Raw genomic sequence first — 57,671 nt, forward strand, 5'->3', positions numbered from 1 at the left:
CGGTGCATACCTGGGATGCGGGTAAGCGCCTGGCCGAGGTTTTGCACCTCTGGCAGACCGGAGCGCGAAAGTCCCAAGCCGGTGACAATGAGGAAGGCTACACCGAGCACACCGAGGAAAATCAGGTAACCAATAGAGCCCAAGGTGCCAAGCAGGAAGTCACCCATAATGGCTTGGATGATCCAGCTAAGAATCCACGCCACGGCAGCGCCAGCTAGTGAAGCGCCCAGCGCCCAGAGGGAGGTTTTAGCCAGGGAACGCATGCCCAAAAGACCCAGCTTCTTGCGCAGCAAATAAGCACCGATAACGGCACCGGTAATAAAGCTGAAGCCATTGGCCGCACCCAACAAAACCACCACGCGCTCTGGCGAGCTGGAGAGCACCGGTGCCAGCAAAGAGAGCACCACCTTGGTGGCGGTAATGCCGGCGATAATAAAGGTTGGGGTCCATACTTCCTCGCGGGCATAAAACACGCGCAGGTGCAGCAGTACCAAGGAATAAGGGATCAAAGTAAAGGCGGAGAAGCTCAACGTCCAGCCGAGGATATTGGCGGCATTGGAATCAAATTGGCCATAGGCAAAAAGCGCATTGGCAATCGGCACACCAAAGGTGGTGAAGAAAACCACGATCGGAATCAGCGCAATAAAGGTGAGCTTGGATCCCAGTTTGAGATCATCCACCACTGCCCTATCGTCACCTTCAGCGGCATTGCGGGAGAGGCGCGGCATGATCGCGGTGAGCAAGGTGACGCCAATAATTCCATAAGGAACCTGCAGCAGCATCCAGTGCTGTTGGTAAATAAACGGCGCTGCGTCATCTGCAATGGAGGCGATGCGGGTGGTGATCACATAGCCAAATTGGGAAATACCCACATAGACGATAATCGCTAAGGCCATGCCGCCAAATTGCTTAAGACGTGCATCAATGCCCCATAGTGGGCGCATATCGATCCCGGCGTGACGCAGATAAGGAAGCATAATCAGACACTGCGCCACAATGCCCAAGGTGGTGCCAATACCCAGGAACATAATCTGCGGATCAAAAATGCTCACATGCTGATGTGGGTGCATACGTGCAGGCCAGAGCATATAAACGCCAAGCACCACCAGGGTGATTACGTTGTTAATAACCGGCGCCCAGGCGCCTGGCTTAAAGATCTCACGGGTGTTGAGCACCGCCATGAACAGGGCAAAGAGGCCATAGAAGAAAATCTGGGGCAGCAGCCAATAGGCAAATGCCGTGGACATCACCACATTGACCTGGCCCTCGGAGGAGAGCATCATGCGGGTCAGCAGTGGTGCACCAATAATCGATAAAATGGTCACACCACCAAGCAGCGTGACCGAGAGTGTCAGCAAACGCCGGAAGAATCCGGAACCGCCATCGGCGTCCTCTTTTTCCGCGCGCGTGAGCACCGGAATAACCAAGGAGGTCAGCACCGCACCGAGCACAATTTCAGTGATCAGGTTGGGTAGCGTATTGGCCGTATTAAAGGCCGAAGCGATGGCCGGCGACAGCGCCGCACCAATCATGACGGTGCGGATAAACCCGGTGATACGGCTGAGCAAAGTGGCCAGCGCCATCGATCCGGTGGAGCGCACCACATCGTGATCGCTGGTGGATGTTTCCGGGGCGGCCTCTGCTGTGGCCACCGTCTGCTTGGGGGACGTCTGCTTGGCTGCCGGAGCAGCCTGGGCCGCGGGGGCTTCTGGCGCCGCTGGAGCCGAAGGGGCCGGGGTTGCCGTGGCAGTCGGCGCGGGCGAGCTTTTAAGCTTGGAGCGATCCCCGGCGGTAACCGTCGGGGATTTTTTACGCGCCTCCGGCACAGGGGACGGAGGCGTAGGAGGAACAATGCGGGATCGTAGACCCACTTGTTGCTCAGGTTGGTGCGCGTTGGCAGAACTCACTGGTGACCATTCGTGTACATGTGTCCCACTTTGGGCGGAGCACGGCGAATAAGACTATTAGAACGGATACGTTAGCGCGCGCCGGGCGGTTTCGGCGACCCCGACCCGTCATCAGCGCGGCCGCTGCGGCTATGCGCGGATGCTTGTCGACGCCTCCCTGCGCGCACCTTAGGCTGTGCGGTGGGTGCAGCGTCTTTTAAGCGCGCCGCTTTTTTCTTCGAAAAAAAGCGGAATAACACTAACCCGCCGAGCAGGGCAATACCCGCGGCCACCACCATCATGGTGCCGGTGACATTGGGACGCGGCTGTACGGAAATTTCTACTGGCTCGCTGATGGTGGCGCCATCTGGCGAAGCCAACCACAGTGTGAGATCGGTGCGCTCACTATCATCTGGCAGATCAGCTGTCATCTGCAGAGTGATTGAGCCCAATGCTGGAATGCGTACTACTCCGGGCGTATTAATCTGCGCATTGTCTGGACCCGAGTAGAGAATCTGGGTTTCAGTAGGCAGCGGCAAACCATTTTGGGCCACAATAATCAGCGGCGAGGAATCCGAGGTGCGGGTGTAGACGTTGCCCGGTGGCAACAACGCTACCGAGCTGCGCAATTGCTGCAAGGTATCGCGATTGTCATTAAGAACGGTATCTGATTCCGCGGTGGCTGCCGAGTGCTTCGCAAAAGAGCGACGATCAATCAGGCTTAGCGCGCGCAAAAGATCCTGGCGCAGCGGTGCCGTAAAACCATAACGGGTAAGCACAATGCCGGGATCATTAAACATAATGCCGGTGAGGTCATCAATATAGGCAGCCTGTTGGGAAGCGCGCAGCACCTCAGACTCAGTTGGCGATGCAGGATCTGCATAAGGTGCACCGAAGGAGGTTTCATCAGGAAGGCCATCGGTGGTGATAGCTGCTTCTAGATCACTGAGCTGGGAACTATTGGCCGTGACATATTGCTGCAGGGAAAACACACTTGCTTCACCCTTAGCCAAAAGATCCGCGGTGGTCTGCAGCAGCATCTCACCATCCTGGGCATCCAAGGTGGCAGAAGGAATTACCAAAACAGGGGTTTCAGGATCGGAGTTTGCTACTGCCAGGCGCAGGGAGGCTTGGCCACTGAGGTTGCGTGCAGCTGCCGAATCCAGGGAGTAATCATAACGGGAATCCGGATTGGAATAACCCACCGTTTCAGGATTTTCACCCAAGGTAGCCAAGGTTGCAGATAGTGAACCCTGATAGGTCACCGCAGTAATTGCAGTGGCCAGCGCATGGAAACGATCAGCACTGGGAGTACGCCAGACGGTGTTGTCAGAAACCAATACCGAGACTGGTGACGTAGGCGTTGGTGCGGCAACATCGCCGGGAGTTGGTTTGGGACTATCCAAAGCGCTCTTATCGGAATGCGCCAAAATTTCCGCGCTACCGCTTTGAATCTCCCAGGCTTCCTCCGGGGTGCGATCAGCAGCAGAGGCGTCGGCCCAACCTAGATCTTCGGCAGCATTAGGGCTGATATAGCCACTGCCTGGAATCACCACATTGGTCTCCGGGGTGACGCCCAAAATATCTTCGATGGTGGTGCTGCCACGTTGAATCGCCTCGCGCATGAGCCACTGATTATTGGTTTGGCTCACTGCATCCAAATCGGCATCAGCCCAAGGCAAGGCCACAGTGCAATGATCGGCGGCAGCAGTGCGCAGCTTTTCGAGGAAGGCAGCAGCATCAGCAGTGCCCGCGCCGGGCACACCGGTATTGGGCTGATTATCAGCAGTCCACAAATCGCGTAGACGCTGGCTTTGGCGCACGGTACTCACGCGATTTTCAGCGACGGTATAGCCCTGCGTCATGCGATCAATCACGTCCAGTAATTGGGGGTCGATAGCGAGACAGGTGGTGTCGCGTACTTCTTCGGAGGATTGCAGGTAGGCGTCGAGAAGCGCACTTAAACGGCCTTCGGCCGTCAACTCGCCCGCCAACTCATCCGAACTGACCAGCAGGGGCGAGTCTTCGGGCGCGGTGCCGGTTTCGCCGCCGAGGACGTGGGTCTGCGCGCTGAGCGGGTAAATCACGGTGGTCGGTGTGGAGTCTTCGGTGCCCTCGGTGGAGAGGACCGGGAGGAGGAAACGCTGGGAATCCATATATTTTGCGACGCCGTCGAGCTGGCCGGAGAGAATCACGCTCACGGGATAGGTGCCGGCCTGGCTGATGGTGAGGCTGTCGGTGGGGATTTCCACCTCGGTTTCCAGCGACTCCCCCGGCTCCAGAGTCTGATCGAGGGTGAGGTTGGGGCCGTAATAAGGGTAATTATCGCTGGTTGCGGCCACGCGTGCGGAGGCGACATCGGTGGAGGCTTCCTGGCGCTGCACCGACAAGGTGATGTCTGTGAGCTCGGTGTCCGTTTTATTTGTCACCTTCAACTTCGCCGTGAAGGTCTCCCCGACGTTGACGCTGAGCTTATCTGCGGGCATCTCAAAATCGAGGATCTCGACGTTAACATCAGTGACCTCATCATTGGCGCGGGCTGCGGGATTGACCCACAACTCGCTGACCACTGGATCCGTGGGTTCTACCGGTAGTGGCAGGGCCTGTGCGGGTGCGCCAAACAATGCACTCGCGCCCAAAATTATGGTAGCAGTCACACTTGAAATGAGGGTTCGTGAACCCTTGGACGCTGCCGCACTATTGAGGCGCCTCACCGCGGCGTAGCCCTTCCCTCCGCCTTTTCCTTACGGGCGAACTCAGGCAAAAGATCATGCGCCATTCGAGCCAGCTTGCGCTCATCGGCAAAAGCCAAATGCTCAATCAACTGGTGCGCAGGGATCCACGCTACCTCTGTGACCTCGGGATCTTCATCATTAAGATCGCCGTCCACAAAGCGGAGGAGATGGTGGTGCACCGTTTTATGAATGCGCTTGCCCTCGGAAACAAACCAATAATCAATCACGCCGAGCTCCGTAAAGACCTCGCCGTGGATACCGGTTTCCTCCCACACTTCGCGTTCCGCGGTGGCGGCTTTGCCCTCGCCTGGTTCCACGTGACCCTTGGGCATCGACCACAGCAGGCGGCCCCGGCGATCGAGACGTCCAATCAGAGCTACATAAACCTTGGAGAGATCTACTTCGCCCTTGTCATTGACAGATTCCGCGAGGCCAGAGACTACTAATCCACCTGCGGACGTTTCATCCGAGGTGACCATGCGAGACTGCTGGCCATCTTGATGCACCCGATTATTGGGGCGGCGACGCTGGGTGGTGGATTTCCGGCGATTACGATCATGTTTGGGCTTATCTTTGGGACCCCTATTTTTGGTGGATTTCTCCTGCTTTGGCTGCTTTTCTTGCTGGGCCGGGGCTTTTTCCTCGGCCTTTTCTGCGCCGGTGCCGGAGGTTGCGCCTGCTAGCTGGGATTTTTGCTCCTGCTGCGGGTTTTTGCGATTCCCACGGCGACGCGAACGACGCCTGCGATTAGGCTTTTGCTCATCATTTCCGCTGATGGCAGTGCCATTTAGGGCTGCCTGATTGGCTTGGTGTGCGTTGGCGTTGCTGGCGTTGGCGCTGTTTGCGTTGGTGCGGGCATTGCTAGGCGCAGCCTTGGTGGCCTTCGCTGCAGCGGGTGCCTGGGATTCTGCACCCTGCTGGCCCTGTTGATTCTGCTGATTCTGTGCTTGATGCTGGCCTGAGGGTCGGCGAGACCGGCGGCGACGCCTTTTTTTAGGCGCCCCGCTGGTGTTCCCCTCGGGCTTCAAGTCACTCATTCAAGCAATCGTATCGCGAGAGTTGCCTATTCGGTATTAATGAACCACCAATTCAAGTGGCTTTACCCCTAAACGCTGGTTTTGGGCGTGCTGCTTGTGGCTGTGAACCGCTGGGTGTAGTACACATGAAGCCTTAAATCGGGCTGTTTGTGTAGGATTCTGCCAATTCCAGGGCCTAAAAACGGCATTGTAGTACACATGAAGCTCAAAAATGAGGTGTTTGTGTGCGCTGCGGTCGCTCCTGAGGCACTCCCGGGTCACTTCGGGGTTGCTCCGGGCTTGCTTAGAGGCAAGCACCCTGCCTGCACCCTGCTGAGCTCCAACTCTGGGTGGGCAGAATCCCGCAAAACCAGCCCCAAAAAGTGGATCCTTGCGGAATTCTGCTCATTTTGGCACCTCGAAAAGAGCAGAATCCCGCAAAAAACGTCGCCGGAGCTGATTTTTTGCGACGCTAGCCCCGCGCCTTGGTACGGAGCGTAGTTTTTGCTGAGCTGCTTACTGGGTAGACTCAGATTCGTGAATTCCCAGGATGCTCAAAACCATGTTCAAGACCCCGGGGCGACTGTAGAAGCAGAAACAGATCGCCTTGCACTCATGGCTCGCGCGCACCAAGCAGTTGGGAACCTGTCAGAGATCCTTACTCCCCTCGCCGCGGCCTTTAATGAGAAGGGTCACTCACTGTATTTAGTGGGTGGCTCTGTCCGCGATGCATTTTTGGGTGAATTAGGCCATGACCTCGACTTCACCACCGATGCCCGGCCTGAGGACACTCGCGATATTTTGGATGCCTATGCCGATGTGGTGTGGGATACCGGCATTGCCTTTGGCACGCTGTCGGCGGAAAAGCATGGTCAGCAAATTGAGATCACCACTTTCCGCTCTGATGTTTATGATGGCAATTCCAGAAATCCAGAGGTCACCTTCGGCGATACGCTAGAAGGCGATCTGATTCGTCGAGACTTCAAAGTTAATGCCATGGCCGTGGAAATCGCTGCAGACGGCGCCCTGACCTTCCATGATCCGGTGGGCGGCTTGGATGATTTGCTTTTGCAGCGCTTGGATACGCCAGCAACTCCGGAGCAATCCTTCAACGACGATCCACTCCGCATGTTGCGAGCTGCACGTTTTGTTTCCCAGCTGGGATTCCAGGTAGCTCCCCGCGTAGTCACTGCCATGACGGATATGGCCAGCCAGATCACTCGCATCACTGCAGAACGCGTGCAGGTGGAGCTGGACAAGATGATTTTGGGTAAGTCCCCAGAATCTGGCATTGACCTCATGGTAGATACCGGCATCGCAGAGATCATTTACCCGGAGATCCCAGCAATGAAGATGACCCAGGATGAGCATATGCAGCACAAAGATGTGTATGCGCACTCCCTGCAGGTTATGCGCCAGGCCATCGACCAGGAAGAATCCCCGGATTTGGTACTGCGCTGGGCGGCGTTGTTGCATGACTGTGGCAAGCCGGATACTCGTGAATTTGGCGAGGATGGCCGGGTGACTTTCCATCAGCATGAGGTGGTGGGCGCCAAGTTGGTACGTCGCCGCATGCGCAAGCTGAAGTACTCAAAGCACATGGTCAGCGATGTAGGACAGCTGGTTTTCCTACACATGCGCTTCCACGGTTTTGGCGAAGGCCAGTGGACTGATTCTGCTGTGCGACGCTACGTGGCTGACGCCGGTGAGCTGCTACCACGTTTGCACAAGCTGGTGCGAGCAGATTGCACCACGCGGAATAAACGCAAGGCAGCGCGTCTCCAAGCAACTTATGATGATTTGGAAGAGCGCATTGCAGATATCGCAGCTCGCGAGGATCTGGCCAAGGTACGCCCGGATCTAGATGGCAATGAGATTATGGAGATTTTGGGAATTCCCGGAGGCCCGCAGGTGGGCAAGGCCTGGAATTTCTTGAAGGAACTGCGTCTCGAGCGCGGACCGCTGGAACGTGAAGAGGCCATTGCTGAACTTAAAGCATGGTGGGAAGGAGAACACAATGAGTGATTTTTATGCCGATAGGCTTTTTAACGCCTTGGAGCGCAATGAGGTCTCCCCTGGCATGTTGTTGGTTTCAGCACCCGATATGGCCTCGGAAGATTTTGAACGCAGTGTCATTTTGGTTATCGAGCATTCGCCCGTGACCACCTTCGGCGTGAATATTGCTTCCCGTTCAGATGTCGCAGTGGCCAATGTGCTGCCAGAATGGGTCGACCTCACTTCCAAGCCACAGGCGCTGTATATCGGCGGACCACTCTCCCAGCAGGCAGTGGTTGGTTTGGGCGTGACTAAGCCGGGCGTTGATATTGAGGCATCGACAAACTTTAATAAGTTGGCTAACCGTCTTGTGCACGTCGATTTGCGCACTGAACCTGAAGCCGTGGCACCGGATCTGGAAGGCATGCGCTTTTTTGCAGGCTATGCTGAGTGGGCTCCGGGCCAGCTCAATGAGGAAATTGAGCAAGGCGATTGGTTTGTAGCTCCCGCGCTCCCATCCGACATTATTGCGCCCGGGCGGGTGGATGTCTGGGGCGATGTGATGCGTCGACAAGCAATGCCTTTGCCTTTATATGCCACCTACCCCTCTGACCCCTCCGACAACTAGTGGTGCGCGGGGAAATTCGCGCCGGAATTGCGGAAACCTCGGCCGTGGGGCTGGGGCTGATTCCGCTGGGTCTGGCGTTTGGGCTGCTCATGGTGCAAAGCGGGTTTGCCTGGTGGTGGACGCCGATTTTCTCCATCGTCATCTACGCCGGCTCCATGGAATTTCTGGCGATCGGCATGGTTACCGCAGGTGTTGGCCCATTTTCGGCGGCGCTGACGGGATTTATGGTCAATTTCCGACATATTTTTTATGGCCTCAGCTTCCCACGCCATTCCATTAAATCCCGCGCTGGGCGCGCGTACTCCACCTATGCGCTTACCGACGAGTCCTATGCGATTGTTTCGGCACGCCCCCCGGGACAAATCAGCGGGGTGCGGACGTTGACTATTCAAATCGTCTGCCAATTGTTGTGGGTTATCCCCGGCATCATTGGGGCGGTGGCAGGTCAAGCGCTCCCAGCAGGAATTAAAGGAATGGACTTTGCGCTCACCGCACTTTTTGTGGTGCTGGCCTGGGAAGCATTCAAAAATAATCGCGATTACTCGCTGCCGCTGACTGCTTTGGTACTGGGCATTGCTGCAGGATTTTTGGCCCCGGCGCAGATGTTGGTGCTGGCTCTAAGCGCATATTTTGTAATTTTGCTGCTGCGTTTCCGCTTCCCGCGGGTGGATGCTGCGCTGGAGCTGAGGCCGCGTGATGAGTGAATATGGACTCCCACCTGGGGTTAGTCTAGAAGCTGTATTAGCGGTACTGATTCCAGTCGCCATTATTACAGTGCTGCTGCGCCTCTTCCCCTTTTTGGCGATGCGCAAGGTGAAAAACAACCAGCTCATGGCGGTCTTGGGCAATACGATGCCCGTGGGCGTGATGTTGGTGCTGGTGGTGTACACGCTTTTTAGCCAGTCCAGTGCGCCTGGCGGAATTTTTGCTTCCCTTTTTGCCATTGGTTTTACCGGCATGCTGCACTGGTGGCGACGCTCCGCAGGGCTCTCCATTGTGGGCGGCACCTTGATGTATATGTTCCTGGTGAATGTGGTGTTTGTTTAGCCGAACCCCAGGGGCAGGCGGGCACACAGATTGCTATTTTGCGGCGATTTGTGCAGGATTCTGCCGATTTCCGGGCCGAAAATCAGCAGAATGGTGCACAAAATACGTTTTTTGGCCTTTTTGTGTGCCGAATGGCCTGCCTCCAAGAAACACCTTCACATTTGATTCCCTGTTGCGTAGAGTGAAACAAAACTTCGCATAGTTGGGAAAACTACGCAGATTAGTTGCAAAAGCGAAACTACTGCAGGGAGATCCACATGGATGATGCATCGGCAAATAAGCGCGGGTCTATTTCAGCACTGGCTAATGGACTGACAATTTTGGAGGTGCTCTCGGCGGCGCGCGGTTTGCGGGGCGTGACAGAAATTGCCGCCCATACGCAGCTGCATAAATCGACAGTCTCGCGTGTGTTGTCCACCTTGGAGGAATATCAGCTGGTGGAACAAGATGGTGCCACCCGTAAATTCCGCCTCGGCGTGGGAGTGGTTGCTTTGGCTGGTCCCCTGCTGGCACGTTTGGATCTCCCCCGCGCCGGTGGTGATCTTATTGTGGCGATTAGCGAGGCCACCAGCGAAAGCTGCGCGCTGGTGTCCTGGACTGGCCGCGAAGGTGTGGTGGTGGATCATGTGGATTCCCCCCGCCTGGTTAAGCACATCACCCCGATTGGTACTCGCATTGCGCGCCCCCGAGCAGCATCTATGCAGGTGTTTCTCTCTGAGCTTGATCAATCACACCGCTCTGAACTAAATACTGAATACTCCCAGTTCCCAGCGGAATTTGATGCCACCTATGCGGAGATCAAAGAGCGTGGTTATGCCATTAATGATGGTGATACTGATCCGGAGGAATGGTCTGTAGCCAGCCCCATTAGGGATTTCCGTGGGGATTGTGTGGGCGCGGTGCTGATTTCGGTGCCTCGTTTTAGAGTGACCCCAGGCATGAGTGAAGATCTGCCTAAGCGTGCAGTGGCCACGGCGGAGCAGATTTCCCGCCGCCTCGGCCACTAAAACCACAAAGGCTGCCAACTTGAGTTTTCCCTCAAGCTGGCAGCCTTTGTGCTGTGCCGGGTTTAGCCGACTAGTTCGCGGATTGCCAATTCGCTATCGCGGAGCTCGCGGGTAGCTTGCTCGTCAACCTCGAAGCCGTCGATCATATTGCCGCGCAGTGCCACGCGGTAGATGTTTTCGGCCTGCTCAAGGGTGCTAAAGCCGTCCATGACGTCATCGCAGACTGCCTGTGGATTGCGCTTGACAGGATCGCCATAGCCGCCACCGGAAGGAACGGTGATCTGCAGGGTGTCGCCGGCGTTGAGCTTTGCTGCGGTGACCTTGGAAGGCCAGTTCTCAGCAACGTCGGTGCCGGGGTTGCGCACGATGGAGGCGTTATCACCTTCGTGGCCGCCGAAGATACCCCATGGCTTATCACCATCGTGACGGTCGCCTTCACAGGTGACCTCGGTATCGACCAGGAAGCGGGAGGTACGGACAATGCCGATGCCGCCGCGGTGCTCGCCGGGAGCTGCTGGATCGCTGCGGAGTTCATAGCGTTCCACCATCATTGGGAAGCGCCATTCCAACTCTTCGATGGGGTTATTACGGGTGTTGTCAATCAGGTTGGCAACAGCGTCTGGACCATCGGATTCTGGGCGTCCGCCGTAGGCACCTTCATCGCACTCCAAGTACACCCAGTACTCTTCGGCCTGTGGATCCCAGCCGGAGTAAGAGACAAAGTGCAGGTGAGCAGAGTTACCGGCGGTGATCTGGTTGGGCACGATCGGAGCCAGTGCCTTCAGTGCCAGGTCAACTGCACGCTGCACCTGGTTGAAGCGGGCGAAGGTGGCAGCTGGGTAGTTCGGGTTGAAGATGGTGCCCTTTGGTGCGATGACCTTAATCGGGCGCAACATGCCTTCATTTTGTGGCACATGGACCTCGGAGGTGGCCTCGTCGAGGAAGATCATGCGAGTGATGAAGGAGAAGGCGGAAACGGTGGTTCCCTCAAAGGCGCAGTTATAAGCGGTAGGAACCTGCAGGGAGGAGCCGGTGAGATCGTAGGTGATGGTGTCGCCTTCGATGATCACCTTGACCTGGATCGGCAGCTTCACGCCGCGGTTGCGTCCATCATCATCCAACCAGCCGGTATCGGTGGTGTATTCACCATCTGGCAGGGCTGCAATGCGGGAGCGCATCATCTTCTCGGAGTAATCGAGCCACTGGGTGCAGGAGTCCTGCACTGCCTTGCGGCCGTACTTGTCGATGATGGTGAGGAAGCGGTGGCGGGCTAGTTCACAGGCCGCCATCATTGCTTCGAGGTCACCGGCATTGGACTTCGGGGTGCGGGTGTTGGTGAGGATCTGGTTAAGCAGCTGATCCTGACGTTCGCCGGCCTTCACAATCTTAAGGGCGCGGAAGATCTGGCCCTCGGATTGCGCATCGGAAATATCGACCATGAGGCCAGCGTGCGCGCCACCGATATCCAGCAGCTGTCCGGAAGCACCAGCCCAGGCAACAAGATCGCCCTTATCAAAGATCGGAACCACTACAGCTACGTCTGGAGAGTGGGTAGCACCGGCATAAGGGTCATTGTGCAAGATGACGTCACCCTCTTGGATGTCACCATCTAGCATTCCGATAACACCCTTAACGATCTTGGGCATGGAACCCATGAACATTGGCGTGGTATCGGATTCTGCCAAGGTGTTGCCATCGGCGTCGAAGATGCCGGCACCCAAGTCCTCGGATTCACGGATGATGGAGGAATAAGCCATGCGCAGCATCACGGTGGCCATTTCCTTAGCGGTGGAGTTAATCGCACCGCCGATCACACGCATCAAAATCGGTGCCGCAAGTTCCTCATTGTCAGCGGCTTTTTGTGCCAGTGGCACGGCGATGACCAAGTTGCCATCCTCGCGGACTGAGACCTCAAAGCGAGGTGGCACAACTGTGGTGGTGTCATACTGCTCGATAATTGCAGGACCGGTGATTTGGGAACCGGCAGGAAGCAGATCGCGCTCGTAGAAGGCGGTCTGTACGTCTTCACCGTCAAAGCAGACCAAACCATGTCCAACCAGGGCATTTTCGATGGAACCAGCGCCGGTGACACCAGGGGCAGGCAGTTCTGGGGAAGGCTGGGAAGCGCGGACGCGGATATTGACCAGTTCGACCGTGTCGGAATCAAAACGGTGACCGTATTCGTGCTCGTGGGCGCGGTGGAAAGCCTCAATGAACTCGGGCATGGCGGCGTCGACAAGCGTGGTTTCTGGGACCTCAAAGCGCACCTCATAGCCCTGACCTGGGTAGCGGCAGTCGGCCAGGCGCACCGTGGTGCCCTTGCCCTCGAGGTTGTCAAGCGCGCGCTGCTCCAATTCCTGATATTGCTTTTCGACGCCTACCGGTGCGGTGGTGGCGGTGAGCAGGTGGCGCGCGGTGGCTACTTCTTCCACAATGCGGTCGGTGGCCAGCAGGCCGGTGGCGGCTACGATGCCGGGGTGAGCTGGGATAATGACGGTAGGGATTTCCAGCTCGGCGGCTAGCTCACAGCTAAACAGGGGGCCCGCTCCGCCGGCAGCAACGAGGGCGAACTCGCGGGGGTCATAACCGCGGGCGGTGGAGTTGCGCTCTACAGCCTGTGCCATTTCAAAACGCTGCAGCTGCAGGGCACCTTCGGCAGCTTGAGCAATGGTTAGACCCAGCTTTTCAGCCAGGGGTGCAAAGGCAGCTTCGGCGGCGTCGCGGTCGAGCTTCCAGTCTCCGGAGGCCAGGCCGCGGTCTGCGCGCAGGCGGCCCAGCACCATTTGGGCGTCAGTGGAGGTAGGTAGGGTGCCGCCGTGGCCATAACAAGCAGGCCCGGGGCGTGCACCGGCAGAATCTGGGCCGACGCGGAAAACGCCACCTTCATCAACATAGGCAATTGAGCCGCCACCTGCGCCGATGGTATCAATATCAACCATTGGCACCATGGCCTGGTAACCGCCGATGCTGGTATCCAGCAGGTGCTTCATGCGGAGCTTGCCGTCGACAGCCACGCCGATATCAGCGGAGGTACCACCGATGTCGAGGGTGATGGTGGAGTCAAAACCGGAGAGGCCAGCGGACCAAATGCCGCCGATGAGGCCACCAACCGGGCCGGACATCATGAGGGTTACAGGGCGCTGAGCTGCGGTGGAGATAGGAGTCATGCCGCCGGAAGACTGCATGATCTGGATTTCATGTTGGAATCCGAGCTCGCGGGCAGCGTCGTGCAGGCGGGAGAGGTAACGGCTAACGGAAGGTCCCACAAAAGCATTCAGTGCGGTGGTGGAGAAACGCTCATATTCGCGGTAGAGCGGGACAACATCAGAGGAGATGGAAAGGTAAACGTCAGGGGCTTCTTCTTTAATAATGCGAGCCACAATCTGTTCATGTTCCGGGTTGAGATAAGAGTGCAGCAGACAAACTGCAATGGCCTCTACCCCACGGTTTACCAGGATGCGGACCTGTGCGCGTACTTCATCTTCATCAATTGGGGTGACAACTTCACCATTGGGGACACTAATGCGCTCTTTAATGGTGAGGCGGTTGCGACGCTTGACCAAAGGGCGTTCCTGCCAAGGTAGTTCCTGCTGCAGGGAGAAATTCAAAGGCTTCTTGTGGCGTGCGATGTGGAGAATATCGCGGAAGCCTTCGGTGGTGATAAGTCCTACCTGCGCACCCTTGCCGGTGAGTGCAATATTGGTGGCAACGGTGGTGCCGTGCACGATTTCATCGATTTCACTGACCTGGACACCCGCCTTTTTACAGATGGCAGAAATGCCTTCAATAACAGCGTGGCCGGGATCATCAGGGGTGGAAGGTACTTTTTCTACGGTTACGCGTCCGTCAAGATCCAAGTACACATCGGTGAAGGTGCCGCCGACGTCAATTCCAATTCGCTTCATGGCCGTTGCCTTTCTAGTGGTGTTGCTGGCGGTATATCGCCAGCACTCTCCTGGTTTCCGGGAGGAGCATGTGGTGTTGCGTTAACAACGCTGTTCCAACTCATAGAACGTTGTTGCATTTCTGAAGATAGTCCTACTTGGGTGGTTTTTCTATAGCGGGACAGAAATAAACCTATCACACGATAGAAAATCACCCCCGGGGGGTGGACCAGCGGGTATGTACTTTATGCAGCTAAAGGGCGGTGTGAGCTGGGAAATTTCTATCGATCTATCGAAAACTTTTGAAAAGGGGTTGCGTGCTCTGTGGGTTGACCATATTGTTGCAACTACGCCAACGGTGTTGCTCAGAAAAAACTTTCAGAGAAACACTAAAGGCCCAACCACAACCCCCACCGCTTTCTAAAAGGAGCTCACTACCATGTCGAACCTCAACGATCTTTTGACCCAGGCTTTTGAAGAGAACTCCGCTGAATACCAGAAGCGCGGATTCCAGCGCCGTGTTGGTTATGGCACCCGCCCAGCAATCGTCCACATCGATATGGCAAACGCTTGGACCCGCGAAGGCCACGCCTTCACCTGCGAGAACATGGACACCATCATCCCTGCTTGCCAGGCTCTGACCGAAGCGGCTCGTGCCAAGGGCGTTCCAGTTATCTACACCACCACCGCATACGAAGTAACCGACATCGAAAAGCCAAATGACATGGGCCTTTGGGTTCACAAGATCCCACTCGAGACCTTGGCTGTTGGCACCGAAGCAGTCCAGATCGACTCCCGCCTCGAGCCAGCTGAGGGCGAGATCGTTATCACCAAGAAGCGCGCTTCCGGATTCGCCGGCACCAACCTGGCTCAGATCCTTACCGCCGCTCACGTTGATACCGTCATCTTGACCGGTGTTACCGCAGCAGGTTGTGTCCGCCACTCCGCTGAGGACGCAATCGCAGCAGGCTTCCGCCCAATCATCGCCCGCGAAGCTGTCGGCGACCGCGTAGCCGGTGTAGTTGCTTGGAACCTCTTCGACATGGACGCAAAGTTCGGCGACGTTGAGAACACCGAGGATATCGTTGCTTACCTCAACGCTCTCCCAGATTTCAACGAGCAGACCCCAACCTTCAAGGATGCTCTCACCGGCAAGCCAGCACTGGTCTAAGTACTAGCACCCCTCACTCCACCACTTGTCCCCCGGTCCGCTCGGTGCGCGCCGGGGGTTTGTGCTCTCTGACAGTGGGTTTCGAGGCTAGTTTTGCGGCTATTTCCGCGGCTAGTTTCGCGGCTAGTTTCGCGGGCCCCGCGAGGCCCTGACCTGCAATTTGCCAGATCGTCCACAAAACCACAATTTTCGAGTATTTGTGCACGATTCTGCTGATTTCCGGCCCCAAAATCGACCAGATCCTGCACAAAAGCCTAATTTTTGCTCATTTGTGTGCTCTCGTGCTCACCCCACAAACGCCGCCACCAAAAACCACCACCACAACCACCACCACAACCACCACCACAACCACCACCACCACCAAAAACGCAGTACTTCCCCAAAGAGGAGCCCCTCATGTATGAATCTAAAAAGGCCAGCTCAGCATCGCTAGCAGCGACAGTGGGCACCGTTGTGGAATGGTTCGACTTTGCCATCTACGGTTTCTTGGCCACCACCTTGGCTACTGTGTTCTTCCCTAATTCTTCTGGCGTAACTGCCCTGCTAGAAACCTTCGCCGTTTTTGCCGTGGCCTTTGCATTGCGACCACTCGGTGGCATGTTCTTCGGCTCGCTTTCTGATCGCATCGGACGCCGCCAAGTACTAGCCGTCACAGTCCTGCTAATGACATTTTCCACCGGACTTATTGGCCTTATCCCCTCCCCGGAAACCATCGGAATTTTCGCCCCGATTCTCCTCACTTTGGCCCGCTGCCTGCAGGGATTCACTGCGGGTGGTGAGTACTCCGGTGCAGCTACTTATCTGATTGAAAACGTCGACCCCAAGAAGCGCGCTACCCACGGATCCAAGCTATCCATGGCAACATTCCTCTCATTTGCGCTGGCAGCAGCACTTGTTTGGGCCATTGAATTTTCCATCGGCAAGGAAGCAATGGTTGCTTGGGGCTGGCGCATTCCATTCCTGCTGGCTGTACCTCTTGGTCTTATTGGCTGGTGGATCCGTACCGGCGCTGAGGAAAAGGAACGCTCCGTCCTCGATCGCCCTGAAGCTCCAATCAAGCAGGCCATTAGTACTGAATGGAAGATGATGCTGCGAGTCGGCGGCTATATCTCCTGCACCGGTTTGAGCTTCTACATTTTCACCACATATATGACGACTTTCCTGCGCAGCACCGTCGGCCTTGAAGGCACCCTGGTTCTCGCCGGAAATATCATCGCTTTGAGCCTTGCTGCCATCGCTGCCCCATTTGTTGGCCGCGCGATTGATAAATTCCCCCGCCGCAATGTCATGGCTTTCTCCACCTTGAGCACCGCAATCATGGCCATCCCGGCGTATATCATCGCAGGTCACGGCAGTTTGGAAGCGTCCCTCCTGGCACAGGTTTTGCTTGGCATCGGCGCCGTCACCGCTAACTGCGTCACCTCCATCATGATGGCCGAGGTCTTCCAAGAAGCCACCCGCGGTACCTCAGCCGGCATCACCTACAACGTCACGTATGCCATCTTCGGCGGCTCGGCACCGTTTATCTCCACGGCGCTCGTCTCCTGGACCGGCAGCCCACTCGCCCCAGCGGTGTACATGATCGCCATCGCACTCTTCGCCTTCATGGCCTCCCGCCTCATCCCGGAAACCTCCCCGGTATTTACCGCCGCAGCCCCAGCCCCAAAGGTGCTGGTCAAGCAGGGATAACGCTTTTCGACGAAAAAACCTGCCACTTCATCCAAAATTTTAAGGGTGAAGCGGCAGGTTTTTTAGTGCCTTAGGAAGCAGCGAGCTTATAGCCAGCTTCTTCTACTGCAGCCTGGATCTCTGCATCGGTGAAGCCTTCGCCACTGACTGCAACGTTTCCGGATTCAAGGGTGACGTCAACATCGCTGACGCCCTCAACTTCACTTACTTCTTCGGTTACAGATGCAACGCAGTGTGCGCAGGTCATACCTTCTACGGTGTAATTCTTTAATGCCATGTCAGTGGCCCCTTTCAGGAGAAATATTCGCTACTCCAAGGCTATACCCCTATGGGGTATGTCGGCAAGGTTGAAGTATCTAAAAGTGTCACTCTAGTCCAGGAACGGAAGAATACCCTAGGAGCCCAGCCGGACGACTGGACCTAGGGGCTTCGCTTCTGCTGCTTAGAAAACGATGATCGGCTTGATCACTTCACCACTCTTAGAATCTGCAAAAGCATCATTGATGTTTTCCAGGGAGTAGGTGCGAACCAGCTTCTCCAGAGGGAACTTGCCCTGGCGCCACAGGTGCACCAAACGTGGAATGAAGTCCTGTGGGATGGCATCGCCTTCGATAATGGTGCGGAATTTCCAGCCGCGGACCAAGGAAGCACCAACTTCAAAGGTCACTTCGGAGCCGGGGGCTGGAGCACCAACCAGACCGACGGTGCCGTTGATCGCCAAGGATTCGGCAGCTTGCCTCGTTACAGCGGTAACACCGGTGGTGTCGAGCGCGTAGTTCACGCCATCGCCGGTGATCTCGCGGATCTTTTCTACGGGATTGTCAGTGCGTGAGTTCACGGTGTGGGTGGCACCCAATTCGAGGGCTTGCTCGAGGCGGGAATCGTGAATATCTACGGCGATGATGGTGGTTGCACCGGTGGCGGCAGCTGCCATGATGGCTGCGGATCCCACTGCTCCGGTACCAAAAACTGCGACGGTATCACCGGTTTTAACGTCCAAAGAGTTGAGGATTGCGCCGGCACCGGTGGAAAGTCCACAGCCCAAAGGTCCTAGGAGTTCTAGCGGGACATCGCCATCAATTTTCACCACACTGCGTGCAGAAACATTGGTGTACTGGGAGAAAGTGGACTGACCGAAGAAGTGGGAGCCCACCTTTTCGCCATTGTCGCTAAATGCGGTGGAGCCGTCGAGGCGGGTGCAGGCAAAGTTGTGGGACATGAAGTTTTCGCAATATGCGGGAGCTCCAGCCAGGCACTTTGCGCAGCGTCCACAGGAGTTGAAGCCGAGTACCACCCTATCGCCAGGCTTGATGCTCACAATGTCAGAACCTACGGCCTCCACAATTCCGGCACCTTCGTGGCCAAAAACTGCAGGTAGGAAGGTTGGGTAGATCTGATCGCGCACGATGGCGTCGGTGTGGCACACGCCGGTTGCGATCATCTTCACCTGTACTTCGGTGGCTGCGGGAGCGTCGAGTTCCAGGGTGGTGACTTCAAAGGGCTGTGCGGTTGCGCGGACTACTGCTGCTTGGGTTTTCATGATGGTTCCTTTCAGGAAATGTTTAGAGGTAAATGGATTGAGCTTCGAGGTAAGAGTTCAGGCCTTCTGGTCCGAGTTCGCGGCCTAAACCGCTGGCTTTAACACCACCAAAAGGAGCTGCGGGATCTGGGATATAGCGGTTGACGCCGATGGTTCCGGTGTGCACGCGGCGGGCCAGGGCTGCGCCGCGTTCGGGATCGGTGGTCCATACGGTGCCGCCGAGGCCAAATTCGGAATCATTGGCAATGCGCACGGCCTCGTCGTCGGAGTCATAGGAGATGATGGTGAGCACGGGGCCGAAGATTTCCTCCTGGGAGATGACTGCGGAATTATCAAGACCGGCAAAAACGGTGGGCTCTACAAAATAGCCACGATCTCGGTCGGAGGGTCGTCCACCGCCCACGGTGATCTGGCCACCAGCTGCTTTGCCCTGGGAAATATAGGATTCCACGCGTTCGCGCTGGCGAGCGGTGGCCATCGGGCCGATGAGGGTGTCTTCCGCCGCGGCATCGCCCACCTTGAGGCTTCCTGCGAAGGCGGTAAAGGCATCAACCACCTCTTGATAGCGGTTTTTGGGTGCTAGCACGCGGGTACCCAGGAAACAGGTTTGACCATTATTTAGCAAGGTTGAGCCGAAGAGGCCTTGCCCTATCTGATCAAGGTTGAGGTCGGCGTCGTCAAGCACAATGGCGGCCGATTTACCGCCGAGCTCAAGGGTGACGGGGCGCAGCAGGCGACCGCAGACCTCGCCGATTTTGCGGCCGGCGGCGGTGGAGCCGGTGAAGGCCACTTTGTCTACCTGCGGATGTGCAACAAGGTGTGCGCCAGCGTCGCGGTCGGCGGGCACAATATTGACCACGCCGGCGGGAAGGTTGGCGGCCTCGATGGCCTCGGCCAGGGTGTAGGCGTCGAGGACGGTTTCGGGGGATGGTTTGATCAACAAGGTGCAGCCGGCGGCAAGCGCCGGAGCCAATTTGAACATGGTCAAGGTTTGCGGGAAGTTCCAGGGCACGATGGCGGCAACCACGCCAATTGCTTTTCGACGTACCTCTACTTCGCCCCCGAGCAAACCGGGGCGGACTTCGCTGAAGGAGGTTTGTTTAAGCAAATTGGCGTAATAGCGCAGCACGGTGCTGGGATAACCGATTTCCAATTGGGAAGCAACGGCAACCGGCATGCCGTTTTGGGAGCTCACGCGCGCCCGGAAATCCTCGGCTCGTTTATCAATTTCATCTGCTAAACGCAGCATGGCTTCTGCTCTTTGGGCAGGCTCCCACTGTGACCAACCGCGGGGATCATCAAAAGCCGCACGAGCTGCTGCTACGCCGGCATCAATATCAGCTTCCACGCCTTCTGGTACCTGACCAAGTGGCTGTTCGGTGCTGGGATTAATGGGTGCGATAACCTGTTGGGTGCTGGGGTTAACCCACTGGCCACCGATAAAAAACTTGTCATAGACAATGCTCAAGAGCATCACCTTTCTTACTGCTGGGGAGATGTGGATGACATTGAAGCTAGTATTGTGCCTAAGATCACTTAGTAGTTGATTTTTTGTGCCCAGGTTTTTGTCTATTTGTGCCAGTGCGGAGAGGACGTGGTTGGCGGTGGCTGACTCTATGCAGTGGATCGAAAAGATGAGCTCAGTATTTGGGCTTGAGGTGAAGCTGCCAAGCCCACGAGCTGCACAAAGTGTGGCCGGCGATGTTCATGGCGCTGCTTTGGGGAAGGTTGCCACTTTTAAAATCCAAGGCACTCCGCAGGCTTTAAGGCGCAGCCCGGCAGCAATAAAAAACGCCCAACATGGACTTTTAAAGGTGTGTGCCATGCGCGCGGGACGCATGTTATTGCTGCGCGAGGGTGAAGCTGACCTGACTATTAACCCAGGGGATATTGCCTTTTATGACACCTCGCGGCCATATGTGTTGAAATTTGAAGGCCGGTGGGATTGCGCGGTGATGACAGTTCCCCGCGGTGATCTGGCGCTGCCATCGCGAACCCTTAATAGTGCGCTGCGGCAGAATTTCCCGGAATCTGGTCCGGGCACGGTGTTAACGCACCTTATTGAATCCTCTATCCAAGAGGAAGCAGTGCACAGTGAGACCTGCACTTTCCTCGGCAATGCAGCAATTGACCTGCTCAGTGGCCTGGTGTATGAAAAAAGCAGCCCGCAGGCACCGGATGAGGTGCTGCGGGCAAGTATTCGCAGTTATATAGGAAAGCAGCTGGGCGATCCTGAACTTTCAGTAGCTAAGATCGCTTATGAACATGGCATTTCAGTCCGCAGTGTGCACCGGCTTTTCCAGCAGGAAGAGCACGGCATTGCAGAATTGATCCGCACGCTGCGCTTGGAGGCACTCGCCAAAGATTTGGCAGATCCGCGCTTTAAACAACGCGGCATTATGGCGCTGGGGGCCAAATATGCGTTTCAGGATCAAGCCCACTTAACCAGGCTTTTCCGTTCATATTTTGGGACCACCCCAGCGGCCTTCCGAAAAGGCAGTGAGTGGGCGCTGAGTGGGCGCTGTTAACCCAGCTCAGGGAACTTAGTTAGTGCCTCTACCCATAGACCCTCAAATTCCTCAGCACTAATGACCTTCGCCTTAATGTCCGGGAAATCTGCATAGGTATCTGGGTGTGGAACAAACTCATTGGGCTGGTTGGCTAATCCAAAAGCCTTGCCATCAAGGGTACCGGCACCGGTGATGGCTCCCCCGCTTTGGGTTCCAGCTAGTTCCACAATGCGCAGCATTTTGCACATGGCAGGAGTATCTGGGGTGGTGTGAATGAGTTCCTGCATTTCAGCGATGTGAATGGCAGAAGGGTTGCCGGGGATTTCAATTTCAGTACGTACGTGAATCAATTTGCTCATAGGTCTAAGGGTACGTCGACGTTCAATTAGAAAAAGGCTGGGTGGCTATTTTGATGGCCATCAATGTAGATTACGTACTTCTACGTCATGTTTGTTACTTATCGATGCTTTCGCTTCCTGCATGTCCAAGATCCCGTTACACTGAATTCAAACAGCTTTAAAAAATCAAACCCAGAATATGGAAGGAGGGGCGAGATGGCTACTAATGATCAACTTAGGGCGCTAGTAAAGAGCCATGCAAATGGTGATGATTCTCAGTTTCATGCTGTGACCATGCAACTTGCGGCTAAGGCTGCGCGTGCTGGGCAGTCTCAGTTTGCACAAGAATTGCGAGATCTGGTTAATGACCTTCGTCAAAATACCGCCCCTTCAAGTTCCATTTCTTCTGTAGTTCCTCTTGCCAAGCCGAGAGGCGAGCTTGCTTCATTATTGAATGTGAGCTACCCAGATTTACGTCTCAATGACTTGGTGCTGGATGAATCCTTGGTGGAGAGATTGCAGCAAATTCTTCGTGAACAGCGCCAGGGTGCCATGTTGAAAGAGTATGGCTTAACGCCCGCTCGCAGGCTTCTTTTTACGGGAGCTCCAGGTACAGGAAAGACTTCAACGGCGAGAGTTTTTGCTGGTGAACTTCATCTTCCACTGTTTTCAATCCGTCTAGACTCAATTCTCACAAAGTTTATGGGCGAGACCGCGTCCAAGTTGCGACTCATTTTTGATGCTTTGGCAGAAACCCGTGGTGTTTATCTTTTTGATGAGGTGGATGCACTTGGCGGTGATAGAGCCTTGCAAAACGATGTTGGAGAAATTAGGCGTGTATTGAATTCATTTCTTCAATTTTTGGAAGAAGACACCTCGGAAAGTATCATTATTGCTGCAACCAACCACCCGCAGCTACTAGACAATGCGCTTTTCCGTCGTTTTGATTCCGTCTTGAATTTCAATCTTCCAGATGATCAGCATATTGAAGGGATTATCAAGAATAGGCTGATTCATTTTCAGGTTGGCTCTTTGAGCTGGGCTCGCATTATTCCTGCAGCACATGGACTCAGCCATGCAGAAATTGTCACCGCTGCAGAAAATGCGGCAAAAAGCACGCTATTGGACGGGCGTAAGCGAATTAGAACCGAAGATCTAGTCAATGCTCTGGAAGAGCGTTTACACGCTGCTTAAAGCTAAGGAATTAGGCATTCGAGATGGCAAATCGAGACCTTCCACATATCTTCATCAACACTCAACCTGATGTAGAGCCGTTTTCTCCGCCTACTGGGGGGTCGAGCAAAGAAACGCCTGGTTTTGTCACTAATCGAATATTTCATGGTGAGCGGCTTATTAGCGAGTTTAATCAGGCGTGGAAGGACTCTTCAGCAGTTAATTCACCAGAGAAACGGGGAACGTATTTAACATTTGAGTCTTTTCCCGGGCTGCACTTTGCCTTAAAAAGTCTTGAATCACTAGGGCGCGGGGAAAATCCGGAGTTAGTAGCGGTTCGTGAGAAAGGTTCAGATGACGGTGTCATTCTTGAAGCTACTGTTTATATTCCGGAAGGCAAGAAGCAGTACCTTCTAAATAAACTAAATAAATATTTATCTACAGTGGATAAGAAGAAGCCTAATCACAAGGAATTAGTCGAAGCCATCCAGTCTATTCGTAGAGCAACAATTCGAGAGCTATGGACTGACCCAGATGACCAATTTCCAAAAGATGAGAATACTTCCGTGTGGTGGGAAGTTTGGCTTTGCAATCGCGATGGTAAAGAACGCGATCGTTTCGACTTAGCTGTGCAAAAGTTTGAACTGGACACAAGTAACTTTTACTTGGGTTTCGGAGACCGCACTGTAGTTTTGCTTAGAGCATCGGTCAATCAGCTAAGCACCCTATTTAACACTATTGACGATATTGCAGAACTGCGAAAACCACGTGAAGTATCTAATTTCTTAGTGGAAGAGTCACCGGCAGAACAAAGAGAATGGAGCGACGAGCTTCTCGAACGGATTCAGTTTCCAAAAGACGATTCTCTGGTTGTTTGTATCTTGGATACTGGCGTTCAAAGAGATCATCCATTGCTTAAAGGTTCTCTGTCTAAAAAAGATCTGCATTCACCCGATCCCAACTGGAATCATGATCCAGTAATCAATAGACATGGAACGGAGATGGCAGGGCTCGCCTTGTTTGGGGATCTTGAGGCAGTCATTGGCAGCTCTCTCCCTGTGATACTCCATCACCGCCTGGAATCAGTGAAACTACTTCCGGATATTGGGCAAAATGCCCCTGATTTATATGGTGCAATAACAGCCAGAGCTGTTGATCGACCTGAAATTGAGGCTCCTGACCGGAAGCGAGTCTTTATGCTTGCTGTCACTGCACGGGAAAATTCAGATGAAGGTGGTTCGAAAAAGAATCAACGACGCGAATCCGGTAGGCCGACTTCCTGGTCCGCAACTATTGATGCTTTGTCTTATGGGCGAGCAATTGATGACTTAGCGGAAAAGTTCACATATCTTGACCGTGAAGAGCCTAGAAAACCACGGTTGTTTATTATTTCAACTGGGAATATTAGAGATATCCGTGCTGAGGATGATCATCTTGATCGTAGCGATGTGGAACCAGTCGAAGACCCATCACAGGCATGGAATGCATTGACCGTAGGTGCATATTCGGAAAATGATGATATGCGCGGGGCTGATCCGGCTTTTTCAGGGTGGTTACCCATTGCAGAAAGAGGCGAGTTAGCACCTTCGAGCAGAACCTCAGTTTCTTTTGATCAAAATCGGTGGCCGTTCAAACCTGAAGTTGTGGCGAGCGGTGGCAATTGGGCGCACAGCCCTGATAAAAAGTCGACCGATCCCTTGGATAATAGTGCAATCTTGACTACGAGGTTCCAGAGTCTTGGCATGGGTGGCCTTTTTACCACTACCGGTGATACCTCAGCGGCAACTGCACAAGTGGCAGCAATTGCAGCTGGGATTAGCGCAGCTTATCCAGAGATGAAACCTGAAACGGTACGAGCCCTTGTAGTCCATTCTGCGGAATGGACGGATGTAATGCGTGCCAAATTCAATCCGAAGGCGAATAAAGAACAGCTCGTTAACCTTTTAAGACGATACGGGATGGGCGTACCTGATCTTGATCGTGCAATTTATAGCGCTGCTAATGCACTAACTCTTATTTCGGAGTCTTCTATTCGACCATTCGAACCTGGAACTAACTCTTCGTACCGAAGCCGAGAAATGGCCTTGCATATGCTTCCTTGGCCTATCGATCAGCTATATGAGCTGGGAGAAACTCAAGTTAAAATGCGAGTGACGCTTTCGTATTTTGTCGAACCTAATCCCTCTAGCAGAGGCTGGAAGGGCCGCTATGCTTATCCTTCCCATGGCCTGCGCTTTGCTACTCCCCGACCTACCGAAGATATTGACAACTTTCGAAGGAGAATCAATAAGAAAGCTCGTAATGGGCAAGATCCCGATAGCCAGGTGAGGGAGAAAGAATGGCTTTTAGGCGCCAATCAGCAACAATCCGCAGGGTCTTTACATACCGACATTTGGATGGGAGACGCAGCTCAACTGGCGAGCAAAGGTGCTATTGCGGTTTATCCTGTTGCTGGATGGTGGAAAAGCCGAAAAGCCCTTGATCAAAGTGAGAAAGGCGTGGATTACTCACTGATAGTGAGTATCGAAGCTCCCGAGGTGGAGGTTGATCTGTGGACACCGGTGAAACAACAAATTCAGAATGTCATTGAATTGTAAATTGAAAGTACTGAGTTTCAGACTCACATTATTGAGCTTTCACCAGGACCGCTGAAAATTTTCCAGGGCGAATGCCAATATCTTGCCCCGAAGGTCTAAGTTTTAAGTGTGGTCAATTACGCATTTGTTATCGCAGGTTCAGAAGCAACCGGTGGCGCTGGAATCCAGGTCGATCTGAAGACCTTCCAGCACCTTAACGTTTATGGCATTGGGGCAATCACCTGCCTCGTTGCCTTTGATCCCAAGGACAATTGGAATCACCGTTTTGTGCCGGTTGACGCGCAGGTTATCGCCAACCAGATTGAGGCCGCTACTGCTGCCCATGATCTGGATGTGGTCAAGATTGGCATGCTGGGTACTCCCGCAACCATCGACACCGTGGCAACCGCGCTGGAGGAAAACAAGTTCAAGCATGTTGTGCTTGACCCAGTGCTGATCTGCAAGGGCCAGGAGCCCGGCGCAGCGCTTGATACCGATACCGCTTTGCGCGCCAAGGTGCTGCCTCAGGCAACCGTGGTGACCCCCAACAACTTCGAGGCCACTACCCTTTCCGGCCTCGAGAAGCTCGAGACCGTCGAGGACCTCAAGGAGGCCGCTCGCCTCATCCACGAGCAGGGCCCCCAGTACGTGGTGGTCAAGGGTGGCATGGACTTCCCCGGCGACCAGGCGGTCGACGTGCTTTTCGACGGATCCTCCTACCACGTCTTCTCTGAACCAAAGATTGGTGAAGAGCGCGTTTCCGGCGCAGGCTGCACCTTCGCAGCTGTTATCACCGCAGAACTCGCCAAGGGTGCTGAGGTTGTTGACGCTGTAGCAACCGCAAAGCGTGTGGTTACCCGTGCGGTTCAGGATGCTGTTGCTTCCAACGCACCTTTTACCTCCGTATGGCTTGCTGAGGACAACAAGTAGAGCTTTAAAATACCTCTCAAATCCCCGTGTCAGTGACTGCTAACACGGGGTTTCCGCTGCTTAAAGTGCCTATTGTGAAAGTAGACCAATAGGTCTATGCTTCATAGAACACCTAGTTCATAAGTGGACTATGGCGCAGAATTGTTTATCCGCTTCATAGGAGAACCCAGCGATGGCCGTTTTTGATTTCCCCAATCCCGTTAATGAATATGCAGCTCGCTGCACCGCGGGTCTGGTTGTTTTGCTGAGCGCCGCCACGCTTTTCTCCTCTGGCGATCTTCGCATTATCTTGGCAAGCATCCTCACCTTCGGCTTCGCACTTCGCGTAGCCGGCGGACCGCGTTACTCCCCCTTCGGCCGACTTTCTGTGCACGTACTCGTGCCGCTGTTAAAGAAGGCACCGATCCTGACCCCTGGACCACCAAAGCGCTTCGCGCAGACCATTGGCCTGGTTTTTAGTGGTACTTCCCTCATCCTGATGGCTTTTGGATTTAATATCGCAGCATCTGTTGTCCTGGTCATGCTCATTGCAGCAGCCGCCCTTGAGTCCGTCTTTGGCATCTGCCTTGGATGCTGGGGCTTCGGCAAGCTCATGCGCTACGGCGTTATCCCAGAAGACGTTTGCGAGCAGTGCTTCCAGAAGGAATCCTCCCGCACCGGCTGGCTCGTTAGCCTGAAGTAGTTTTTCGAATTTAAGGCCACCAAATGGACATGTCCTTTGAGTAAATAGGACACAATGGAATGCATGTCCACGATTGTTGATGCTGTATCCGCCCTGCGCACACTGCCTTCCCAGTCTGCGCAGGGTTTGGCTTTTGAAAAACTCATGGTCAACTTCATTAAGTCTGACCCCACTCTCTCCACTGAGTTTGATGAAGTCCATCGTTGGGTCGATTGGCCCTATAACGGTGGCACCATGGATACTGGCATCGACTTAGTGGCTTATAACAAGGACGATGATGCTTATACGGCGATCCAGTGCAAGTTTTATCTTCCCACTACTTCCCTGGCAAAAGGACAGCTAGATTCCTTCTTTGAAGCCTCGGGACGCACTTTTGAAACCCCTGAAGGAACACGCTCCTTTAGCAATAGACTCGTTATTTCCACTACTGATAAGTGGAGTTCAAATGCGGAAAAGATGTTGGAGAACCAAACCATTCCAACTAACCGCATTGGTCTATCTGCAATTGCGGAATCCCCGATTGACTGGGATATTGCCTATCCAGGTTCTGAATTAACTATTAACCTGCAGCTTAAAGAGCCGTATAGCCCTCGTCCTCACCAGCAAACAGCAATTGAAAAAGCCATTGAAGGCTTCCAAACTCATGACCGTGGCAAGCTCATCATGGCTTGCGGTACCGGAAAAACCTTTACTGCCCTGCGTCTTTCTGAAGAGGTTGCGCGACTCAATGGCAATAAAGCTCGCATTCTTTTTCTAGTCCCTTCCATCAGCTTGCTTTCGCAAACACTCAAAGAGTGGACTGCACAAAAGACAATGGATCTTCGTCCTGTTGCCGTATGTTCTGACTCCAAGGTCTCCAAGGCTGCAGAAGATATCGCTGCTTATGATCTTGAAGTTCCGGTAAGTACTGATGGTGCATTGATTGCGGAAAAACTGGAGCATCGTAAGCGAGCAGCAGGATTGACCGTGGTGTTCTCTACTTACCAGTCCCTTCCTGCTGTTCACGCGGCTCAAGAAGCTGGAGCTGAGCCCTTTGATCTTGTCATCTGCGATGAAGCCCACCGCACCACAGGCATCACCTTGGCTGGAGAAGACCCTTCAAACTTCACCCGCATTCATGACGCTTCTTATATCAAGGCCTCAAAGCGGCTTTATATGACTGCCACTCCAAGGCTTTTCGACGACTCCGTGAAGGGCAAGGCTGCAGATCATTCAGCGGAAGTTTCTTCCATGGATGATGAGGCTATTTATGGACCCGAATTTCACCGCCTTGGGTTCGGCGAAGCTGTAGAAAAAGGCCTGCTCACCGACTACAAAGTTGTAGTGATGACAGTCGATGAGCAAGTAGCAGCTAGTGCTTTGACCATCCTTGGTTCAAATCCGGGTGAAGAACTCACCTTGGATATGACTTCCTCCATCATTGGTGCATGGAATGGTCTGGCTAAGCGTTCCGGCAAAGAACAAGATACAAAAACTGGATTCTCTAGTTCTGATGACGCCATGGAAAGAGCAGTTGCCTTCGCTCGTGACATCAAGACTTCTCAGCAGATTGCCGATGCTTTCCCGCGTGTTGTAAATGCTTATACAACTGAGCTTGAGGTTAAGAATGACGAGGTTGATGAGCACAATCTTGATTTGACGGTGGCTTGCCAGCACGTTGATGGCTCAATGAACGCGCTTGAGCGAAACTCTCGTTTGACCTGGCTTAAAGCACCAACCCAGCCAATGGAAACCAAGATCCTGACCAACGCCCGCTGCCTTTCCGAAGGTGTCGATGTGCCGGCTTTGGATTCCGTTATCTTCTTCAATCCTCGTAATTCCATGGTTGACGTGGTGCAGTCCGTTGGTCGCGTCATGCGTAAATCCCCTGGTAAAGACTACGGCTACATCATTTTGCCAGTAGCAGTTCCTCCAGGAGTTGCACCTTCCGCAGCACTTAACGATTCCCGCCGTTTCAAGGTCGTTTGGCAGGTACTTAACGCACTTCGTGCTCATGATGATCGCTTCAACGCCATGGTTAATTCCGTTGCGCTTAATGAAGGCAATATTAAGGATCTGCCTGTAGAAACCGACCACGTTGGCCCAACCACTGGCGGCAACGAACCATATGACAGCAATGACTCAGCAACCCAGTATGTGCTGTTCTCTTTGGAGCAATGGCAGGAAGCTATCTACACCAAGCTTGTTGATAAAGTTGGCACCCGCACTTATTGGGAAGACTGGGCAAACGATGTTGCAGACATTGCCCAGGCACAGATCGCCCGTATCAAAGCCCTCCTAGATAACGCTTCCCCAGAGATCCACAAAGAATTTGAACGCTTTGTGGAAGGATTGCGTGGCAACCTCAATGAATCCATTTCTGAGGATGAGGCAATCAGCATGCTCTCGCAGCACCTGATTACCGCCCCTGTCTTTGATGCCTTGTTTGCAGAATCTAGCTTTGCCCAGCAAAACCCTGTCTCAAAAGTCATGCAACGCATGGCAGATGCGCTTAATGATTCCCAGCTCAGTGCAGAGACAGAAAAGCTCGATAAGTTCTACGATTCTGTTCGTATTCGTGCTGCCGAGGTAAATTCAGCAGCCGGTAAACAAACGGTGATCAAAGATCTGTATGAGCGTTTCTTCAAAAAGGCGTTTAAGAAGCAATCTGAAGCTCTAGGTATTGTCTACACTCCGGTAGAGATTGTGGACTTCATTTTGCGTGCTGCTGATGATATTTCTAAGAAGTATTTTGGGCGTGGTTTGAGCGATGAAGATGTGCACATTCTTGATCCCTTTACTGGTACTGGCACATTCATAGTTCGTCTCCTGCAATCCGGTTTGATTAAGCCCGAGGACCTAGCCCGTAAGTATGCATCTGAGCTGCACTCAACTGAGATCATGCTCCTTGCTTACTATGTTGCTGCCGTCAATATTGAAACCACCTATTTTGGTCTGCAAGGTGAACGAGCACTCCGTGAAAGAAAAGATATGCCAGACTATGAACCTTTTGGAGGTATAGTTCTCGGCGATACCTTCCAGATGTATGAAGATGATGACAAGCTCGATTTGGAAGTATTTGCTGCGAATAATGACCGCATGGAGCGCCAGAAAAACACTCCTGTGCAGGTAATTGTGGGTAATCCCCCATATTCAAAAGGTCAGGCGAGTGCTAATGATAATAACGCGAACCTGAAGTATCCAACGCTTGATCAACGAATTGAAGAAACCTTTGCCAGCAGATCAACCGGCCAGCTTAAGAACTCGTTGTACGACTCTTATTTGCGTGCTTTCCGCTGGGCAACTGATCGAATTAAGGCCCAAGGAGTGGTCGCCTTTGTATCCAATGGTGGCTGGATAGATGGCAACACCGCTGACGGTGTGCGCTTGAGCCTTGCTGAGGATTTTTCTGACATTTATGTTTTTAACCTGCGGGGTAATCAACGTACTGCTGGAGAACTATCTCGTAAAGAAGGTGGCAAGGTATTTGGATCTGGTAGCCGTAATACGGTCGCTATTTTCATTGGTGTCAAGCGTTATGGTTCCACTGGCTGCAAGATCTATTACCGCGATATTGGTGATTATCTATCTGCTGAACAAAAGCTTGAAATCGTGTCTAGGTCCGAGATTGAGACTATAGACTGGGAAGAGATCACACCTAATGAGTATGGGGATTGGACCAACCAGCGGTCCGCAGATTTTGAAACTTGGCCTGTCTTAAGTAGTAAGTCAGTCTTAACTATTCCGACAGTTTTTTCCTCCTATTCAAATGGTTTAGGCTCTGCTAGAGATTCCTGGAATTACAATTTCGGCCTTGAATCGCTTAAATCCAGTAATAAGAGGATTATTGAGCATTTCATGGAGGTTATAGATCGCTATGAATCAAATCGAAACCTAAGTGTTTCTGAATTCTTGAATTCAAACTCGATTTTGCTAGATCCCAAGAATATAAAGTGGTCATCTGGGTTGCAGTTGCACCTTAAGCGGGGAACTAGGATTGATGTGATTGATTCGGACTTCCGTATTAGTGCTTATCGCCCATTTCAAAAACAGCACTCCTATTTTGGTGATGTACTAAATGACCGTCGTGGCCAGCTACCAACAATGTTCCCAACCCCAAAACATGACAACTTGGCATTCTATTGCCTAGGGGTAGGAGCTACTCAAGATTTTGCTTTACTTGCAACTAATCTTTTGCCAGATGTTCAGATGATCGGCGCGGGGCAGAACGGTCAGGCCTTCTTTCGTTGGACCTGGGAGCCAATTACCGTTAGAGAGGGCGAACTGGACTTTGGTGTTCCTAGCACTCCAACTGCAGGAGAAAAGGGGGTAGAAGGCGAAGTATTAGATGGTTATCGTCGCGTAGATAACATCACTGACGAGATCCTCAAGGTCTACCAAGAAAGCCTCGGTGAAGACGTCACCAAGGACAACATTTTCTACTTTGTCTATGGGCAATTGCATGATCCTGCCTACCGAGAGGCTTATGCAGCTGATCTAAAGAAGATGCTGCCGCATATTGAAACTCCTACTGATCGTGGCCGTTTTGATCAGTTGGTTGCTGCTGGTCAGAAGCTTATGGATCTTCATATCAATTATGAAAATGTTGAGCCTTGGCCGGTTGATGTGAAGGTTAAGAGCACTGTCGATGTGGAAGATCGGGAGACGTGGCGAGTAACGAAGATGAAGTGGTCGAAGAAGAAGGATCCTGAATCTTCCAAAAAGATTGATGATCACACCACTTTGATCTACAACGGCTCAATCACCATTAGTGGTATCCCTGAAGCAGCTGAGCAATATCAACTGGGTGCTCGTTCTGCGATTGCTTGGCTTATTGATCGTTACCAGGTGAAAACCGATAAGGCATCCGGTATTACCAATGATCCCAATGATTGGGCTGATGAAGTGGGTAATCCTATGTACATTGTGGAACTCATCGCAAAGGTCACTCGCGTTGCAGTTGAGACGGTGAAGATCGTAGAGGAGCTTTAATCTCCAGCACCGCGGCGTCGAGAAGCGTTTTGGCCCCTACCCAAAGGGTGGGGGCTGCGCTATTCTGGCGTGTGCTTCGCATTGTGGTTGCTGGGCGCTTCCGGATTTCCGGGGTGTTCCCGATTGAACTGATGCGATGGCAGTGGCACAGATTTCAGGATCTAAGTGGGTTCAAGCCCCGCTACTCATTGAATAGGTTATCGTCGCTACGGATTTTTGCTGCTTATAGCCTGTGGCCCGGCCCGATCCTAAAACTATATGTTTTAGGGGACGCACCGCTGCCCCGCTGTTGGTGGTCCCGGAGCGGCGATAATCGCTAAACGTTTGAGGTGATTGTATGGGCATTTTTCGGTCGCGATCCCAGAATTTTGGGTGGAGCATGTACCAGCCGCTGAACGGCATTGATGGTTCCGGCCAGGCAATGTGGCAGCCTTCTCCCCTGCGCTCGCCTATTGCTCGCGTAGGTTTTGCGGTGTTGCGCCAGCGTGCGGGCGTGATCACGCGATTGAGTGGCCGAGAAATGTCGCGACGCGGTGATCTTTATGCGCAGGTGGATTTGCGTCGGCGATTGATCCAAATGCATCCGCAGCAAATCCCCACTGCTGATGCCTTACCGGTGACCATTACTTTGGCGCTTTCAGCTGCCACTTTTGATCCGGTGGCTTTTGTGTCGGATTCCCAAGGGCCTGATGAAGAGATCTATTTGGCAGCGCAGATTGCTCTCCGAGAATTGGTTAATGGGTTGCCTTTGGAGGCTTTTGTGGGTACGCGCATCGATCTTGCTCCGGTGTTGGAAGCAGCGCGGGTGGCTGCAAAGGCCGTGGGTGTGGAGGTTTCTACCGTTTTGTTAAAGGATGTCAGCCTGCCCAAGGAATATGCCGGTGCTTTGCAAGAAGCGCAGGTGGCCAAGGTGAATTCTGAAATTGAATTGGAAAAGGCGCGCAATGAAGTAAAAACTACGCGTGCTCGTTTGGCTACTGCGAAGGTACTTGAGCAGAATCCGATCCTGGCCAAGATTCGGATGTTGGAGGCTTTGCCACCGGGGTCCACTATTGAGGTGCGGGAGTTGGGGGTTCGGGGAGACTAAATATAGTCGAGAATCTTTGCAGGACAGTGGTGTTTAAGTGGAATTGGATGCTCCCATTAGGCCTGGTAGTTCATTAAAAATAGTATCTGTCCATGCAAGTCTCGGTTACGATAAAACCAATGGTTTTATCGTAACCGAGACTTGCGCTGTAAAGGAAACTGAATTACAATTTGTGATCGAACAACGGCAGACAAGAACTGTCGTTAATAGCGCGTCAGTCCCTTCGCAATTTTGTGGAGGGACTGACGCATTTTGTAATAGCATTACTGATATGCCTCACAATCTTGTAGCCGCAATGCATCCTGCACGGCTGTCTTCATATGAATCTGAATGGCGCAAGGGCCTTGGCGGAAACTCTGCCCTTGTTACAAATTCTGCAGTGGCATCACTTTATGTGTGGCAAGTCGCTTTAGGCTCTGCGTGGTATGAGACATTGTCTTATGTTGAAGCTGTTATTAGAAACTCAGTTGACATAGCGTTACGTGACTGGAATAAAAGCCGTGGAAAGTCAGAAGACTGGCTAAATGATGCAGCCATACCTTTAGCGACACTGGTGGAAAAGGCCACTAGAGATTCCAAAAAACGGGCAGAAGTGGCTGCGAAACGAAGAAATCCTTCGCACCGGAGACATAAAGCTCCCGTAATTTTTGATGACATGGTCTCCCAGTTGGACTTTGGGAGTATTGTTCATCTCTTTCCGCAAACACCACCCAAAAAGAATGGTCAGCGAAAGACAGGTTTTAGTGGTCGCGAAAACCTTTGGATACATGGATTATCAAAAGGCTTTCCCAACTTGGGTCCTGATACTTTGAGTGCGTGGGAAGATCAATTTCCCCCTGATCTTCCGATAGAAGTTCAGGGAGGTTATGCGATCGGACATGCGTTAGAAAGATTGCGAAGGCTTCGTAACCGTATTAGCCACCATGAGCAAACTTTTGAGGTGGAACATTTGCGAAGGCTTGAAGATGCAAGACTTTTGCTTGATGCTATTTCTCCTGACATAGCAAAAGATTTAGAGAAGTTAGACCGCGTACGTCGTGCCCTAGTGATGCGTCCCAGTGCTTGATTTGTGTTTCTAGCTAGTTCCGCGATCAGTTCTCTGTTATTTCTTTATTTCAATTGAACTAGGTTTGAAGGTTTCGATATAGAATTTCAAGCACCGCGGCGTCGAAAAGCGCCTTCTTTTAACGCCCACCGGGCGCAGCAGGAGCGCGCTACCCGGGCCCACCGTGGTACCCACCAGGCCCCAAACGAACCTTAAATCCACCACCCCACACAGCCCCGATTTATTGCAGATTTAAGTAATTCTCAGAAATCTTGAAAACCGTAACCAAGCTGTTACCTACCCCGTTCACCTGCGCCGGAAGGGGGCTCATTTCTATTTATGCAGCTCCCAGGCTTGCTTTTGATCTGACTTTCACCTTTTGGGGTGATTAAACTTATTCATCGTTGAAAAAGGGCGGTGTCTCAACTCCCCTTTTGAGGCCCATTCATAAGAAAAACTTTAAGGAGGCTTAGAGGAAGAAGTCAGCACCGCCCCCGGGGCGCGCCGGGTGAAGATCACCCAAAGGTCCATGCAGCACCGTGACAACACCGCGACAGTACCGCGAAAACATCGCGAAAACACCGCGCATGGCTTGCGCCCATTAAGAAGACGAGAGGTTTAAACTCGTGAGCCCGATTCGCTCAAAAAAGAAAATCGCAGACGAACCCCGACTAACAGTTGATGACGTCAATGTTGTTCCCCCAAAGAAGATCCGCCCGGCTATTAAAGGCACTGTGGTGGGCAACTTTATGGAGTGGTACGACTTCGGAATTTATGGCTATCTCACCGTCACCATGACCGCCGTATTCACCCAAGGCCTGCCTGAGCAATGGCAGCTTTTGGCCGTGATGTTCGGTTTTGCCGTGTCCTACCTGGTCCGCCCCTTGGGTGGTCTGGTGCTCGGACCGCTGGGCGATAAGGTTGGCCGCCAGAAGGTCTTGTACGTGACCATGGCCATGATGGCTATTTCCACCGCATTAATTGGTATCTTGCCCACAGCTGCCTCGATCGGTGCCTGGGCTCTGGTGCTGCTTTATCTTTTGAAGATGATTCAGGGCTTCTCCACCGGTGGTGAGTACGCTGGCGCGACAACCTATGTGGCTGAGTTTGCTCCAGATCGCCGCAGAGGCTACTTCGGTTCCTTCCTTGATATGGGTTCTTACCTGGGCTTTGCTGCTGGCGCATCCGTCGTGGCGCTGACCACCTGGATCACCACCCACTTTTATGGCGCAACTGCCATGGAGGATTTCGGCTGGCGCATTCCTTTCCTAACCGCCATCCCACTGGGCATTATTGCGGTTTACCTGCGTACTCGTATTCCAGAAACCCCTTCCTTTGAGAACCAGGCTGCTGAAGAAGCAGCTGCACCAGAGAAGAACCAGGATGATCCTTATGCTCGTCTGGGTCTGCTCGGCGTTATCCGCCACCACTGGCGTCCACTGCTGATCGGCATTGCCATTGTGGCTGCCACCAACACCGCAGGTTATGCACTGACCAGCTATATGCCGGTGTACTTGGAGGAGCAGATTGGTCTACACTCTGCCTCTGCTGCAGCGGTGACTGTTCCGGTGCTGGTTGCCATGTCCCTGCTGCTGCCATTGGTTGGTAAGTGGAGTGACAAGGTTGGCCGCAAGCCGGTTTATGCGGCTGCCGTTGCTGCCACCTTGATCCTGATGGTTCCTGCCTTCTTGATCATGAACACTGGCACCATTGCCGCTGTGCTCATTGCGCTCACCATGGTTGCGATCCCAACTGGCCTCTACGTGGCACTTTCTGCCTCCGCACTGCCAGCGCTGTTCCCCACCGCATCCCGTTTCTCCGGCATGGGAATTTCCTACAATATCTCCGTGTCCCTCTTTGGTGGCACCACCCCGTTGGTCACCCAATTCCTGCTGCAGAAGACCGGCCTGGATATTGTGCCAGCGCTCTACATCATGTTCTTCTCTGCGATCGCCGGAATTGCGCTGCTGTTTATGAAGGAGACTTCACAGAAGCCTTTGCCTGGTTCTTTCCCCACCGTGGAGACCAACTCCGAGGCCCGCGAGATCGTGGCTACCCAGGATCAAGATCCCAATATTGATCTCACCCACATGCCTTTCCCCGAGACCGCCGAAGCCCGAAACTAAAGCTTCAACCCCCAGCACCCACCGCCCGGTGGGTGCTTTTCTGTTTTTTGCTTATCGACGAAAAGATGGTGGTTGGCCTTGCAATTATTGGAGATGATCCACCGCTTCGCAGGGGCTTGATCCAGGCTGAGCGCGGTGTACATCCAAAGCCAAGCGGCGCAATAAGGTGTCCAAGGTGCCGATATCTGCACTATTAAAACCTGCAAGAAGTTCCGCTTCCACATCGGCCACGCGCTTTTCATAGGTGGTCAGTACTTCTCGGCCATGGTCGGTGGCGATGATCTTGCGTGATCGTCGATCTGCGGGGTCGGGAATGCGCTCAACCACTCCTGCTTTGACGAGATCATCAATGAGGTAAGTCATGACCGTGCGGTCGATCCCTAAGTGCGCTGCTAGTGCCTGTTGATTTGAGGGATTGCGATAGGTGACGGTGGAAAGGACCTGATATCCCCGAATTCCGCCGGGCATGCCATCAACTGCTGTTTCAAAACGGGACTGATAACCGCGCAAAACCATCGCCAAATTCCAGCCCAAATCACCGGGTTTGCCGGATAAAGGACAGTTCTGGGAGGTTGGGGATTCTTCAGCCATGGATCTCATCATAGCCCAACAGCGTTATTGCCAAGATGATCTGTATGAAATATAGTCTGTCGTACAACATATTTTTAGGAAGAGGGAACTATGGAAATCGGTGCTTATAGCTTCGGTGACACCCAGCTCAATCCCGACGGCACCCAACGCGAGACGTCCGAGGCGATTAAGAATCTTTTTGATGCGATTGTGCACGCCGACAATGTTGGCTTGGATTACTTTGGCATCGGTGAACACCACACGGTGAGCATGCCTGCCTCATCTCCTGGCACGATCATTGCGGCCGCTGTGGCAGCTACCAAAAACATCAAGCTGGGCAGTGCTGCCAGCATTATTAGCACCGATGACCCAGTGCGCATCTACCAGCAGTTCGCAACTGCCGATGCCATCTCCGGTGGTGGCCGTGTTGAGATCACTGCGGGCCGTGGCTCCTCTGTGGAGACCTTCCCACTCTTTGGTTACTCCCTCGATGACTATGATCAGCTTTATGCTGACAAGCTTGATCTATTGCTGAGTCTTAACAGCGATGAGACTGAATTTTCCACCTGGTCCGGAAAGACCCGCCCCACTATCGACAACCTGGCGGTAGTTCCTCGCCCTGTTAATGGCCGTCTGCCTATCTGGCTAGGTACTGGCGGTAACCCTGGATCCACCGTGCGTGCGGCACAACTTGGTTTGCCCGTGTCCTATGGCATTATCGCCGGTGCCCCACACCGTTTTGCTCCTCTCACCCAGCTTTACCGTGCTGAGTTTGAAAAGGCTGGCCACCCCAAGGAGAATATGAAAGTCTCCGTTGCCTCCTTTGGACTTATTGCACCCACCAAGAAGGAAGCCCTCGAGCGCTTCTACCCCGGTTGGCACAACTTGAATGTAGAGATGGGTCGCCTGCGCGGTTGGGCGCCACCAGACGCTCGTGCTTATTACGCGCAGGCGGAGGCTCCAGGCGCTTATTATGTTGGCGATCCTGATGAGATTGCCGAGCGCATTGTTGATCTACATAAGTACCTCGGCCACTCCCGACACTTCCTGCAAATGGATCTTGGCGGCCTGCCTCAGGAGTACTTCATTGAGTCTCTAACCCTCCTTGCCACCGAGGTGAAGCCTCGCGTTGAGCGTTTGTTGGCCAAGGAGCAATAAACCTCTCCCCTAGTTTTGGCGCTGTGGGGTGGCGTCGAAAAGCGTTATTTTTTGGGGAAAGTGGCAATGAAAAAACGCAATGTTTCACGTGAAACATTGCGTTTTTCTTAGTTGTTTACGCTCGCGGTTGACTGGATAAGTGCGGCTGGCCGGGTGGCTCGGGCGTAAATGATCTCCCCTGGCTGTAGGTCAAGTGCCAGGGCGTCACCGCGGGTGATCTCGGCGGTGAAAGGATTGCCAGACTCGGTTTCCCGCAGCTCCACGCGCACCTCAAAACCGAGGAAGACCACGCGTTCCACGGTGGCGTTAATAACCGAGGTTTCCGCGACTTCGTGGTTGTGCACTGCCAGGTCAGGGGTGCGACCCAGGCGGATATCGTGGGGGCGAACCACCTTTCCATCGAGGGTGGACACCTGGCCTAAGAAGCCCAAAACAAAATCATTGGCAGGCTGATCATAAAGCTCGGTTGGGGTGCCGATCTGTTCAATCTGGCCCTTGTTAAGCACCACAATCTGATCGGCAACATCGAGTGCTTCCTGCTGATCGTGGGTAACCAGAACGGTGGTGATATTAAATTCCTTGTGCAGACGACGCAGCCAGGAACGGAGATCTTCTCTCACCTTGGCATCAAGCGCGCCAAAGGGTTCGTCGAGAAGCAAAACCTTGGGGCTAACCGCAAGGGCGCGGGCAAGCGCAAGGCGCTGGCGCTGACCGCCTGAGAGCTGGCTGGGGTAACGCTCGTGGAAGCCGGCCAGGCCCACGATCTCCAGGAGTTCGTCGACGCGGGCGCGGATCTCGGCGGCTGGGCGCTTGCGGATCTTTAGGCCGAAGCCCACGTTTTCGCGCACGGTGAGGTGTTTGAAGGCGGCGTAGTGCTGGAACACAAAGCCAATGCCGCGCTGCTGTGGGGAGACGCGGGTGATGTCCTCGCCGTCAATAATGATGGTGCCGCTATCGGGCTGATCGAGACCGGCGATGGAACGCAAAAGGGTGGACTTGCCGGAACCGGATGGTCCAAGAAGCGCGGTGAGGGAACCTTCGTGGATGTCTAGGGAGACATTGTTGAGGGCTTGGAAATCGCCGTAGTTCTTGTTGATGTTTTTAATGGAAATCTTGGCGGTGCCGGTGGTTGCGGAGCCGTTGGCGCCTGGAGTGCCTGCGGTGCTGGAGCTGGTGCTGGTGTGTGCGGCGGTCATTGTTCTACCTTGTTTCGTTTTTGAATAATGGTCATGAGGACGAGGACGAGAACAGCAACACCCATCAGCAGGGTGGCTGCGGCGTAGGCGCCGTATTCGTTGTGGTCATCGATGTAGCGGGAATGAACCAGCAGGGTCAGCGTTTGGCCGCCGCCAGCAAAGTTGGAAGCAACCATGATCACGGCACCAAATTCGCCAAGCGCGCGGGCCACAGTGAGGACAACGCCGTAGACCAAGCCCCAACGGATAGATGGCAAGGTGATCTGGGAGAAGGTCTCCCAACGGTTGGCGCCGAGGGTGGCAGCCGCCTGTTCTTGCTCCGTACCGATCTCACGCAGTACCGGTTCCACCTCGCGGACAATGAACGGCAGGGTGACAAAGATGGTGGCCAGCACCATGCCGGGAAGTGCGAAGATGACCTTAAAGCCGGTGTTTTCAATTCCGCCGAACCAGCCGCCGTGGCCCCACAGCAGGATGAGGGAAACGCCGACAATCACCGGGGAGACAGCAAAAGGAAGATCCACAATGGCTTGGACAATGCCCTTGCCGGGGAAGTTTCCGCGCACCAGCGCCAATGACACCACAATGCCGAAGATAACGTTGAGTGGCACTGTAATCAGCACAATGATCAGGGAAACCTGCAGTGCAGAGATCGCTGCGGGTGTGGTGATCCACTCCCAAAATGTTGCCAAACCAGGGCGGAAAGTGCGGTACAAAATGGTGGCAATAGGTACTACAACCAGAATGAAAATGTAGAGCAGCGCGATACTACGCAGGATCAGGGTGGTTGATTTTTGTAGTTTCATTTAGCTCTCAACTTTCTTGGAGCTGCGCTGGGAAATCACGCGCAGGATAAACAACACCACAAAGGTGATGGCCAGCAAGGTAACGGATACCGCTGCCGCAGCAGATGGCACATCGGATTCAATTTGTTCCTGGATATACTGCGAAGCCATCTGGGTTTCGCCCGGAATATTGCCGCCGATCAGCACCACGGAACCGTATTCACCAATGGCACGGGCAAAGGCCAAGCCGCCACCTGAAAGCAGGGCGGGCAGCAATGCCGGCAACACAATTTGGAAGAAGATGGTGAAGTTATTCGCGCCGAGGCTGGCCGCCGCTTCCTCCACATCCTGATCGAGTTCAATCAGCACCGGCTGCACCGCACGCACCACAAAAGGCAGGGTGACAAAGGTCAGTGCCAGTACCAGCGCAGGCTGCGTGGCGTTAAGGGTAATGCCCACCGGACTATCGGGACCATATAAAGAGAGCAGCACCAGTGAAGCGACGATGGTGGGCAGTGCAAAAGGAAGATCGATTAGTGCATTTATAATGCCTTTTCCGGGAAAATCATCGCGGACCAGTACCCAGGCGATCAAGGTTCCAAACACAATATTGATCAGCGCAACCACCAGCGAGACGCCAACAGTCACGCGCAGCGCGTCGACAGCTCCGGAGGACGTCACAGACTCCCAAAAACCTTGGACACCACCCACCGAAAATGCCTCAGTGGTGAGGGCTGCTAGAGGAAGCAGCACGATCACAGATAACCACAGCGTTGCGACGCCGACACCGGAGTTGCCCAGTCCGCCAACAGCGGAGGTTGCTCGTGGGCGGGTAATTGTTGCAGTACTCATGTCTACACTTCCTGGTAAATAGTGGTGATCACGCCGTTGCTTTCGCCACTGTCGGGCTGGGCTTTTTTGAAGAGGAAGGCATCAACAATCCCCCACCCCTTGCGGAGCTCACCGTCTTTATAAAGTCCATATTTTTCCGCGAGCGCCGGGTCTTCTTTGGCCAGCTCTCCAAAAGCTGCGGAGAGATCATCAATGGAATAGGCCACCTCATAGGACTTAAAGGCGTCCTTTTCCTCAGCTGGCAGGGAATCAATAATCGGGGTTTGATTGTCCTTGTTAAAAAGATCCGAGCCGGGGCGGAAACCTTCCTTAGCCCAAATGTGCTCCGCCTCATCAGTGAAGAGGTAGTTGCGGAAGTCAGTAGCCTCCTCCAGATTGTCTGAGGTATTAACCACAGCTACTGGGTTTTCAATGCGGAAGGTCTGTGGCGGATTGAAGTATTCAATATTGCTACCGGTGCGGTCGAGCAGGATGGCCTCATTTTCATAGGACAAGAGCACATCGCCCTGGCCTTGTTCAAAAGTGGAGGTTGCTTCGCGGCCGGACTTGGGGCGCACCTTGAAGGTGTTAGAAACCAACTCGGTGAGCTTTGCGGTGGCTACGTCATTGGCGTGCACATAACTTACTTCCCCACCGGCTGCTTGCTGATCTGCAATATCGCGGAAGAACCAGGAGGCGTAGGGAGCTAGCAGGTTCCACTTTGCAGAGCCGGAGCTCGCGGGGTTGGGGCTGATTACCTCTACATCGGAGTTGAGTAGATCATCCCAGGTTGTGAGGTTTTTGGGATTGCCCTCGCGGGTAACAAAAGACACCACCGAGCCAAAAGGAACGGACTTCCCGCTTTCATCCGCGGGGACACCCTTCTTCCAGTTTTCATCCACCAGGCCTGCGTTGACCAAGCGGGTGATATCTGGCTCCACTGAGAAGTTCACAATATCTGCTGGTACGCGCCTTAGAACCTTGCGGGATTGATCACCGGAAGCGCCATAGGACTGTGCAAAGCCAGTATCGGCTCCCTCTTCGGTAGCGCGATAAGCCGGGATGATCTCATCAAAGCCAACCTTGGGAACAGCGTAGGCCACGATGTTTAGCCGGTGGCTGCCAGAGGAAATATCTGCGCCATTGGGTTCATCGGTACTGCCCCCTGGCGCTGCAAAAACCAGCCCTAAAGCTGCAATAACACCCACTGCCGTGATGGTGGTTACACGTGTAACCTTCATATGCACCAACGCCCTAAATTCTAAAGCTTGGTCTATTTCTAATAGACCAAGCTGTCTGTAAGTTCTAGAAGTTAGGGTATATGGATAAACCTCCAAGTAGTGACACTTTCATTCGGGCTGAATAAAAGCCTACTGCTGAATGAGGTTCAGAAATGGGGGTAGTTTTCCCACCCAAAAACATCTGCACGCTCCTTTGAACCGGCTTAAAATCATAGGTAGAAACACCACCTTTAAAAAGAAGCAACAATGAAAGCTTGGCAGTTCACCAACACCAATGAACCCCTCGTTCTCAACGAGGTTCCAGAGCCCACCGCTGATGCTGGCGAGGTTGTCCTAGAGATGAAAGCATCTGGCCTCTACCACTCTGACGTCGGACTTTTGGAAGATGAAGGCTGGCTGGCATTGCTGGCTACTCGCCCCATCACCATTGGCCACGAAAATGCTGGCGTTGTCATTGAGGTCGGCGAAGGTGTCACCGATTTCAAGATTGGTGACCGCGTTGGTGTCTGCCCTACCGCTGAAGGAATCGGCGCTCCCGGTTATGCCTGCAATGGTGGTTTTGCACCCAAGATGGCAGTTGCAGCGGGCGCATTGGTACCACTTCCTGATGAAGTAGATTTCCTCAACGGCGCTGCCGCCACCGACGCAGGCATGACCTCCTATCACGCGATTATCACTGAAGGTGGAGTGAAGGAAGGCGACGTCGTCGGCGTAATCGGTCTTGGCGGCCTGGGTCAGCTCGGTGCTGCTGCCGGCATCCTCGCCGGTGCTGAAGTTTATGTGGCAGAGGTCAATGAGAAGGTCTGGCCACTGGCTAAGGAACTCGGCGCCAAGGACGTCAAGAAGTCCATTAAGTATTTTAAGGACATCGAATTTGATGTCATCGTGGACTACGGCGGTTTTGGCGAGACCACCGCAGACGCCAGTGAAAAGGTCCGTTATGGCGGCACCGTGGTGCAGGTTGGCATGGGTCGCCTCGAAGCAAACATTAACACCCGTACCCTGATCACCCGCAGCATTACGCTCAAGGGTTCCGTCGGTGGCACCAAGGAAGACATCGCCGGTGTTTATGAAAACATGGCAACCGGTCGCATGAAGCCACAGATCACCACCATTTCCTTCGATGAAATCCCTGAAGGTCTAGAAAAGCTCAAGCGCGGTGAGGTCATTGGTCGCCTCGTTGCTTCCCACGAGTAAAAAATAAAATCCGCCCGCGCGCTGCACTCAATGCGCTCGGGCGGATCTTGATTAATTTGTCAATCTTCACGCTAAGCCGATGTCTACGAAAGCCTAGCGTGAAGAAAGTTCACTGCAGCTAGCCCCCCAGCTGGCAAAACTAGCTGGCAAAAACGGCGTGCTGCTCCCCTGCCTCCACCGCAATATTCAATTTATTGTCAGCTACAGGCGTTGGGCACAGGTAGTTTTTGTTAAATGCCGAGGGTGAAAGATAGCTGTAATTAAAATCAATCACAGTATTTCCTTCCGTATCCGGCAGTGGAATGCTCAAGAAGCGGAATGGGTGCACCCCATTTTCCGCCGATGTATCACCAAACACTGCATGAAGTTCGCTGCCGGTATTGGTTACTCGCAGACGCTGCGGCGTGCCCTCGAGCTCAAAATTGACCCAACCATAAAACTCCGTGGGAATCGTCGCGCCATCCACCGTGGTCACGTCCAGCACCTCGGAGTCACGCTCCACCTGCGCTGGCACAACCCACTTTTCCTGTGGCGCAAAAGTAGCAATACCCTGCTCTGCCAGAGGCTTGGTGGTAGCCGGATCAAAAACGCGCAGCGCAAATTTGGCCTGGCGTACCAGCGCCGTTGCGCTCACGCCCGGAGCAACTTCAATAAACTCCCCCGGCTGCAGCGCCGGCAGTTCGCTACCAACCACGCTTGTCGACGCCACCCACCAGCGCCCCGGTAAGCCTGGGACTTCCTGCCCCTCATCCTCGGAAGTTGCAGTGATCCAAAAGGTGCCAGTTAAAGCTGCTGGACCCTGCGGGCCCTTGGCAAATTGCTCGCGCTCGGCATTCCAGGCTTCCCAATCGGATTCATTCCAGGCTGCTGCAGTAACCATTTGTTGCTCCTCAAGTTTTTCTAGATTTAACAGACTAAACAGTCTGTTTACAAGGAATTATTCTGCCAAGATTTTCGAAATTTGAGAACTCCCACACCTTATTTAGGCACTTTTTGAATCTCCATTCACCTGGGATAAACCCCATTTAAGCTGCACTAATAATGCCTCCTGCATAGTTTTATCCATTCTGGTTTTATTAGTGCATGTTTTAAGACTGAGGTGTCTAGTGTTATTCCTGTCAACGGAAAACCACAGGATGAAACGAGCTTAGAACAATGACTGGCATCTTCCGTGCCGGAATTATCTCCCCCGGGAGCTACTCCGCACACAACCCATATCAGGGCCTTAATGACACCTTGGATCTCTTCCGCATCGCGGAGGATATCGGCTACCAAACCGCCGGCATCCGCCAGCGCCATTTGGAGTGGGGATCATCTTCGGCATTAACTTTCTTGGCAGCAGCTACCCAGCGCACCAAGGCAATTACTTTAGAAACCAATATTGTTCCGCTCGGTTATGAAAACCCTTTCCGCCTGGCAGAGGATTTCTCCACCGTGGCAGCTTTAAGCCTGGGCCGTTTAGCAGTAGGAATTAGCACCTCGGCACCACATCAAGAGTTGCTGACTCCGCTTAACCGCACTGATGTCTCACCTTTTACCGATAGTTATGAACTTATCGAGCGCTTCTTAGAAGCACTGCAGGGCAAGCCACTTTCAGAGGAGCTCATCACCACTCCTTATGGAACCTTGCACGCTCCTTCCATCCACCCGCACATTCCAGAACTTATTAATAGTGTCTGGTTGGGCGCAGGTTCGGATCGCTCCACCACCTGGGCAGCTCAGCATGGGCTGGCGATTTCCCTGGGCAACCTCACCAATGCGGTGGGCGATCTGAGCTTTGAAGAGGCTCAGCGGGCTCGCATTGATCTTTATTACCAAGAATTCAAGGGCGAAAACGCACCTCGCGTAGCTGTGGAAAGGGTCATCCTGCCACTGGATTCTGCCAATATTGAACAGACCAAGCACTATCAAGAATTTGCCGCAGCGCGTAATGAGCGCACCAAGCAGCCACAGGGTGAGCGCAAGACGGTTATTCAGCCAGACCTGATTGGCAGCTCCGATGAGATTATCGAGCAGCTGAAAAACGATCCTTCCTTTGATGGCCGCACCGAGCTGCGCATCGCCCTGCCATATGCCTTTGACCAACAGGAATACGTGCAGATCATTCGCGATATTGCCGATCTTATCCTGCCAGCACTCGACTGGAAGTCGGACGCTAAACAATCTTGGGCTTTGGAGACTGTCGGTGGCTAGATATATTTTGCTCCGCATCGGCCAGGCCCTGCTAGTGACCTGGGTGGCCTATACCCTGGCATTCTTCCTGCTCTTTGCGTTGCCCAGTGATCCAGTTTCCCTGCTGTTGGGACCAGACGCTACCGATATCTCCGCTGAAGAACGCGCAGCCCTTGCTGCTCAATACGGTTTTGATAAGCCACTAGTTGTCCAATATGCTACTGCATTTTTTAATCTTTTGCGGGGCGATCTCGGCTACTCCATTCAAATGAGTAGCCCAGTGGGATCTATCCTGGCTGAAGCAATCGGTTATACCGCACAGCTCGCAGCCCTCGGTTTCCTCTTTGCTCTCATCTTCGGCATTGGCATTGCGGTTATCGCAAGTTATGCCCAAAACTCTTGGCTACGCCAGGCGCTGCTCTCCCTTCCGTCCTTGGCAGTATCCATTCCAGCCTTTTGGTTTGGTTTGCTGCTTATCCAGATATTCTCTTTCCGCCTGCAATTATTCCCTGCGTTTTCCGCGGAGGGCCTAAGCTCCATGATCTTGCCGGCACTGACCCTGGCACTGCCCACCAGCGCCATGATCGCCCAGGTATTTACCCGCAGTTTGAACGTGGCCATTAATGAAGCTTATTCCGCAACGGCCTTTGCCAAAGGAACCCCACGTTTTGCCGTGGTGATTCGCCACGCACTGCCCAACGCCCTATTGCCAATGCTCACGATTACCGGCTTGGTTGTGGGTCAGCTGCTCAGCGGCACTGTGGTTACGGAGACCGTGTTCTCCCGCCCGGGCCTGGGCCGCGTGATTGCCTCTGCAGTTTCCCAACAAGATATTCCGGTGGTTCTTGGAGCGGTGTTGGTAGGCGCCGCACTTTATTCCATTACCAACCTCATCGTTGACCTCCTATATCCGCTGGTTGATCCCCGTCAGCGCGCTCGTTTTGCCAAGCAATCCCGCATTAAAAAAGCTGAAGTTTCCCCCGCTCCAGAGCTAAAGACACGAAAGGACAAGGATCATGACAACGCAGACTCCACAGTTGAATACTCCGTCTAAGCCAGTTCCAGTCGTGGCCGCTGCAGCGGTGGCCCCCATCAAAAAAGCCGCAGCCTCTGCGGTGGAGGGTGGCGTCGACAAGCAAAAATCGGTGTTTAAGACCAGCTCACGCTGGGAGCGCCTGCGGGGTTCGGCTTTTACCTCGCCCACGGTGATTCTGGCGGTGTTATGGCTGCTCGTGGTGCTTATTTGGACGCTTGTTCCAGGATGGGTGACCTCTGGTGATCCCATTAGCGGCGAGGTTTCGCAGAAGCTGCTGCCACCAAATGGCGAGCACTGGTTTGGCACCGATCAGCTGGGTCGCGATATTTTTACCCGCGTGGTTTATGGCACCGGCCTCACCATTAAAGCGGTGCTGGTTGCTGTGAGCTTGGGTTTTGCCGTTGGTGGCTTCCTCGGCGCGCTGGCCGGCTTTATTGGTGGCTGGGTGGATGCGCTGATCATGCGCATTGCCGATGTACTGCTGGCGATCCCAAGCCTGCTGCTTTCCTTGGCTGTGATTGTGGCTCTTGGTTTTGGCACCATCAACGTGGCCATCGCCGTGGGTATCGGCGCAGTTGCCTCCATTTCCCGCGTGATGCGCTCTGAGGTGCTGAAAGTTCGCAACAACCTCTACGTCGAAGCAGCTGTTGCCTCTGGCGCAACCAAATGGCGCGTGTTGTGGCGCCATATTCTCCCCAACTCCCTCGGCCCCGTCATTGTGCTGGTGGTTTTGGAATTCGGCACTGCAGTGCTGGCGATTTCCTCCCTTAGCTTCCTCGGTTATGGCGCCCCACCACCCGCACCTGAATGGGGTGCGCTGGTCTCCCAAGGCCGCGATTACCTCGCAGCTCAGGGCTGGATTTCCGCCTTCCCCGGCCTGGTCATCATGCTGACAGTGCTCTCTGTTAACCGCCTGTCCAATGCTCTTAATGAACACGGAAGCCGCTCATGAACACTCCACTACTAGAGGTTAAAGACCTCAAGCTGAACTACCGCACCCACCAAGGCCTGGTGGAAGCTGTGCGCGGGGTTTCTTTTAGCGTGGCTGTGGGCGAGCGCCTGGCGCTTGTGGGCGAAAGTGGCTCCGGTAAATCCACCATCGCCTCCACCATCGTGGGCCTGCAATCCGGGAACCTGCAGATTGGCGGGGGCAGCATAACCTTTGGCAATGACGGCGTGGAGCTGCTCGGCGCCAAGCCCCGTGCGCTCAACCACTACCGCGGCCGCCAGATCGGCTTTGTGCCTCAGGACCCCAGCGTGTCCCTCAACCCGGTGCACCGCATCGGCGACCAGGTTGCTGAAGTGCTGCGGGTACATAAAATTGCTTCTCGACGAGACGCTAAGGCTCTCGCCATCGAGGCTTTGGCTGCAGCCGGAATTGATCGTCCAGAACAACGTGCCCGCCAATATCCTCATGAGCTTTCCGGCGGTATGCGCCAGCGCGTACTCATCGCCATTGGTGTGGTGGCAGAACCTGCACTGCTAATTGCCGATGAACCCACCAGTGCTTTGGATGTGACCGTACAGCACAAGATCCTCAACAATCTGGATGCGCTCACCCGGGAAAAGAACCTGGCTACCCTGCTGATCACGCACGATTTGGGCGTGGCCGCAGAACGCAGCGACCGCATTATTGTGCTGTCCAAGGGCGAAATTGTAGAAACCGGTACACCGGAAGAGATTTTGACCAATCCCCAGCATCCTTATACTCAGCAGCTGATTAGCGATGCCCCCAGCTTGCATGCACAGCGCCGCGTTTCGGCTCCCGCTGCTCCTGCTTTGTCGGGCGGGGCGGCTGTGGCACCGGCGCTGGAGCTGCACAATATCTCCAAGCAATTTGCACTGCCCAAGCGTGCCGGCGAAACTGCCCAGGTAGTAAACGCCCTTAAGAATGTCTCCGTGAAAATTCCCCAAGCCTCCACCTATGGTCTGGTAGGTGAAAGCGGCTCCGGCAAAACCACCCTCGGACGCATTGCACTCAGGTTGGAATCTCCCACCGAGGGTCAGGTGCTGCTTGGTGGCCAGGACATTACCGAGGCCAAGGGTAAGGAACTTCGGGACCTGCGTCGCCGCATTCAGGTGGTGCAACAAAACCCCTATGCCTCACTTAACCCGCGTATGAGCGTGGCCGAAAATATCTATGAACCGCTTGCATCCTTTGGTGAAGGCAACCGCCGTTCCCGCGAAAAGCGCGCCGCCGAGCTACTGGACCAAGTTGCTTTGGCACCGCACATCGCCCAGCAACGACCAGCAGGACTCAGTGGTGGTCAGCGTCAACGAGTAGCCATTGCCCGTGCACTGGCGCTTAACCCAGAAGTACTCATCTTGGATGAACCAGTGTCGGCCCTGGACGTGACTGTGCAGGCGCAGATTTTGGACCTGTTGGTGGATCTCCAAGAAGAACACAAACTGGCCTATCTTTTTATCTCCCATGACCTCGCCGTGGTGCGCGATATTGCCCACACCGTCGGCGTGATTCGCTTCGGCGATCTGGTGGAAGAGGCAGATGCTGTCACCCTCTTTGAAAACCCCCAACACGAATACACCAAGGACCTCTTGGGATCTATCCCGCTGTTCCCCGCTCCTTCCACCGTTATTTAGCACTCTCCTTTTAGAAACTATTTAGAAAGCAGTTCATGAAAAACTCTAAGCGCATTTCCATCCTGGCCACCTCCGTACTTGTTGCAACACTGACCTTGAGCGGTTGCTCCTCCGCTTCCTCTGATTCCTCCGCGGAAGGTGGAACTACCGGAGGTACCCTTACCTTCGCTATTGGCAATGACCCTTTGGTGTTTAATCCTTCCGCGATTGGCAATGGCAATGACACCTGGTACGTCACCCGTCAGATCTTTGATTCCCTGGTGTACCTCAACCCGGACACCGCAGAAGTTGAGCCATGGTTGGCCAGCTCTTGGGAAGTAAATACCGATGCCACCCAGTTCACCTTCCACCTGCGTGAGGATGTCACCTTCTCCGATGGTTCGGCACTCACTGCACAAACCGTGGCTGCCAACTTTGATGACATCAGTGCTGCCGGTGCTAGCAGCTCTGCTGCTGCAGATATCCGCACCTATGAGTCTTCCGAAGTGGTTGATGATCACACTGTCATTGTTAAGCTCTCTGCCCCTAATGCGGCTTTCCTCACCGCGGTAGCAGGCGTGCCTTTTGGCATTGTCTCTGATGCTTCCCTCGAGATTCCTTATGCAGACCGCGCTCTCGGTGAGGGCGTAGCCGGCTCTGGACCATTCACCTTGGGTAACTACACCAAGGATTCGCAGGTGACCTTGGAAAAGCGCGAGGGTTATAAGTGGGCTCCTGCCTCCTTTGAAAACCGCGGCGATGCCTACCTTGATTCCGTGGAATTTAAGATCATTCCAGAAGCCGGCAACCGCACTGGTGGCCTGAGCAGTGGCCAGATTGATGTTGCCGGTGGTATCTCCCCTAATGACATTGCCTCTGTAGAAGCAAGCAACTCCATTGTGTCCCGCGCAAACCCGGGCACCGTGTTTGGCCTCTACTTCAATTACAAGAGACCAGCCATCCAGGATGAGAGGGTCCGCGAGGCTATTGCTTTGGCAGTGGATTCCCAAGAGGTCCGCGACGGCGCCCTGAGTGATCAATTTAAGGTGGCCACCAGCCCACTCTCCTCCACCACCAAGGACTATGCCGATGTTTCAGATGCCATTGAAAAGCATGATCCAGAGGCAGCCAAGAAACTTCTCGACGAGGCTGGTTGGGTTGTCGGCCCCGACGGTACCCGCACCAAGGATGGCCAAACTCTCAACCTGCGTATTACCTACATCAATAACTTTGGCCCCAACTCTGACAGCATCGCTTTGATTCAGGAGCAGCTGCGCGCAGTGGGCATCGCCAGTACCCAGGTCACCGGTACCGTTCCAGAATTCCAAGCCACGTTGACCGCTGGTGATTATGACATCGCCTGGCGCAACCTCTCCCGAGTTGATGGCGACGTGCTGCGCGGTGACTTCAGCGATATCGGATCCACCACCAACTATCCCGTTCCGGATACCGCACTACAGCAGGACCTGAATGCGCAGCTGTCTATTGGTGACCCCGCTGCGCGCACCGCGGCGCTGGAGCAGCTGCAACGTGAGCTCGTCGAAAAGCATGATTTTGTCCCTGTTCATGAGCTGACCACCCTCATCGGCGTGGCTGATGACGTCGAAGGTGTCAGCCTCGGCGCGGATTCCCGCCTGGATCTGCTCGTTGATGCGAAGGAAACAAAGTGAATCGCTACAAGGAACTAAGAATCTTGGGCTCGGTATGCGGTTTAAGTGCACTGACCTATGTCCAAACAATTGAAGCTATTGAAAAGGAAGAAGAAAATGAGCAATAATTCCCGTCAGGTTCACCTCGCCGCCCATTTCCCCGGCGTAAATAACACCACCATCTGGTCAAGCCCAGATGCCAAGAGCCACATTGAGTTCTCCTCTTTTGAGCACCTGGCTCGCACTGCAGAACGTGGTCTCTTTGATTTCTTCTTCCTCGCAGAAGGCCTGCGGCTGCGCGAGCACAAGGGTGAAATCTTTGACCTTGATGTGGTCGGGCGTCCCAATACCCTCTCTGTATTGGCTGCCCTGGCTGGTGTGACCAAGCACCTTGGCTTGGCTGGCACCTTGAGCTCCACCTATAACGAGCCTTTTGAGTTGGCCCGCGCACTTAGCACCTTGGACCATGTTTCTCAGGGCCGCGCTGCCTGGAATGTGGTGACCTCCAATGATGCCTTTACCGGTGAAAACTTTAGGCGCGGAGGCTACTTGGAGTACGCCGATCGTTATAACCGTGCGGTGGACTTTATCCAGACTGCCCGCGAGCTGTGGGATGCACAACCACAGGAAGTGGTGGAGCACGCTTCCAAATTCTTTGATATCAGCACCACTTTCCCCAATGGCAATCTTCCTCAGGGACACCCAGTAGTTTTGCAGGCTGGTGATTCTGATGCTGGCCGTGAGTTTGCTGCTGGTTCTGCAGATGTCATTTTCACCCGCCACACTGAGCTTGAAGATGGCAAGGCTTTTTATAAGGACGTGAAGTCACGCCTGAGCCGTTATGGCCGTGGTGAAGATGATCTGAAGATCTTCCCCGGTGTCACCGTGGTGATTGGTTCTTCTGAAGCGGATGCGCAGGAACGCGCTCGGGAAACCCACCGCCAGCAGGTCAGCGGACCTGGCGCCATTGCCTTCTTGGAGCAGGTATGGGGCCGTGCCCTCACCTCCTATGATCCAGATGGCCCACTTCCAGATATTGAGCCAAACGTTGACGATATCTCCGTCACCCGCGGCAAGGTACGCCACTTCAAGGATCCTCAAGCAATTGCCGGTTTGTGGAGGCAGCGCGCCGAGGCAGAAAACCTGTCTATCCGCGAGCTTGTTATTGCAGTAAGCACCCGCACCAGCTTTGTGGGCACTCCCGGCCAGGTAGCCGATCAGCTTAATGAATTTGTGCAGCAGCGCGCAGCCGATGGCTTCATCTTGGTGCCATCCATTACCCCAAGCGGCTTGGATGACGTTGTTGATCTGGTTGTCCCAGAGCTGCAGGACCGCGGCGTTTACCGCGACTCCTACCCTGGCACCACCCTGCGTGAAAACCTCGGCCTGCCGGCACACCGCCCTGCCACCGAGTGGCAAGAATTCCGCAACGCTAACACTGACGCAAATTCCACTGATTCCCAGAAAGTAGGACAGAACTCATGAGCACCAATAAGCCATTTATCGTAGGCGTCGGCTTTGAAGATATCTCCGACATCGCCGCCACCCTCGCAGCAGCCCGCGCCCTTGATGCCTCCGGCGTAGACTTCCTCACTTTCGGCGATTCTTGGAGAGCCCAGGATGCTTCCCTGGTTGCCAGCTTTATTAGCGCGCAGACCCGCCAGATCGGCTTGGTCCCAACCCTGACCACCACCCACACCGAGCCTTTCCACGTTGCCACCGCGACGGCCACCTTGGATTACACCGGCCGCGCACGCGCTGGCTGGCGTCCGGTGCCCTCCCTGGAGACGGAGGTTGCTGCGGCGTTTGGACGTCGAGAAGCACCCCAGGCGCAGTCCGCATGGGCCGAAACCTCTCAGGTTATCGACACCGTCCGCGCGCTGTGGGACTCCTGGGAGGCCGACGCGGAAATCCGCGATGCCCGTACCGGTCGTTTTATTGACCGCTCCAAATTGCACTATGTTGACGCGCAGCTCACCGATAGTGCAGGTCAGCCCTACTCCGTGAAGGGCCCATCCATCGTTCCGAATCCGCCACAGGGCCACCCACCGGTGTTCATTTACGCCGATAATGAGCACGCCCTGGACATCGGACTGGCCAGCGCCGAGGTCATCCTGCTGCCCGTCGCGGGCGCCGACTCCGAGGTTTCCCTGCCGGAAACCTCCGCGAAAATCTACCCCAGCATCGAAGTGCCCGCCGACGCCACGGCCACCTGGTTCCGCGACACCGTGCGCGTGCTTATCGACGCCGGCCTGCCCGGGGTGCACTTCCGCGTGGGAGCCGGAGTAGACGAGGCACAGAATAACCTAAAAACCCTGGTAGCTGACATTGTGGATAGTGCCGGCGCCTATGGCACCCACCGTCAGGGCCTCAGCCTGCGGGATCGCCTCGGATTGGCTGCCGTGAACAACCAGTTTGTGTGGAGTTAAGCCATGAGCACCCTCGTCTTTGTGGGCGGAGGCCCACGTACCACGGGAATCTTGCTGCGGCTTGCTGCTAATGCAGGTTTTGGTAGTAGTTTGGTTTCCGCTATCCACGTTATTGATCCCTACCCCGCCGGTGGTGGCAGGATTTGGCGCTCAGAGCAATCTGGTTTGCTGTGGATGAACTCCATGGCACAGGATGTCACCATTTTTGCTGATGAGTCCGTTTCCATGGATGGGCCAGTAATTGATGGGCCTCGCTTGGATGAATGGGTGCTTGGCATTGGCCGTGATCAGGTAATCGCGGCTGGTTTGGAAGCCGAGCTGGAAGGATTTTCCGGCACCAGCTTTGCCTCCAGGCGTTTGCAATCACTGTATTTGGGATGGGCTTTTGCCGAGGCGGTACAGCGTTTAGAACACCTGCCCAAGCCCATTACAGTGACTGTGCACCGCGAACTTGCGGTTGAACTAATTGATATCGGCTCCGAGCAGCTAATCCGCTTGGAAAGCGGTGTGGTGCTCAATGCTGATGAAGTGGTGCTGTGCCAGGGGCACTTTGATCTGCAGAAATCTGCACAATCTTCAGCCTTGTCCACTATCGCTTCGGCTGAGGGCCTCACCTACGTGCCTGCTGGTTTTACTGCGGATCTTGATATTTCCGTATTTAAGCCAGGTGAGCCAGTGATTGTGCGTGGCTTTGGACTGGCTTTTGTGGACGCCATGATTTTGCTTGCAGAGGGCCGCGGTGGTCAGTATGTGACCATCGACGGCCAGCTGGAATATCTGCCCAGTGGCAATGAACCAGAACTGTGGGTGGGTTCGCGCCGGGGTGTGCCCTATCTGCCGAAGCTGAACTATTCAGCTCCCCTGGGTGAGGTTGTCCCCCGCTTTGTCGACGATGAATCCCTTGCAGCCTTTGGTGATTTCACACTGGACTATAAGACGCATATTGCGCCCCTGTTGAAGTGGAATCTGACCAATGCGCACTATGAGCACCTCTTCCGCTTTTATCCTGAACGGGTAACTGTTAGTTGGGAAGAGTTCTCCGCCCAATTGCAGCGCTTGTTGCCGGTGGAGCTTGGTGGTGAAACTGCGGATTCTGTAGCGAATTCTGTCGGGGCTTTTGTGGAAGCGGCGGTGCCGAACCCAGCTGATCGCTTTGATTTTGATAAAGCCAATTACCCACTGCAGGATGTACACGCCGCTTCACAAGCGGAGCTGGAAGAAATCATCGCAGACTATATTGCAAGCCGCACTGCGCGAGCCTCTGACCCGAACTTTTCCATGGATCAAGCCGTGTTTGTGGTCTTGTTGAAGTTCTACTTCCGTATACATGAGTTGGGTCAGGCAGGGCGTTTTAGTGCCACTGATCTGCGGGAAAATATTGATAAGAAGCTACACAGCCTCTTCTCCTATTTTGCCAGCGGTCCACCTTCCTGCCGTTTGGACCAGCTCTTGGCCTTGTATTGTGCGGGCATTGTGCACTTTATTGGTCCGGATATTCAGGTGAGTGTGGAAGATGGCGACTTTGTTGCCAGCTCCCTTGCTACCGACGCTGTTGTGAGGGCGACTGGGCTTATCGACGCCTACCTTGCTTCCGATTCTGCCGCGGCAGCAGATGATGAGTTGTTGCAGCGCCTACTTGCTGCTGGTGAACTCGCCGTGGATTCGGAATCCTCTGCCGGGGCGGGCAAGTTCTTGGTGGATGCCTTAGGTCGGGCTGTTAATGCTGAGGGTGAGAGTCATCCTTCTCGTTATTTGTTGGGGCCTTTTGCCTCTGGTGGTGGCAGTGAAGCGCCTTTTAGTAGGCCGGGTACTAATGCTCCAGGCTTTAGGCGGGCTGACCAATTGGCGAGAAGGTTGCTCGGTTTATCGGGAAATTTTAACGAGAAGTCAGAGTTGGCTTTTTATAGTCGTAATCCGGACTAGGATTTTGCAATGTTTCACGTGAAACATTGCAAAAATATGGTGGTGGTTTTGTCTGTGAAGACTCCCGTTGCTTCTGCTTTTAATGGCAGGGGTGGCGGGAGTTTTTATTGTGTGGATGTGGTGGGTTCTTGTGGGATCTTGTGGGTCCTGACTCGACTGGTCTTTCTATACTTAATAGACAAATTAGTCTATTTCTGAGTGGCTATTTTGCTGCTTTCTTTTCTTTGGGTGATTTATATGGTGAGATTGGGTTTACTTTGACCCTGGTGTTGCTTGCCAGAAAATATGGATTTATCAGCAGAAATAGGGTATTTTATATACTTTCTTCCAGGGCGATTCTAATTGTGTGAGGTTTAAGACCGATCTGTCTATTGTTATTCCTGTTAACGGAAAACCATAGGATGGATTGAGCTTAGAACAATGACTGGAATCTCCCGCGCTGGAATTAACTCTCCCGGTAGTTACCCTGCAAATAACCCATATCAAGGACTTAATGACACCCTCGATCTTTATCGCATTGCTGAGGAGATCGGCTATCAAACCGCCGGCATTCGCCAGCGCCATTTGGAATGGGGATCATCTTCAGCACTAACCTTCCTCGCAGCCGCCACCCAGCGCACCACAAAAATTAACTTAGAAACCAATGTTGTTCCACTCGGATATGAAAACCCCTTCCGCCTGGCAGAGGATTTCTCCACCGTGGCCGCGTTGAGTCAGGGCCGTTTGGCAGTGGGAATTAGTACTTCAGTACCACATCAGGAACTACTTGCTCCCCTCAATCGCACCGATGTCTCCCCTTTAACTGATAGCTATGGCCTCATCAAAAGATTCTTGGAGGCACTGCGGGGCAATCCGCTCTCGGATGAGCTCATCCCCACTCCTTATGGCACTGTGCACACTCCCTCCATCAACCCGCATATTCCAGACCTCATTAACAATGTTTGGTTGGGTGCAGGTTCTGATCGCTCTACCACTTGGGCAGCACAACACGGTTTGTCTATTTACCTTGGCAACATCACCAATGCAGTAGACGATCTGAGCTTTGAGGAAGCACAGCGAGCCCGTCTTGATCTCTACTATCAAGAATTCAAGGGTGAGAATGCGCCACGAGTCGCGGTAGAAAGAGTCATTCTGCCTTTGGACTCCGCCAGTGCTGAACAGACCAAGCACTACCAAGAGTTTGCAGCAGCCCGATCTGCCCGCACTGCGCATAGACATGGCGAGCGCCGAAGCCTCATTCAACCAGATCTGATTGGTAGTTCCGATGAGATTATCGAACAGCTGAAAAACGATTCTGTCTTTGATGGACGCACCGAATTACGCGTGGGATTGCCTTATGCCTTTGATCGCGAGGAATACATCCAGATCATTCGAGATATTGCAGAGCTCGTCTTGCCAGCATTTGGTTGGAATCCTGACGCTGCTTCCCCATCTGATCTTCCCCCGCATGACAACTCCAAGGAATTGCTGGGCTAGATAGCCCACTACTCCATTTGTTTGTACTTACCTTTTAGAAACTATTTAGAAAGCAGCTCATGAAGAATTCCAAGCGCATTTCCATCCTGGCCACCTCCGTACTCGTTGCAGCACTGACCTTGAGCGGATGCTCTTCCGCATCTTCTGATACTTCCAGTACTTCATCATCCGCCAATAGTTCTAGTGGAGGTACCCTCACTTTCGCGATTGGCAATGACCCTTTGGTGTTTAATCCCTCAGGTATTGGCAATGGCAATGACACGTTATATGTCACCCGCCAGATCTTTGATTCCCTGGTGTATTCGAATCCCGACACTGCAGAGCTTGAGCCCTGGTTGGCAAAGTCGTGGGAGGTGAATGCGGACGCTACCCAGTTCACCTTCCACCTGCGTGATGATGTCACATTCTCTGATGGATCTGCGCTTACTGCTCAAACCGTGGCCGCCAACTTTGATGACATCAAGGCTGCCGGTGCCAATAGCTCTGGAGCCTCAGATATTCGCACTTATGAATCATCACAGGTAGTTGATGATCACACCGTCATCATTAAGCTCTCTGCCCCCAATGCAGCTTTTCTTTCGGCACTCGCAGGCGTGCCTTTTGGCATCGTCTCTGATGCTTCCCTCAAGATTCCTTTTGCAGACCGTGCCCTCGGTAAGGGTGTAGCCGGCTCTGGACCTTTTACTTTGGAAAGCTATACCAAGGATTCCCAAGTCACTTTGAAAAAGCGTGAAGGCTATAAGTGGGCTCCGGCAGACTTTGAAAACCGTGGCGATGCTTATCTGGATTCCGTCGAATTTAAGATCATTCCAGAAGCCGGCAACCGCACTGGCGGCCTGAGCAGCGGCCAGATTGATGTGGCTGGTGGCATTGCCCCCAATGACATTGCCTCGGTGGAGGCAAGCAACTCCATTGTGTCCCGCGCAAACCCGGGCACCATTTTTGGCCTTTATTTTAATTACAAAAAGTCGGCTCTTCAGGATGAGAAAGTCCGCGAGGCTGTCTCCCTGGCGGTGGATCCACAAGAGGTCCGCGATGGTGCCTTGAGCGATCAATTTAAGGTGGCCACCAGTCCCCTTTCCTCCACCACCAAAGACTATGCCGATGTTTCGGACGCGATTAAGACTAATGATCCAGAAGCTGCCAAGAAGCTTCTCGACGAGGCTGGTTGGGTGGTCGGCCCAGACGGTACCCGCACCAAGGATGGTCAAACCCTCAACCTGCGTATTACCTATATCAATAACTTTGGCGCCAACGCAGATAGTATTGCTTTGATTCAGGAGCAGCTGCGTGCAGTGGGCATCGCCAGCACTCAAGTTACCGGCACGGTTCCAGAGTTCCTCTCCACCATTACAGCTGGCGACTATGACCTAGCATGGGCGAATTCCTCCA

42 protein-coding genes (2 of these 42 running past the window's edge) are annotated in these 57,671 nt (G+C 53.8%); 28 read left to right on the forward strand and 14 right to left on the reverse strand.

Annotated elements, in window-relative coordinates; all coding sequences use genetic code 11:
- The 3 genes from murJ to SFC07_RS06280 all read right to left on the reverse strand — a co-directional run.
- On the reverse strand, positions 1–1,907 hold the 5' portion of the coding sequence (gene murJ, locus SFC07_RS06270) for a murein biosynthesis integral membrane protein MurJ (RefSeq protein WP_411207367.1). The gene continues 1,522 nt to the left of window position 1, outside the view; only the first 1,907 of its 3,429 coding nucleotides appear in the window; it begins with the start codon at positions 1,905–1,907; its stop codon lies off the left edge, out of view.
- A gap of 71 nt (positions 1,908–1,978) precedes the next feature.
- Positions 1,979–4,543, reverse strand: a complete 2,565-nt coding sequence (locus SFC07_RS06275) for a hypothetical protein (protein WP_411207368.1) — start codon at positions 4,541–4,543, stop codon at positions 1,979–1,981.
- A 53-nt stretch (positions 4,544–4,596) separates the two neighbouring features.
- Positions 4,597–5,658: an NUDIX hydrolase gene (locus SFC07_RS06280; RefSeq protein WP_411207369.1), complete on the reverse strand. Its 1,062-nt coding sequence runs from the start codon at positions 5,656–5,658 to the stop codon at positions 4,597–4,599.
- 516 nt (positions 5,659–6,174) lie between these two features.
- On the opposite strand from SFC07_RS06280, the gene SFC07_RS06285 reads away from it, so the two are divergent.
- The 5 genes from SFC07_RS06285 (at position 6,175) to SFC07_RS06305 (ending at position 10,314) form a co-directional block, all read left to right on the forward strand.
- The gene (locus SFC07_RS06285; protein WP_411207370.1) at positions 6,175–7,662 is read left to right on the forward strand and encodes a CCA tRNA nucleotidyltransferase; all 1,488 of its coding nucleotides are present in this window, start codon (positions 6,175–6,177) and stop codon (positions 7,660–7,662) included.
- Positions 7,655–8,260, forward strand: a complete 606-nt coding sequence (locus SFC07_RS06290) for a YqgE/AlgH family protein (protein ID WP_411207371.1) — start codon at positions 7,655–7,657, stop codon at positions 8,258–8,260. The genes SFC07_RS06285 and SFC07_RS06290 overlap by 8 nt, the downstream gene beginning before the upstream one ends.
- A gap of 2 nt (positions 8,261–8,262) precedes the next feature.
- Entirely contained in the window at positions 8,263–8,964 is a 702-nt protein-coding gene (locus SFC07_RS06295; RefSeq protein ID WP_411207372.1) for an AzlC family ABC transporter permease, read from the forward strand.
- Positions 8,957–9,307, forward strand: coding sequence for a branched-chain amino acid transporter permease (locus SFC07_RS06300; protein ID WP_411207373.1), 351 nt, complete (start codon positions 8,957–8,959; stop codon positions 9,305–9,307). The genes SFC07_RS06295 and SFC07_RS06300 overlap by 8 nt, the downstream gene beginning before the upstream one ends.
- A 257-nt stretch (positions 9,308–9,564) precedes the next feature.
- On the forward strand, positions 9,565–10,314 hold the full coding sequence (locus SFC07_RS06305) for an IclR family transcriptional regulator (protein ID WP_411207374.1): 750 nt from the start codon (positions 9,565–9,567) through the stop codon (positions 10,312–10,314).
- 62 nt (positions 10,315–10,376) lie between these two features.
- On the opposite strand, the gene SFC07_RS06310 is transcribed toward SFC07_RS06305, so the two are convergent.
- Entirely contained in the window at positions 10,377–14,219 is a 3,843-nt protein-coding gene (locus SFC07_RS06310) for a hydantoinase B/oxoprolinase family protein (protein ID WP_411207375.1), read from the reverse strand.
- Positions 14,220–14,637: 418 nt separating this feature from the next.
- On the opposite strand from SFC07_RS06310, the gene SFC07_RS06315 reads away from it, so the two are divergent.
- Positions 14,638–15,369 carry an isochorismatase family protein gene (locus SFC07_RS06315; protein ID WP_411207376.1) on the forward strand — a complete coding sequence of 244 codons (732 nt, stop codon included), beginning with the start codon at positions 14,638–14,640 and terminating at the stop codon, positions 15,367–15,369.
- A gap of 396 nt (positions 15,370–15,765) precedes the next feature.
- Entirely contained in the window at positions 15,766–17,058 is a 1,293-nt protein-coding gene (locus tag SFC07_RS06320) for an MFS transporter (protein ID WP_411207377.1), read from the forward strand.
- Positions 17,059–17,128: 70 nt separating this feature from the next.
- Here SFC07_RS06320 and SFC07_RS06325 read toward each other — a convergent pair whose 3' ends face one another.
- The 3 genes from SFC07_RS06325 to SFC07_RS06335 form a co-directional block, all read right to left on the reverse strand.
- A complete protein-coding gene (locus tag SFC07_RS06325) occupies positions 17,129–17,335 on the reverse strand; it encodes a heavy-metal-associated domain-containing protein (protein ID WP_411207378.1) in 207 nt (68 codons plus the stop codon).
- Between the two features lie 165 nt (positions 17,336–17,500).
- Entirely contained in the window at positions 17,501–18,598 is a 1,098-nt protein-coding gene (locus tag SFC07_RS06330) for an NAD(P)-dependent alcohol dehydrogenase (protein WP_411207379.1), read from the reverse strand.
- Between the two features lie 22 nt (positions 18,599–18,620).
- The gene (locus SFC07_RS06335; protein WP_411207380.1) at positions 18,621–20,072 is read right to left on the reverse strand and encodes an aldehyde dehydrogenase; all 1,452 of its coding nucleotides are present in this window, start codon (positions 20,070–20,072) and stop codon (positions 18,621–18,623) included.
- 130 nt (positions 20,073–20,202) lie between these two features.
- On the opposite strand from SFC07_RS06335, the gene SFC07_RS06340 reads away from it, so the two are divergent.
- On the forward strand, positions 20,203–21,126 hold the full coding sequence (locus SFC07_RS06340; protein WP_411207381.1) for a helix-turn-helix domain-containing protein: 924 nt from the start codon (positions 20,203–20,205) through the stop codon (positions 21,124–21,126).
- Here SFC07_RS06340 and SFC07_RS06345 read toward each other — a convergent pair.
- Entirely contained in the window at positions 21,123–21,467 is a 345-nt protein-coding gene (locus SFC07_RS06345; protein ID WP_411207382.1) for a hypothetical protein, read from the reverse strand. The genes SFC07_RS06340 and SFC07_RS06345 overlap by 4 nt on opposite strands.
- A gap of 195 nt (positions 21,468–21,662) precedes the next feature.
- Between SFC07_RS06345 and SFC07_RS06350 the strand changes: the two genes are divergently transcribed.
- The 8 genes from SFC07_RS06350 to SFC07_RS06385 all read left to right on the forward strand — a co-directional run bounded on the left by SFC07_RS06350 (position 21,663) and on the right by SFC07_RS06385 (position 36,036).
- The gene (locus SFC07_RS06350) at positions 21,663–22,640 is read left to right on the forward strand and encodes an AAA family ATPase (protein WP_411207383.1); all 978 of its coding nucleotides are present in this window, start codon (positions 21,663–21,665) and stop codon (positions 22,638–22,640) included.
- Between the two features lie 23 nt (positions 22,641–22,663).
- Positions 22,664–25,216, forward strand: coding sequence for a S8 family peptidase (locus SFC07_RS06355; RefSeq protein WP_411207384.1), 2,553 nt, complete (start codon positions 22,664–22,666; stop codon positions 25,214–25,216).
- Positions 25,217–25,324: 108 nt separating this feature from the next.
- Positions 25,325–26,125, forward strand: coding sequence for a bifunctional hydroxymethylpyrimidine kinase/phosphomethylpyrimidine kinase (thiD, locus tag SFC07_RS06360; protein WP_411207385.1), 801 nt, complete (start codon positions 25,325–25,327; stop codon positions 26,123–26,125).
- Between the two features lie 172 nt (positions 26,126–26,297).
- On the forward strand, positions 26,298–26,807 hold the full coding sequence (locus SFC07_RS06365) for a DUF4395 domain-containing protein (RefSeq protein WP_411207386.1): 510 nt from the start codon (positions 26,298–26,300) through the stop codon (positions 26,805–26,807).
- A 63-nt stretch (positions 26,808–26,870) separates the two neighbouring features.
- A complete protein-coding gene (locus SFC07_RS06370) occupies positions 26,871–31,778 on the forward strand; it encodes a DEAD/DEAH box helicase (RefSeq protein WP_411207387.1) in 4,908 nt (1,635 codons plus the stop codon).
- A gap of 337 nt (positions 31,779–32,115) precedes the next feature.
- Positions 32,116–32,865, forward strand: coding sequence for an SPFH domain-containing protein (locus SFC07_RS06375; protein ID WP_411207388.1), 750 nt, complete (start codon positions 32,116–32,118; stop codon positions 32,863–32,865).
- Positions 32,866–32,902: 37 nt separating this feature from the next.
- Positions 32,903–33,931, forward strand: coding sequence for a hypothetical protein (locus tag SFC07_RS06380; RefSeq protein WP_411207389.1), 1,029 nt, complete (start codon positions 32,903–32,905; stop codon positions 33,929–33,931).
- Positions 33,932–34,536: 605 nt separating this feature from the next.
- Positions 34,537–36,036, forward strand: coding sequence for an MFS transporter (locus SFC07_RS06385; protein ID WP_411207390.1), 1,500 nt, complete (start codon positions 34,537–34,539; stop codon positions 36,034–36,036).
- 84 nt (positions 36,037–36,120) lie between these two features.
- Here SFC07_RS06385 and SFC07_RS06390 read toward each other — a convergent pair whose 3' ends face one another.
- The gene (locus SFC07_RS06390; protein WP_411207391.1) at positions 36,121–36,627 is read right to left on the reverse strand and encodes a MarR family winged helix-turn-helix transcriptional regulator; all 507 of its coding nucleotides are present in this window, start codon (positions 36,625–36,627) and stop codon (positions 36,121–36,123) included.
- A gap of 90 nt (positions 36,628–36,717) precedes the next feature.
- On the opposite strand from SFC07_RS06390, the gene SFC07_RS06395 reads away from it, so the two are divergent.
- On the forward strand, positions 36,718–37,764 hold the full coding sequence (locus SFC07_RS06395; RefSeq protein WP_411207392.1) for an LLM class flavin-dependent oxidoreductase: 1,047 nt from the start codon (positions 36,718–36,720) through the stop codon (positions 37,762–37,764).
- A 107-nt stretch (positions 37,765–37,871) separates the two neighbouring features.
- Here SFC07_RS06395 and SFC07_RS06400 read toward each other — a convergent pair whose 3' ends face one another.
- From SFC07_RS06400 to SFC07_RS06415, 4 genes are read right to left on the reverse strand one after another with little or no spacing between them, the layout of a single operon-like run.
- The gene (locus SFC07_RS06400; RefSeq protein ID WP_411207393.1) at positions 37,872–38,960 is read right to left on the reverse strand and encodes a sulfate/molybdate ABC transporter ATP-binding protein; all 1,089 of its coding nucleotides are present in this window, start codon (positions 38,958–38,960) and stop codon (positions 37,872–37,874) included.
- Positions 38,957–39,766, reverse strand: coding sequence for a sulfate ABC transporter permease (locus SFC07_RS06405; protein ID WP_411207394.1), 810 nt, complete (start codon positions 39,764–39,766; stop codon positions 38,957–38,959). The genes SFC07_RS06400 and SFC07_RS06405 overlap by 4 nt, the downstream gene beginning before the upstream one ends.
- Complete coding sequence (gene cysT / locus SFC07_RS06410; RefSeq protein WP_411207395.1) at positions 39,767–40,597, reverse strand: sulfate ABC transporter permease subunit CysT; 831 nt, start codon at positions 40,595–40,597, stop codon at positions 39,767–39,769.
- 2 nt (positions 40,598–40,599) lie between these two features.
- The gene (locus tag SFC07_RS06415; protein ID WP_411207396.1) at positions 40,600–41,817 is read right to left on the reverse strand and encodes an extracellular solute-binding protein; all 1,218 of its coding nucleotides are present in this window, start codon (positions 41,815–41,817) and stop codon (positions 40,600–40,602) included.
- 246 nt (positions 41,818–42,063) lie between these two features.
- On the opposite strand from SFC07_RS06415, the gene SFC07_RS06420 reads away from it, so the two are divergent.
- Complete coding sequence (locus SFC07_RS06420; protein WP_411207397.1) at positions 42,064–43,014, forward strand: zinc-binding dehydrogenase; 951 nt, start codon at positions 42,064–42,066, stop codon at positions 43,012–43,014.
- A gap of 139 nt (positions 43,015–43,153) precedes the next feature.
- Here SFC07_RS06420 and SFC07_RS06425 read toward each other — a convergent pair whose 3' ends face one another.
- Entirely contained in the window at positions 43,154–43,894 is a 741-nt protein-coding gene (locus SFC07_RS06425; RefSeq protein ID WP_411207398.1) for a DUF1684 domain-containing protein, read from the reverse strand.
- Positions 43,895–44,169: 275 nt separating this feature from the next.
- On the opposite strand from SFC07_RS06425, the gene SFC07_RS06430 reads away from it, so the two are divergent.
- The 10 genes from SFC07_RS06430 to SFC07_RS06475 all read left to right on the forward strand — a co-directional run.
- Positions 44,170–45,207 (forward strand): LLM class flavin-dependent oxidoreductase, encoded by a 1,038-nt coding sequence (locus SFC07_RS06430; RefSeq protein ID WP_411207399.1) that lies wholly within the window; start codon positions 44,170–44,172, stop codon positions 45,205–45,207.
- Entirely contained in the window at positions 45,200–46,240 is a 1,041-nt protein-coding gene (locus SFC07_RS06435) for an ABC transporter permease (RefSeq protein WP_411207400.1), read from the forward strand. Before SFC07_RS06430 ends, SFC07_RS06435 begins: the two co-directional genes overlap by 8 nt.
- Entirely contained in the window at positions 46,203–47,174 is a 972-nt protein-coding gene (locus SFC07_RS06440) for an ABC transporter permease (protein ID WP_411207401.1), read from the forward strand. Before SFC07_RS06435 ends, SFC07_RS06440 begins: the two co-directional genes overlap by 38 nt.
- The gene (locus SFC07_RS06445; RefSeq protein ID WP_411207402.1) at positions 47,171–48,823 is read left to right on the forward strand and encodes a dipeptide ABC transporter ATP-binding protein; all 1,653 of its coding nucleotides are present in this window, start codon (positions 47,171–47,173) and stop codon (positions 48,821–48,823) included. The genes SFC07_RS06440 and SFC07_RS06445 overlap by 4 nt, the downstream gene beginning before the upstream one ends.
- 35 nt (positions 48,824–48,858) lie before the next feature.
- On the forward strand, positions 48,859–50,472 hold the full coding sequence (locus SFC07_RS06450) for an ABC transporter substrate-binding protein (protein WP_411207403.1): 1,614 nt from the start codon (positions 48,859–48,861) through the stop codon (positions 50,470–50,472).
- Between the two features lie 96 nt (positions 50,473–50,568).
- Positions 50,569–51,936: an NtaA/DmoA family FMN-dependent monooxygenase gene (locus tag SFC07_RS06455; RefSeq protein ID WP_411207404.1), complete on the forward strand. Its 1,368-nt coding sequence runs from the start codon at positions 50,569–50,571 to the stop codon at positions 51,934–51,936.
- Entirely contained in the window at positions 51,933–52,880 is a 948-nt protein-coding gene (locus SFC07_RS06460; protein ID WP_411207405.1) for an LLM class flavin-dependent oxidoreductase, read from the forward strand. The genes SFC07_RS06455 and SFC07_RS06460 overlap by 4 nt, the downstream gene beginning before the upstream one ends.
- 3 nt (positions 52,881–52,883) lie before the next feature.
- Positions 52,884–54,803: an FAD/NAD(P)-binding protein gene (locus tag SFC07_RS06465; protein ID WP_411207406.1), complete on the forward strand. Its 1,920-nt coding sequence runs from the start codon at positions 52,884–52,886 to the stop codon at positions 54,801–54,803.
- 420 nt (positions 54,804–55,223) lie between these two features.
- A complete protein-coding gene (locus SFC07_RS06470) occupies positions 55,224–56,279 on the forward strand; it encodes an LLM class flavin-dependent oxidoreductase (protein WP_411207407.1) in 1,056 nt (351 codons plus the stop codon).
- Positions 56,280–56,338: 59 nt separating this feature from the next.
- Positions 56,339–57,671, forward strand: partial view of an ABC transporter substrate-binding protein gene (locus SFC07_RS06475; protein ID WP_411207408.1) — the 5' portion only. It continues 293 nt past the right edge of the window; only the first 1,333 of its 1,626 coding nucleotides appear in the window; it begins with the start codon at positions 56,339–56,341; the stop codon falls past the right edge of the window.

Source organism: Corynebacterium callunae, from assembly GCF_046592015.1.
Taxonomy (GTDB): Bacteria; Actinomycetota; Actinomycetes; order Mycobacteriales; family Mycobacteriaceae; genus Corynebacterium; species Corynebacterium callunae_A.

Coding starts and splice junctions, on each gene's coding strand:
- SFC07_RS06390 (WP_411207391.1), bottom strand. CDS start 36,627: ATGGCTGAAGAATCCCCAACCTCCCAGAACTGTCCTTTATCCGGCAAA.
- SFC07_RS06335 (WP_411207380.1), bottom strand. CDS start 20,072: ATGCTCTTGAGCATTGTCTATGACAAGTTTTTTATCGGTGGCCAGTGG.
- SFC07_RS06320 (WP_411207377.1), top strand. CDS start 15,766: ATGTATGAATCTAAAAAGGCCAGCTCAGCATCGCTAGCAGCGACAGTG.
- SFC07_RS06450 (WP_411207403.1), top strand. CDS start 48,859: ATGAAAAACTCTAAGCGCATTTCCATCCTGGCCACCTCCGTACTTGTT.
- cysT (WP_411207395.1), bottom strand. CDS start 40,597: ATGAGTACTGCAACAATTACCCGCCCACGAGCAACCTCCGCTGTTGGC.
- SFC07_RS06280 (WP_411207369.1), bottom strand. CDS start 5,658: ATGAGTGACTTGAAGCCCGAGGGGAACACCAGCGGGGCGCCTAAAAAA.
- SFC07_RS06420 (WP_411207397.1), top strand. CDS start 42,064: ATGAAAGCTTGGCAGTTCACCAACACCAATGAACCCCTCGTTCTCAAC.
- SFC07_RS06375 (WP_411207388.1), top strand. CDS start 32,116: ATGGGCATTTTTCGGTCGCGATCCCAGAATTTTGGGTGGAGCATGTAC.
- SFC07_RS06440 (WP_411207401.1), top strand. CDS start 46,203: ATGACAACGCAGACTCCACAGTTGAATACTCCGTCTAAGCCAGTTCCA.
- SFC07_RS06415 (WP_411207396.1), bottom strand. CDS start 41,817: ATGAAGGTTACACGTGTAACCACCATCACGGCAGTGGGTGTTATTGCA.
- SFC07_RS06465 (WP_411207406.1), top strand. CDS start 52,884: ATGAGCACCCTCGTCTTTGTGGGCGGAGGCCCACGTACCACGGGAATC.
- SFC07_RS06300 (WP_411207373.1), top strand. CDS start 8,957: ATGAGTGAATATGGACTCCCACCTGGGGTTAGTCTAGAAGCTGTATTA.
- SFC07_RS06315 (WP_411207376.1), top strand. CDS start 14,638: ATGTCGAACCTCAACGATCTTTTGACCCAGGCTTTTGAAGAGAACTCC.
- SFC07_RS06290 (WP_411207371.1), top strand. CDS start 7,655: ATGAGTGATTTTTATGCCGATAGGCTTTTTAACGCCTTGGAGCGCAAT.
- SFC07_RS06365 (WP_411207386.1), top strand. CDS start 26,298: ATGGCCGTTTTTGATTTCCCCAATCCCGTTAATGAATATGCAGCTCGC.
- SFC07_RS06355 (WP_411207384.1), top strand. CDS start 22,664: ATGGCAAATCGAGACCTTCCACATATCTTCATCAACACTCAACCTGAT.
- SFC07_RS06305 (WP_411207374.1), top strand. CDS start 9,565: ATGGATGATGCATCGGCAAATAAGCGCGGGTCTATTTCAGCACTGGCT.
- SFC07_RS06445 (WP_411207402.1), top strand. CDS start 47,171: ATGAACACTCCACTACTAGAGGTTAAAGACCTCAAGCTGAACTACCGC.
- SFC07_RS06395 (WP_411207392.1), top strand. CDS start 36,718: ATGGAAATCGGTGCTTATAGCTTCGGTGACACCCAGCTCAATCCCGAC.
- SFC07_RS06425 (WP_411207398.1), bottom strand. CDS start 43,894: ATGGTTACTGCAGCAGCCTGGAATGAATCCGATTGGGAAGCCTGGAAT.
- SFC07_RS06325 (WP_411207378.1), bottom strand. CDS start 17,335: ATGGCATTAAAGAATTACACCGTAGAAGGTATGACCTGCGCACACTGC.
- SFC07_RS06405 (WP_411207394.1), bottom strand. CDS start 39,766: ATGAAACTACAAAAATCAACCACCCTGATCCTGCGTAGTATCGCGCTG.
- SFC07_RS06460 (WP_411207405.1), top strand. CDS start 51,933: ATGAGCACCAATAAGCCATTTATCGTAGGCGTCGGCTTTGAAGATATC.
- SFC07_RS06430 (WP_411207399.1), top strand. CDS start 44,170: ATGACTGGCATCTTCCGTGCCGGAATTATCTCCCCCGGGAGCTACTCC.
- SFC07_RS06345 (WP_411207382.1), bottom strand. CDS start 21,467: ATGAGCAAATTGATTCACGTACGTACTGAAATTGAAATCCCCGGCAAC.
- SFC07_RS06470 (WP_411207407.1), top strand. CDS start 55,224: ATGACTGGAATCTCCCGCGCTGGAATTAACTCTCCCGGTAGTTACCCT.
- SFC07_RS06400 (WP_411207393.1), bottom strand. CDS start 38,960: ATGACCGCCGCACACACCAGCACCAGCTCCAGCACCGCAGGCACTCCA.
- SFC07_RS06455 (WP_411207404.1), top strand. CDS start 50,569: ATGAGCAATAATTCCCGTCAGGTTCACCTCGCCGCCCATTTCCCCGGC.
- SFC07_RS06330 (WP_411207379.1), bottom strand. CDS start 18,598: ATGAAAACCCAAGCAGCAGTAGTCCGCGCAACCGCACAGCCCTTTGAA.
- SFC07_RS06370 (WP_411207387.1), top strand. CDS start 26,871: ATGTCCACGATTGTTGATGCTGTATCCGCCCTGCGCACACTGCCTTCC.
- SFC07_RS06310 (WP_411207375.1), bottom strand. CDS start 14,219: ATGAAGCGAATTGGAATTGACGTCGGCGGCACCTTCACCGATGTGTAC.
- SFC07_RS06350 (WP_411207383.1), top strand. CDS start 21,663: ATGGCTACTAATGATCAACTTAGGGCGCTAGTAAAGAGCCATGCAAAT.